The sequence below is a fragment of the Rhodococcus sp. MH15 genome (assembly GCF_019266045.1).
Taxonomy (GTDB): Bacteria; Actinomycetota; Actinomycetes; order Mycobacteriales; family Mycobacteriaceae; genus Rhodococcus_F; species Rhodococcus_F qingshengii.
In genome coordinates, this window is sequence record NZ_LPNP01000079.1 from 1 (window position 1) to 56,114 (window position 56,114).

Annotated in this window: 58 protein-coding genes, 1 pseudogene and 1 riboswitch (1 of these 60 running past the window's edge); of the genes and pseudogenes, 31 read left to right on the forward strand and 28 right to left on the reverse strand. The window is 61.4% G+C overall.

What is annotated here, in order from left to right; all coding sequences use genetic code 11:
- Positions 1-122: 122 nt before the first annotated feature.
- Positions 123-623 (forward strand): annotated as a pseudogene (locus tag ATN37_RS22375) (HNH endonuclease family protein); the annotation flags it as partial.
- A 1-nt stretch (position 624) separates the two neighbouring features.
- Here the strand turns inward: ATN37_RS22375 and ATN37_RS22380 are convergent.
- Entirely contained in the window at positions 625-1,857 is a 1,233-nt protein-coding gene (locus ATN37_RS22380; protein WP_058227692.1) for an amidohydrolase family protein, read from the reverse strand.
- Positions 1,858-2,015: 158 nt separating this feature from the next.
- Here ATN37_RS22380 and ATN37_RS22385 point away from each other — a divergent pair, with 158 nt between their 5' ends.
- A complete protein-coding gene (locus ATN37_RS22385) occupies positions 2,016-2,651 on the forward strand; it encodes a TetR/AcrR family transcriptional regulator C-terminal domain-containing protein (RefSeq protein ID WP_218695618.1) in 636 nt (211 codons plus the stop codon).
- Here ATN37_RS22385 and ATN37_RS22390 read toward each other — a convergent pair.
- The gene (locus ATN37_RS22390; protein ID WP_020908339.1) at positions 2,638-4,212 is read right to left on the reverse strand and encodes a molybdopterin-dependent oxidoreductase; all 1,575 of its coding nucleotides are present in this window, start codon (positions 4,210-4,212) and stop codon (positions 2,638-2,640) included. The two genes, ATN37_RS22385 and ATN37_RS22390, sit on opposite strands and share 14 nt — an antisense overlap.
- Positions 4,213-4,339: 127 nt before the next feature.
- Here ATN37_RS22390 and ATN37_RS22395 point away from each other — a divergent pair, with 127 nt between their 5' ends.
- Together ATN37_RS22395 and ATN37_RS22400 are read left to right on the forward strand one after the other, a co-directional pair.
- Positions 4,340-5,158, forward strand: coding sequence for a shikimate 5-dehydrogenase (locus ATN37_RS22395; protein ID WP_007726117.1), 819 nt, complete (start codon positions 4,340-4,342; stop codon positions 5,156-5,158).
- 13 nt (positions 5,159-5,171) lie between these two features.
- Positions 5,172-5,633, forward strand: a complete 462-nt coding sequence (locus tag ATN37_RS22400) for a DUF6328 family protein (protein WP_003941357.1) — start codon at positions 5,172-5,174, stop codon at positions 5,631-5,633.
- Between the two features lies 1 nt (position 5,634).
- On the opposite strand, the gene ATN37_RS22405 is transcribed toward ATN37_RS22400, so the two are convergent.
- Positions 5,635-6,471 (reverse strand): sulfurtransferase, encoded by an 837-nt coding sequence (locus ATN37_RS22405; protein ID WP_050655239.1) that lies wholly within the window; start codon positions 6,469-6,471, stop codon positions 5,635-5,637.
- Between the two features lie 22 nt (positions 6,472-6,493).
- Complete coding sequence (locus ATN37_RS22410; RefSeq protein WP_003941342.1) at positions 6,494-7,117, reverse strand: LysE family translocator; 624 nt, start codon at positions 7,115-7,117, stop codon at positions 6,494-6,496.
- 102 nt (positions 7,118-7,219) lie between these two features.
- Between ATN37_RS22410 and ATN37_RS22415 the strand changes: the two genes are divergently transcribed.
- Genes ATN37_RS22415 through ATN37_RS22425 form a run of 3 tightly spaced genes read left to right on the forward strand, consistent with a single transcriptional unit; the run spans position 7,220 to position 9,414 of the window.
- Positions 7,220-7,693: an Lrp/AsnC family transcriptional regulator gene (locus tag ATN37_RS22415; protein WP_003941284.1), complete on the forward strand. Its 474-nt coding sequence runs from the start codon at positions 7,220-7,222 to the stop codon at positions 7,691-7,693.
- Positions 7,694-7,729: 36 nt separating this feature from the next.
- Positions 7,730-8,968 (forward strand): benzoate/H(+) symporter BenE family transporter, encoded by a 1,239-nt coding sequence (locus ATN37_RS22420; RefSeq protein ID WP_116056446.1) that lies wholly within the window; start codon positions 7,730-7,732, stop codon positions 8,966-8,968.
- Entirely contained in the window at positions 8,965-9,414 is a 450-nt protein-coding gene (locus tag ATN37_RS22425; RefSeq protein WP_054826357.1) for a thioesterase family protein, read from the forward strand. The genes ATN37_RS22420 and ATN37_RS22425 overlap by 4 nt, the downstream gene beginning before the upstream one ends.
- Here ATN37_RS22425 and ATN37_RS22430 read toward each other — a convergent pair.
- On the reverse strand, positions 9,411-10,439 hold the full coding sequence (locus ATN37_RS22430) for a phosphotransferase family protein (RefSeq protein WP_003941376.1): 1,029 nt from the start codon (positions 10,437-10,439) through the stop codon (positions 9,411-9,413). The genes ATN37_RS22425 and ATN37_RS22430 overlap by 4 nt on opposite strands.
- Positions 10,440-10,660: 221 nt before the next feature.
- On the opposite strand from ATN37_RS22430, the gene pdhA reads away from it, so the two are divergent.
- From pdhA to ATN37_RS22455, 5 genes are read left to right on the forward strand one after another with little or no spacing between them, the layout of a single operon-like run.
- A complete protein-coding gene (gene pdhA, locus ATN37_RS22435; protein WP_218695619.1) occupies positions 10,661-11,758 on the forward strand; it encodes a pyruvate dehydrogenase (acetyl-transferring) E1 component subunit alpha in 1,098 nt (365 codons plus the stop codon).
- Positions 11,755-12,732: an alpha-ketoacid dehydrogenase subunit beta gene (locus tag ATN37_RS22440; RefSeq protein WP_042447895.1), complete on the forward strand. Its 978-nt coding sequence runs from the start codon at positions 11,755-11,757 to the stop codon at positions 12,730-12,732. The genes pdhA and ATN37_RS22440 overlap by 4 nt, the downstream gene beginning before the upstream one ends.
- Positions 12,729-13,937 (forward strand): dihydrolipoamide acetyltransferase family protein, encoded by a 1,209-nt coding sequence (locus tag ATN37_RS22445; protein ID WP_058227697.1) that lies wholly within the window; start codon positions 12,729-12,731, stop codon positions 13,935-13,937. The genes ATN37_RS22440 and ATN37_RS22445 overlap by 4 nt, the downstream gene beginning before the upstream one ends.
- A 10-nt stretch (positions 13,938-13,947) precedes the next feature.
- Positions 13,948-15,198 (forward strand): MFS transporter, encoded by a 1,251-nt coding sequence (locus ATN37_RS22450; RefSeq protein WP_218695620.1) that lies wholly within the window; start codon positions 13,948-13,950, stop codon positions 15,196-15,198.
- A complete protein-coding gene (locus tag ATN37_RS22455; protein WP_007726101.1) occupies positions 15,183-15,836 on the forward strand; it encodes a hypothetical protein in 654 nt (217 codons plus the stop codon). Before ATN37_RS22450 ends, ATN37_RS22455 begins: the two co-directional genes overlap by 16 nt.
- A 394-nt stretch (positions 15,837-16,230) precedes the next feature.
- Here ATN37_RS22455 and ATN37_RS22460 read toward each other — a convergent pair whose 3' ends face one another.
- From ATN37_RS22460 to ATN37_RS22475, 4 genes are all read right to left on the reverse strand, one after another.
- Positions 16,231-17,661: an NAD(P)(+) transhydrogenase (Re/Si-specific) subunit beta gene (locus ATN37_RS22460; RefSeq protein ID WP_218695621.1), complete on the reverse strand. Its 1,431-nt coding sequence runs from the start codon at positions 17,659-17,661 to the stop codon at positions 16,231-16,233.
- A complete protein-coding gene (locus ATN37_RS22465; protein WP_003941319.1) occupies positions 17,661-17,984 on the reverse strand; it encodes an NAD(P) transhydrogenase subunit alpha in 324 nt (107 codons plus the stop codon). The genes ATN37_RS22460 and ATN37_RS22465 overlap by 1 nt, the downstream gene beginning before the upstream one ends.
- Complete coding sequence (locus ATN37_RS22470; RefSeq protein WP_003941381.1) at positions 17,984-19,093, reverse strand: Re/Si-specific NAD(P)(+) transhydrogenase subunit alpha; 1,110 nt, start codon at positions 19,091-19,093, stop codon at positions 17,984-17,986. The genes ATN37_RS22465 and ATN37_RS22470 overlap by 1 nt, the downstream gene beginning before the upstream one ends.
- A gap of 527 nt (positions 19,094-19,620) precedes the next feature.
- On the reverse strand, positions 19,621-21,159 hold the full coding sequence (locus ATN37_RS22475; RefSeq protein ID WP_042447907.1) for an AMP-binding protein: 1,539 nt from the start codon (positions 21,157-21,159) through the stop codon (positions 19,621-19,623).
- 191 nt (positions 21,160-21,350) lie between these two features.
- Here ATN37_RS22475 and ATN37_RS22480 point away from each other — a divergent pair, with 191 nt between their 5' ends.
- Positions 21,351-22,169, forward strand: coding sequence for a maleylpyruvate isomerase family mycothiol-dependent enzyme (locus ATN37_RS22480; protein WP_003941328.1), 819 nt, complete (start codon positions 21,351-21,353; stop codon positions 22,167-22,169).
- A gap of 34 nt (positions 22,170-22,203) precedes the next feature.
- Positions 22,204-22,827: a Type 1 glutamine amidotransferase-like domain-containing protein gene (locus tag ATN37_RS22485; RefSeq protein ID WP_042447910.1), complete on the forward strand. Its 624-nt coding sequence runs from the start codon at positions 22,204-22,206 to the stop codon at positions 22,825-22,827.
- 57 nt (positions 22,828-22,884) lie between these two features.
- On the opposite strand, the gene ATN37_RS22490 is transcribed toward ATN37_RS22485, so the two are convergent.
- Complete coding sequence (locus tag ATN37_RS22490; protein ID WP_003941297.1) at positions 22,885-23,211, reverse strand: hypothetical protein; 327 nt, start codon at positions 23,209-23,211, stop codon at positions 22,885-22,887.
- A gap of 574 nt (positions 23,212-23,785) precedes the next feature.
- On the opposite strand from ATN37_RS22490, the gene ATN37_RS22495 reads away from it, so the two are divergent.
- A complete protein-coding gene (locus ATN37_RS22495) occupies positions 23,786-24,055 on the forward strand; it encodes a GNAT family N-acetyltransferase (protein WP_007726096.1) in 270 nt (89 codons plus the stop codon).
- Positions 24,056-24,216: 161 nt separating this feature from the next.
- Positions 24,217-25,443, forward strand: a complete 1,227-nt coding sequence (locus tag ATN37_RS22500; RefSeq protein WP_039972654.1) for an MFS transporter — start codon at positions 24,217-24,219, stop codon at positions 25,441-25,443.
- Here the strand turns inward: ATN37_RS22500 and ATN37_RS22505 are convergent.
- On the reverse strand, positions 25,436-27,004 hold the full coding sequence (locus tag ATN37_RS22505) for a carboxylesterase/lipase family protein (protein WP_007726092.1): 1,569 nt from the start codon (positions 27,002-27,004) through the stop codon (positions 25,436-25,438). The two genes, ATN37_RS22500 and ATN37_RS22505, sit on opposite strands and share 8 nt — an antisense overlap.
- Before the next feature lie 104 nt (positions 27,005-27,108).
- Positions 27,109-27,204: riboswitch (TPP riboswitch) on the forward strand.
- Here ATN37_RS22505 and ATN37_RS22510 point away from each other — a divergent pair.
- The 7 genes from ATN37_RS22510 (at position 27,192) to ATN37_RS22540 (ending at position 33,564) form a co-directional block, all read left to right on the forward strand.
- Positions 27,192-27,935, forward strand: coding sequence for a TenA family protein (locus tag ATN37_RS22510; protein ID WP_218695622.1), 744 nt, complete (start codon positions 27,192-27,194; stop codon positions 27,933-27,935). (Overlaps the previous riboswitch by 13 nt.)
- A complete protein-coding gene (locus ATN37_RS22515; RefSeq protein ID WP_218695623.1) occupies positions 27,935-28,963 on the forward strand; it encodes an ABC transporter substrate-binding protein in 1,029 nt (342 codons plus the stop codon). Before ATN37_RS22510 ends, ATN37_RS22515 begins: the two co-directional genes overlap by 1 nt.
- On the forward strand, positions 28,941-29,744 hold the full coding sequence (locus tag ATN37_RS22520) for an ABC transporter permease (protein WP_003941393.1): 804 nt from the start codon (positions 28,941-28,943) through the stop codon (positions 29,742-29,744). Before ATN37_RS22515 ends, ATN37_RS22520 begins: the two co-directional genes overlap by 23 nt.
- An 8-nt stretch (positions 29,745-29,752) precedes the next feature.
- A complete protein-coding gene (locus ATN37_RS22525; protein ID WP_039972652.1) occupies positions 29,753-30,547 on the forward strand; it encodes an ABC transporter ATP-binding protein in 795 nt (264 codons plus the stop codon).
- Positions 30,548-30,835: 288 nt separating this feature from the next.
- Positions 30,836-31,357 (forward strand): LysM peptidoglycan-binding domain-containing protein, encoded by a 522-nt coding sequence (locus ATN37_RS22530; RefSeq protein ID WP_218695624.1) that lies wholly within the window; start codon positions 30,836-30,838, stop codon positions 31,355-31,357.
- Positions 31,358-31,522: 165 nt separating this feature from the next.
- Positions 31,523-32,005 (forward strand): hypothetical protein, encoded by a 483-nt coding sequence (locus ATN37_RS22535; protein ID WP_003941346.1) that lies wholly within the window; start codon positions 31,523-31,525, stop codon positions 32,003-32,005.
- A gap of 212 nt (positions 32,006-32,217) precedes the next feature.
- Positions 32,218-33,564 carry a hypothetical protein gene (locus ATN37_RS22540; protein ID WP_003941353.1) on the forward strand — a complete coding sequence of 449 codons (1,347 nt, stop codon included), beginning with the start codon at positions 32,218-32,220 and terminating at the stop codon, positions 33,562-33,564.
- A gap of 21 nt (positions 33,565-33,585) precedes the next feature.
- Here ATN37_RS22540 and ATN37_RS22545 read toward each other — a convergent pair whose 3' ends face one another.
- The 3 genes from ATN37_RS22545 to ATN37_RS22555 all read right to left on the reverse strand — a co-directional run bounded on the left by ATN37_RS22545 (position 33,586) and on the right by ATN37_RS22555 (position 37,430).
- Complete coding sequence (locus ATN37_RS22545; RefSeq protein WP_218695625.1) at positions 33,586-34,953, reverse strand: acetamidase/formamidase family protein; 1,368 nt, start codon at positions 34,951-34,953, stop codon at positions 33,586-33,588.
- Between the two features lie 113 nt (positions 34,954-35,066).
- Positions 35,067-36,185, reverse strand: a complete 1,119-nt coding sequence (locus ATN37_RS22550; RefSeq protein WP_003941398.1) for a class I SAM-dependent methyltransferase — start codon at positions 36,183-36,185, stop codon at positions 35,067-35,069.
- Between the two features lie 129 nt (positions 36,186-36,314).
- Complete coding sequence (locus ATN37_RS22555; RefSeq protein ID WP_030536821.1) at positions 36,315-37,430, reverse strand: Glu/Leu/Phe/Val dehydrogenase; 1,116 nt, start codon at positions 37,428-37,430, stop codon at positions 36,315-36,317.
- A gap of 219 nt (positions 37,431-37,649) precedes the next feature.
- Here ATN37_RS22555 and ATN37_RS22560 point away from each other — a divergent pair, with 219 nt between their 5' ends.
- Entirely contained in the window at positions 37,650-38,162 is a 513-nt protein-coding gene (locus ATN37_RS22560) for an Lrp/AsnC family transcriptional regulator (protein WP_003941343.1), read from the forward strand.
- A 46-nt stretch (positions 38,163-38,208) separates the two neighbouring features.
- Positions 38,209-38,670 (forward strand): 6,7-dimethyl-8-ribityllumazine synthase, encoded by a 462-nt coding sequence (locus tag ATN37_RS22565; protein WP_007726074.1) that lies wholly within the window; start codon positions 38,209-38,211, stop codon positions 38,668-38,670.
- 56 nt (positions 38,671-38,726) lie between these two features.
- Here the strand turns inward: ATN37_RS22565 and ATN37_RS22570 are convergent, their stop codons facing one another.
- Together ATN37_RS22570 and ATN37_RS22575 are read right to left on the reverse strand one after the other, a co-directional pair.
- Entirely contained in the window at positions 38,727-38,906 is a 180-nt protein-coding gene (locus ATN37_RS22570; protein ID WP_256933455.1) for a hypothetical protein, read from the reverse strand.
- A 212-nt stretch (positions 38,907-39,118) separates the two neighbouring features.
- On the reverse strand, positions 39,119-39,613 hold the full coding sequence (locus tag ATN37_RS22575; RefSeq protein WP_218695626.1) for a DUF3558 domain-containing protein: 495 nt from the start codon (positions 39,611-39,613) through the stop codon (positions 39,119-39,121).
- A gap of 213 nt (positions 39,614-39,826) precedes the next feature.
- Here ATN37_RS22575 and ATN37_RS22580 point away from each other — a divergent pair, with 213 nt between their 5' ends.
- The 3 genes from ATN37_RS22580 (at position 39,827) to ATN37_RS22590 (ending at position 43,372) form a co-directional block, all read left to right on the forward strand.
- On the forward strand, positions 39,827-41,503 hold the full coding sequence (locus ATN37_RS22580; RefSeq protein WP_007726067.1) for an FAD-dependent oxidoreductase: 1,677 nt from the start codon (positions 39,827-39,829) through the stop codon (positions 41,501-41,503).
- Positions 41,504-41,512: 9 nt separating this feature from the next.
- Positions 41,513-42,949, forward strand: coding sequence for an ATP-binding protein (locus ATN37_RS22585; RefSeq protein WP_003941311.1), 1,437 nt, complete (start codon positions 41,513-41,515; stop codon positions 42,947-42,949).
- Positions 42,950-43,018: 69 nt separating this feature from the next.
- Positions 43,019-43,372 (forward strand): UBP-type zinc finger domain-containing protein, encoded by a 354-nt coding sequence (locus ATN37_RS22590; RefSeq protein ID WP_003941317.1) that lies wholly within the window; start codon positions 43,019-43,021, stop codon positions 43,370-43,372.
- Between the two features lies 1 nt (position 43,373).
- Here ATN37_RS22590 and ATN37_RS22595 read toward each other — a convergent pair whose 3' ends face one another.
- A complete protein-coding gene (locus tag ATN37_RS22595; RefSeq protein ID WP_218695627.1) occupies positions 43,374-43,700 on the reverse strand; it encodes a hypothetical protein in 327 nt (108 codons plus the stop codon).
- A gap of 43 nt (positions 43,701-43,743) precedes the next feature.
- Entirely contained in the window at positions 43,744-44,235 is a 492-nt protein-coding gene (locus ATN37_RS22600) for a DUF3558 domain-containing protein (RefSeq protein WP_230091180.1), read from the reverse strand.
- A 175-nt stretch (positions 44,236-44,410) separates the two neighbouring features.
- On the opposite strand from ATN37_RS22600, the gene ATN37_RS22605 reads away from it, so the two are divergent.
- Entirely contained in the window at positions 44,411-45,466 is a 1,056-nt protein-coding gene (locus tag ATN37_RS22605) for a 2,3-butanediol dehydrogenase (protein WP_218695628.1), read from the forward strand.
- Here the strand turns inward: ATN37_RS22605 and ATN37_RS22610 are convergent.
- The 3 genes from ATN37_RS22610 to ATN37_RS22620 form a co-directional block, all read right to left on the reverse strand.
- A complete protein-coding gene (locus tag ATN37_RS22610; protein WP_007726052.1) occupies positions 45,456-45,779 on the reverse strand; it encodes a ferredoxin family protein in 324 nt (107 codons plus the stop codon). The genes ATN37_RS22605 and ATN37_RS22610 overlap by 11 nt on opposite strands.
- Complete coding sequence (locus ATN37_RS22615; protein WP_218695629.1) at positions 45,776-47,365, reverse strand: FAD-dependent oxidoreductase; 1,590 nt, start codon at positions 47,363-47,365, stop codon at positions 45,776-45,778. The genes ATN37_RS22610 and ATN37_RS22615 overlap by 4 nt, the downstream gene beginning before the upstream one ends.
- A 125-nt stretch (positions 47,366-47,490) precedes the next feature.
- Complete coding sequence (locus ATN37_RS22620; protein ID WP_228401157.1) at positions 47,491-47,736, reverse strand: hypothetical protein; 246 nt, start codon at positions 47,734-47,736, stop codon at positions 47,491-47,493.
- 223 nt (positions 47,737-47,959) lie between these two features.
- Here ATN37_RS22620 and ATN37_RS22625 point away from each other — a divergent pair, with 223 nt between their 5' ends.
- Complete coding sequence (locus tag ATN37_RS22625; RefSeq protein WP_007726046.1) at positions 47,960-48,340, forward strand: helix-turn-helix domain-containing protein; 381 nt, start codon at positions 47,960-47,962, stop codon at positions 48,338-48,340.
- On the opposite strand, the gene ATN37_RS22630 is transcribed toward ATN37_RS22625, so the two are convergent.
- The 5 genes from ATN37_RS22630 to ATN37_RS22650 all read right to left on the reverse strand — a co-directional run bounded on the left by ATN37_RS22630 (position 48,337) and on the right by ATN37_RS22650 (position 54,172).
- The gene (locus ATN37_RS22630) at positions 48,337-50,130 is read right to left on the reverse strand and encodes a long-chain fatty acid--CoA ligase (protein WP_218695630.1); all 1,794 of its coding nucleotides are present in this window, start codon (positions 50,128-50,130) and stop codon (positions 48,337-48,339) included. The two genes, ATN37_RS22625 and ATN37_RS22630, sit on opposite strands and share 4 nt — an antisense overlap.
- Entirely contained in the window at positions 50,127-50,570 is a 444-nt protein-coding gene (locus ATN37_RS22635; protein ID WP_007726042.1) for a MarR family winged helix-turn-helix transcriptional regulator, read from the reverse strand. Before ATN37_RS22635 ends, ATN37_RS22630 begins: the two co-directional genes overlap by 4 nt.
- A gap of 103 nt (positions 50,571-50,673) precedes the next feature.
- Complete coding sequence (locus tag ATN37_RS22640) at positions 50,674-50,805, reverse strand: putative transporter small subunit (RefSeq protein ID WP_003941363.1); 132 nt, start codon at positions 50,803-50,805, stop codon at positions 50,674-50,676.
- 27 nt (positions 50,806-50,832) lie between these two features.
- Positions 50,833-52,485: a sodium:solute symporter family protein gene (locus ATN37_RS22645; protein ID WP_256933465.1), complete on the reverse strand. Its 1,653-nt coding sequence runs from the start codon at positions 52,483-52,485 to the stop codon at positions 50,833-50,835.
- Positions 52,486-52,873: 388 nt separating this feature from the next.
- Positions 52,874-54,172 carry a plasmid pRiA4b ORF-3 family protein gene (locus ATN37_RS22650; RefSeq protein WP_306300762.1) on the reverse strand — a complete coding sequence of 433 codons (1,299 nt, stop codon included), beginning with the start codon at positions 54,170-54,172 and terminating at the stop codon, positions 52,874-52,876.
- Between the two features lie 339 nt (positions 54,173-54,511).
- Here ATN37_RS22650 and ATN37_RS22655 point away from each other — a divergent pair, with 339 nt between their 5' ends.
- On the forward strand, positions 54,512-55,105 hold the full coding sequence (locus ATN37_RS22655) for a hypothetical protein (RefSeq protein WP_218695633.1): 594 nt from the start codon (positions 54,512-54,514) through the stop codon (positions 55,103-55,105).
- A 213-nt stretch (positions 55,106-55,318) separates the two neighbouring features.
- Here the strand turns inward: ATN37_RS22655 and drmC are convergent, their stop codons facing one another.
- Complete coding sequence (drmC, locus tag ATN37_RS22660; RefSeq protein WP_218695634.1) at positions 55,319-56,029, reverse strand: DISARM system phospholipase D-like protein DrmC; 711 nt, start codon at positions 56,027-56,029, stop codon at positions 55,319-55,321.
- Positions 56,019-56,114, reverse strand: the 3' end of a protein-coding gene (drmB, locus tag ATN37_RS22665; protein WP_256933458.1) for a DUF1998 domain-containing protein. It continues 1,971 nt past the right edge of the window; the window shows 96 of its 2,067 coding nt (coding positions 1,972-2,067); its start codon lies off the right edge, out of view; its stop codon occupies positions 56,019-56,021. Before drmB ends, drmC begins: the two co-directional genes overlap by 11 nt.

A 56,114-nucleotide genomic window follows, 5' to 3' on the forward strand; every position in this document is an offset into this window, starting at 1 on the left:
ATCGCACAGGTCGATGCCACGATGAAACGAGGATCGGCAACAACTGACCTCGGAATGCCTGGATTCGGATCGATCTCGGGAAGGACTTCCACATGATTACCAAGCTTGAATTCTTGTTCAGAGAAGCCTGCGTCTTCGGCCCCGCGTGGTCCGACGACCAGGACGCACCTGGTGGCCGCGACGGGTGCGATACCCGCAACAACGTTCTGGCCCAAGATCTCTCGGACGTGGTGTTCAAACCGGGAACACGTGACTGCGTCGTACTGTCCGGCGCGATGACCGACCCGTACTCCGGAGATCGCATCGAATTCGAACGCAGCCAGGCCAAGTCCGTCCAGATCGACCACGTCTTCCCGCTCGCCGCGGCCTGGGACTTCGGCGCGAACTCCTGGACTCCTGCGTTGCGGATGAGGTTCGCGAACGACATGTCTCTGAACCTGTTGGCCGTCAACGGCCCCGACAACCAATCGAAAGGCGACAGCACGCCCAGTGAGTGGTTGCCGCCCGATCCTGCGTACCGATGCTTTTACGCCGGCAAGTACTTGACCGTCGCGATTTCCTACGGCTTACCGGTCAGCCGGGCGGATCACTCGGCGTTGACAGAACTCGCCACTCGCTGTTGAGCTACCGGCCGTCCTTCACCACTCGACCGCTCTGAATGACGAGTGCGATGCGCTCACGATCGGCGAAGATGGACGGATCCGTCAACGGATTGCCGCGGAATGCAACGAGGTCGGCGAACTTGCCGACTTCGATGGTGCCGACCTCGTCGGCGATACCGAGAATGTCGGCGTTGATCCGGGTAGCGGAAACCAATGCGTCCATCGGGGTTTCGACCTTGGCGCGCAGGACCAGCTCCATTCCCCGGCCCGTTTGATCGGTACCGATGAGGTCCGATCCCAATCCCACTCTGACGCCGGCATTTCGAGCAGCAAGAAGCCCGTCGATCTGACCCTGCATCATCTGGCCGATCCGAGCCGAAATCGATTCGGGTAGACCTGCTGACGCCGCGCTGTCCGAGAGCGCCTGCACCACAGCCAACGTCGGCACCAACGCGACGTCGTGCTCGGCCATCAACTTGGCGGTCTCGTCGTCGATATCGGAGCCGTGCTCGACGCATTTTGCCCCGGCAGTGACAGCGTTACGGATTCCCTCGTTGTTGTGAGCATGCACCGTGACATAGGTACCGCGCGCATTGGCTTCCTCGACGGCAACTTCGATCTCGTCGACCGTGAACTGGGTATCGGTGAGCTTGTCATGAGTCGATACCACTCCCCCGGTAACACACAGTTTGAGGAAGTCCGCACCCCTGCGGAACGTCTCGCGAACGTTCTTTCGCATTTCGTGCGGACCGTCGGAAAGCAGAGACATACAACGTAATCCGGGGATGTCATGATCGGACCAGTCCGAAGTCGGCTCCCATTCGGCCGCCAGGTGCCCGTGTCCACCGGTCTGGCACTGGATCGGGCCGCACTGAATGATCCGCGGACCCGGAATCTTGCCCGAGGCGACAACTCCGGCGAGTCCACCGTCGATTCCGCCGCAGTCACGAACAGTGGTGAATCCCCCGTCGAGGGTCGATGCGCAGGTCGCGAACATGTCTGCAGCGAGCTCGGCTACCGAGATCTGACGCCGCAGGCTCGGTGCGAGATCGCTCGATCCACCGAGATGAACGTGTGCGTCGATGAGGCCGGGCGTGATTGTCAGCCCGGTGCAGTCCAGCACCTCCGCCCCCGTGGGTGGCGTGCCACCGAGTGCACTGATGCGCCCGTTTTCCACAGCAACAGCGCAGTTCTCGATCGGGTCGGCGCCCGTCCCGTCGATGATCGTTGCACCGGTCAGCCATACGACAGACATATTGAATGTTCCTCCGACGTGTACCGATCGCCGGAAGATTCCGCCGACATACCGAATAGGGTTCGGTTAGTATGATGCATATCGGCTCCCGAAATCAAGGAGTTGTCATCACTCGATGAAGTCCGAGATTGCTGACGAATCCCTCACCAGGAGAATCGATGCCGCGTCCCACCCAGCCGATACTGTCCACGCGAAACATCACCGACGCGGCTCTGGATGCTGTCGACGCGACCGGCGACTTCACCATGCCCGGGATCGCCAAGCAATTGAACGTGACTCCGTCTTCGCTCTACACACATATTTCGGGTCGATCCGAGATCGTCGAACTCATGCGCATCCGCGTGATGTCGTCGATCTCTGTCCCCCACCCACCCCCAGGATGGAGCGAACGGATCAGCGCGTGGGGGTGGGCCTATCGCCGAGCTGCGGTCGAGCACTGGCGCCTCATCCCGCTGCTCATGACACGCAGCGTCCGCACCGAGGTAACTTTTGCTATCGATACTGCACTGGTTCAGGCATTTTCGGACGGGGGTTTCGATTCGACCGACACTCGTCACGCAATCTCCACGCTGGACAGTTTGGTTCTCGGATCCGTCGTGAAACTCTCGACGCCGGATGTCGCGTGGACTCAATCCTCCAACCCGAGCGAGGTCACGCGCGAGGCTACGACCCCGCTGCGAACCGACGACACGTTCGACTTCGGCCTGCGAACCCTGATCGCCGGATGGATGGCTCAGCGCGTTGTTCGTCTGTATACCGAACCTCATTCGGATTCCGACGTCACTTCACGGTGAACGACCTGGTGTGCCATCCCGTGGCGCCACCGGGAATCGGCGGAGTGCGCTCTTCCACCTGAACGTTCCCGTCCAAATCCGTCGCTCTGACCTGCACCGTGTGCAAACCCGAGCCTGCATCCCACATCCACGACCATTGACGCCAGGTGTCGATCGAGTACTCCTGCGCCAGTGTCGCCGGTTGCCATTCACCGTTGTCGACGCGAACCTCGACCTTCTCGATCCCGCGATGCTGCGCCCAGGCCGTTCCCGCCACCAGCACCTGGCCCGGCTCGATGGGAGCCAGAGCTGCCGGCACCTCGATACGCGAGGACGTCTTGATCGGTGCCTGCGCACCCCAACCGCGCTGGGTCCAATAGGCCTCGACCTTGTCGAAACGCGTGAGTTCCCACTCCGTCACCCACTTGGTGGCGGAGACGAAACCGTACAGACCGGGAACGACCTGCCGAACGGGATAGCCGTGCTCGAACGGCAACGGCTCACCGTTCATCGCCACGGCGAGAATCGCGTCACGGCCGTCGGTGACTATCTCGACCGGGGTGCCGACTGTGAAGCCGTCGACGCTGGTCGAGAGGAGCATGTCGGCGTCGGGATGGACACCGACTTCGTCGAGCAGGTCCTTCATGGGATAACCGATCCACTTCGCGTTCCCGGCCAGAACGCCGCCCACCTCGTTCGAGACACACGTCAGCGTGATGACTCGCTCGATGGGCGTTCGCGCCACCAGATCGTCGAACGACAACGTCATCTCGCGGTCCACCATTCCGTGAATCCGCAGTTCCCACGAATCCGTCGTCAATTGCGGAACGAGGAGTGCCGTGTCGATTCGGTAGAAGTCGTCGTTGGGCGTGATGTATGTCGACGCACCCGCAATCGCGATGTCCGCACCCGCCGGAATCGGCGGCGCCGGGTCAGCGGCGGTGGGCACGACAAAATCTTCACGATTCGCTACTGCTCCGGCGATTCTCTGCCCCACGAACTTCCCGGCCGCACCCGCTGCCGCAGCCACTGCCAACGCCGCACCTGCCAGCAGGAGGAACTGACGACGAGGCAACCACGAGTCGGCGACGCCCGGCGAGAGCGGCACTTCGAGTTGTGTGATCAGCAACCGCAAGGTGGCGACGCCCGCCACCACACCGACCAGCGTCGGGAACACGTACATCGCATCGGCAGTCGGCCGCTGCATCGCCGCATACACACCAACCGCGCCCAGAAGAACGAGAATGACGCTGCCGATCGGGCGGCGTCGCCGTTCCAGGAGCCCGGCCACCGCACCGAGCAGAACGATCAAGATCGACATTCCGATGAACAGCGCCGGCTTGTCATTGGTACCGAAAGTGTCGATCGCGAACTCGCGAGCCCACGCCGGCGTTCGGTCGACGGTAGTCGCACCTACCGCGTAAAAGGGCGACGCGTCCGGGTTGATCGGCAACGCAACCAGTTCACCGACGCCCAGGACGACAGCCGCGGCCAAGACCCCGGAGATCGCGTGAGCAGCCCATCTACGACGCGGTGGACGAGATTCGGTGCTCGGGTGCTCGTCGATGTTCTGTGTGACCATGTCGTCTCGGCTCTGTCGGTGCGAGTGGTGCTTCGATCGGATACCCGACATTCGGCGCTGCGGGCCATCCGGATGGGTGCACTCCTCCATCAAGAACTACTCCGAACTCGCGATTAGAGTGGGAACGATGACCGTCGACCTCAACAAGGACACGCTCCTGTGCATGTCGCTCTCCGGGCGACCGAGCAACATCGGCACCAGATTTCACAATTACCTCTACGAGGAATTGGGCTTGAACTTCGTCTACAAAGCCTTCACCACCGAAGACGTGCCAGCCGCGATCGGCGGCATCCGAGCACTCGGGATTCGAGGCTGCGGGGTGTCGATGCCGTTCAAGGAACAGGTCATCGAGCACATCGACGTCATGCATGATTCGGCCAGCGCCATCGACTCCGTCAACACGATCGTCAACGAGTCCGGAGTGCTGCACGCCTACAACACCGACTATCAGGCGGTGGCCGATCTACTGCGTGACAACAACGTCGACACGAGCCTGTCCGTCGCTGTCGCCGGCAGCGGTGGCATGGCAAAAGCAGTCGTCGCCGCGGTGCGCGACACCGGATTCACCGACGTCACCGTGATCGCCCGCAACCAGCAAGTGGGGTCATCGCTTGCGAAGCAGTACGGCTTCGACTGGCAGGCCGAACTCGGTGAGCTTCGTCCAGGTGTGCTGATCAACGCCACCCCGATCGGTATGTCCGGCGGCGCAGAAGCAGATGCACTGTCGTTCCCCGAGCACGCAGTGCGCGCAGCCGATGTCGTCTTCGACGTCGTCGCGATGCCTTCGAAGACGCCACTGATCGCGTTGGCGACCGAACTCGGCAAAACGGCGATCACAGGAGCGTCGGTCATTGCCCTTCAGGCCGCCGAGCAGTTCGTGCTCTACACCGGCGTGCGTCCGAGCGCGGAGCAGATCCAGCGAGCGTCGGAATACTCACGGGCGTAGGAACCACGTCGCCGTGAACGAGACCGGGGAGACTCCACCTCAACAACTCGCGCGGAACTTCAACGAGTTGTTGCAAGAACTGCGCGTCGCGCTCTCTGGTGTTCAGATCCTGTTTGCCTTCTTGCTGGCCGTGGCATTCACCGAACGCTACGAGGAAGCGTCGGCGTATATCCGCGGCATCCACTTGGTGACGGTGATCCTTGTTGCCATCTCGTTCGGGTTCCTGATGGCACCCGCGGTCTGGCATCGCATGCTTTTCCGCCGTGGGCACCGCGAGAACATATTGCCCGTGGCCAACCGATTCGCCCTGTGCGGCATAGCCTTTCTGGCCGCCTCCATGACCGGCACGGTCCTGTTGATCGCCGAGGTCGCCGTCGGCGGAGTTGCCGCAAAGGTTTTGGCAGCGTGCGCCGCGATCATGTTCACGGCGCTGTGGTTTCTCGTGCCGTCATTCATCGATCGCACCAAGAGCTGACTCAGGCTCCGGTGTCGACGGCGCGAGTGCTGTCGTTGGACCACTGTGACCACGAGCCCGGGAACAGCGTCGCGTCGTAACCGGCGATCGCGAGCGCCGCGATCTCGTGCGCTGCAGTCACTCCGGATCCGCAGTACACCGCCACCTTGTCTCCGACGCCCAGTCCGGCGAATCGCTCACGCAGGTGGGTCGTATCCAGGAATCGCCCGTCGCCGGTGATGTTCTCGGCGGTCGGCGCGTTCACCGCACCGGGGATGTGCCCTGCGACGGGATCCATCGGCTCGACCTCGCCGCGGTACCGCTCCCCGGCTCGGGCGTCGAGAAGGACACCGCCCTCGCTCGTCCAGTTGCCGACACCGTCGATGTCGACAGTCGGCATGTTGCCGCCGGTGAAAGTCACGTTGCCCGGGCTGACGGACTCGCCGATACCGGCCGCCAACGGCAGTCCTGCGGACTCCCAGGCCTGCAGCCCGCCGTCGAGCAGTCGGACGTCCGAGAGCCCGGCCCACCGCAGCAGCCACCAACCACGGGCCGCGGCCGTGTTGCCGGTGGCGTCGTAGAGCACCACCGAATCACCGTCGTCGATTCCCCAACGACGCGCAGCGGCCTGCAGGTCTTCGAGACTCGGCAGCGGATGCCTCCCCTCGTCCGGCGACGGCGGCGAGGCAAGTTCCTCGTCGAGGTTCACGAATACCGCACCGGGAATATGGCCGTCGCGAAAATGCTGCTCGCCGTTCGAATCACCCAGCGCCCATCGGACATCGAGCAATCGCGGCGCAGCGCCGGCCTCGATGAGAGCGGACAGTTCTTCGACGTCGATCAGCACGGGAAGTGTCATGAGCCCATCCTGACACGACCACTCATGCAACCCCGAAGAAGGCACCGAGGCCCACCAACAACACTCCCGTCACCACGTCGATTCGCTTCCCGACGCCAGGGCGACGCAGCTTCTTGCCGGCTCCGGCCGCCAACACCACCACGATCGCCCACCACAGTGCCGCGGCGACCACCGTCGCGCCCGCCAACATCAACGTCCGCAGCCCTGCGCCTTCACCCGGCTCGATGAATTGCGGGAGTAGCCCGAGAAAGAACAACAACGCCTTCGGGTTCAGCAGGTTCGAGAGGAAGCCGTAGCGAAATGCCGTGGTGACCGCGATCGGTTCTTTCGCTGCCGGAATTCCCTCGTCCGAGGCGCGGGCTTTGAAAGCACTTCGAATCGCGGAGATGCCGAGCCAGGTCAGATATGCCGCCCCGGCGTAGGTGAGCGCGGAGAGCAACTGTGGCCGTGTCGCCACAAGTGCGGAGAGACCCAGTGACGCGGCAGCGGTGTGAACGAAGAGCCCGGAAATCACACCGGCGGCCACCACCGCGCCGGTCCGACGATCTGCTAGAGAATGACGCAGGATCAGGACAAAATCCGGTCCCGGCGTGAACAGGACGATGGATAGCAGGGAGCCGAAAGCGAGCCATTGACCGACACTCATCCGAAATACCTCACACCCGAGCTGATTCGAGACACATGTTCATGCCAGGAGTGTGCAACTGGATCCGGGAAGTTCAAAACGACTCCGGATATAGTTCGGCAGATGACGAAGAATGAGCCTCTGGATCCGGTGGACTGGAAGATTTTGGCCGAATTGCAGAACGACGCGTCGATCACCAACAAGGTGTTGGCCGATCGAGTCGGCTTGGCGACGTCCTCGTGCCACGAGCGCGTACGACGCCTACGTGCCAACGGAACGATCAGCGGTATCCACGCGGTTGTCGATCCGGCAGCCGTTGGCCGGTCGATGCAGGCGATCATCGCCGTTCAACTGCGACCACACCGCCGCGACCTCGTCGACCGGTTCACCGCCGACGCCCTAGCACTGCCGGAAACGCTTGCGCTCTTCAACGTCTCGGGGCCCGAGGACTTCTTCCTCCACGTCGCGGTCCGTGACAGTGCTCATCTACAGCGAGTATTGATCGACCACCTCGCCGCACATCCCGAGGTCTGGCACGCCCAAACGCACCTCATCTACGGCAAAGCGGTCACCTCACCCATCCGACCGGACAGGTAAATCGGGTCTGGGGCGGGTCGGGCAGAATCACTGACCATGTCGGACTCCACAGATACCACCGAACCGGAAGCCGTTCGCAGCAACTCGCAACCGATGAGCGCAGGCATCGTCACGGCCCTCGTCGGCTTCACCAGTTCGTTCGCGGTGGTGCTCACCGGCCTCGCGGCTGTCGGTGCGGACGCAACCGAGGCGGCGTCCGGACTGCTGGTTCTGTGTGTGACCCAAGCGTTGGGAATGCTCTGGCTCTCACGCCGGTATCGGATGCCGATCACCCTGGCCTGGTCGACGCCCGGTGCCGCTCTGCTCGCCGGCGCCGGAGCGGTCGAGGGTGGGTGGCCGGCGGCGGTCGGAGCATTCATCGTCGTCGGAATCGCGATCGTGCTGACCGGACTGTGGCCGACGCTCGGAAGGATCATCTCGGCAATCCCGACGCCCCTCGCGCAGGCGATGCTCGCCGGGGTTCTGATGCCGTTGTGCCTGGCGCCGATCATCGCCGTCCGGGACGCACCGGCAGCGGTCGCGCCCGTCATCCTGGTTTGGCTTGCCGCGCAGCGCTTCTCCAAGCGATGGGCGGTTCCGCTCGCGTTCCTCACCGCAGCGGTCGTGATCGGGATCAGCCTCGTCACGTCGGATCGAGTGCTCGACGCCGGCGCCATGATTCCCCGCATCGATCTCACCGCGCCGTCGTGGACCTGGCAGGCAATGATCGGCATTGCGATTCCCCTCTACATCGTCACGATGGCTTCGCAGAACATTCCCGGTGTGGCCGTGATGAATTCGTTCGGATACACCGTTCCCTGGCGACCGTCGATGATCGTGACGGGTATCGGCACCATCGTCGGCGCACCGGCCGGTGGCCATGCGATCAACCTCGCGGCGATCAGCGCAGCCCTGGCCGCCGCCCCCACCGCACATCCGGATCCCAAACGTCGATGGATCGCTGCCTTCACCGCAGGCTGGGCGTATCTCGTTCTCGCTGCCGGCGCGGCCGCGGTGGCCGCTCTGGTAGCCGCCGCACCGGCCGGAGTCGTGGAAACTGTTGCCGGACTGGCGCTCCTGGCAACGCTTGCCGGCGCCCTCACGTCGGCGCTGAGCGAGGCGAGTGAACGTGAAGGCGCCGTGGTCACGTTTCTGATCGCCGCATCCGGGGTCAGTATCCTGGGAATCGGTTCGGCATTCTGGGCACTGTTGGTGGGGCTGATCGTGCGTGCAGTCCTACAGGGCACCACCCTGCCCTCACTCGCGCGACAGTCCTCACTACAGTCGAAGCCGTGAGCACAGCGCAGACGCCCCCGTCGATCAGCGAGTTTCCCGTTCTCTGGCCCGTCCCGACGCGGTGGGACGACAACGATCACTACGGCCACGTCAACAACGTGACCTACTACTCGTACTTCGACACCGCGGTCAACGCCTGGCTGATGTCTTCCACTGGAACCGACATCCGCACCCTGCCTGCCATCGGCGTCGTCGCCGAGACGTCGTGCCGGTACCTGAGCGAGCTGTCGTTCCCCGAGCAGTTGCAGGTGGGTATCTCCGTCGAGAAGCTGGGCACCAAGAGCATCGTCTACGCCCTGGCGATATTCCACGAGGTCGACGGTGGCAATTGGGAACCCGCTGCCACCGGCCGCTTTGTCCACGTCTACGTCGACGCCGACACCCGTAAGCCGGTGGAGATCCCGGCGGCCATCAGATCGGCAGCCGGGATCTTGACCGAAAACTAGCTCAGGCCGAGCTGATCTGCCGTCAAGACGGCGCGTGCAACGATTCCGTCGATCAGCGCGACCGTCGGGCCGCCGTGCTCGGCCTTGTTGCGCGGATCGTCGAGAATGCGTCGCAGCACGCCCTCTGCGATGATCGAGAGCTTCCACAGAGCGAGTACGTGCCAGTATCCGACCGCTGACACGTCGCGGCCAGTCGCCTCGACGTAGGCAGCGACCAGCTCGTCACGGTTCGGGAAGCCTTCCAGCGTGGACGCCATGAACGGACCGGCAACCTTGTCACCGGCTTCCGGCCAGTACGCGAGTAGCGCACCGAGATCCGCGAGCGGCTCCCCCAACGTGCACAGCTCCCAGTCGACGACGGCAACGATGCGCCCCTCGGCCGGATCGGTGATGACGTTGTTGAGGTGGAAGTCGCCGTGAACCAACGTCACTTCGTTCTGTTCCGGAATGTTTCGGTGCAGAATCTCGGCCAATCGGTCGACATCCGGAACATCGCGGGTCTTCGACTTCTCCCACTGCGCCGACCACCGCTTGAGCTGACGCTCGGCAAAGGGCTTGCGGCTGGCCAGGTCGTCCAGCCCGGTCTCTTCCAGGTCAACTCCGTGGATGCTGGCGAGGGTTTTGGGCATCGCCAAGCCGACCGCGCGACGCTCGTCCTCGGTCAACTTCTGAGCCACCGGAACGCCGTCGATCACAACGCCGTCGATGTAGCTCATGAGGACCAGCGGAGCGTCCGTGATCTCCGGATCTTCCGTGATGCCGAGGATCTTCGGAACCGGCACTTTGGTTCCCTGGAGCGAGGACAGGATGCGGTGCTCGCGAACGACGTCGTGCGCGGAAGCCAACAATGTTCCCAGTGGAGGTCTGCGCAGTACCCACCGTCCTCCGCCCGCATCCGTCACGGAGTAGGTCAGGTTCGATTGCCCGTTACCGATCCTCTCGAAAGTCAGTGGCGTCGTGGCGCCGACCCCCAGTTCGGCGATCCACGCGGAAACAGCTTCTTCGTTCAAACCGACTGCAGTCACCGCACCGATGCTAGCGGTTGAAGTCCGATCGGTTGGCCGTACCGACACGTTTGTTACTCGTCAGTTCGCAGCTCAGGTCTTGATACAGCATTGAAAATACTTGCGGATTTCCCAATCAGGGGGATCCTGATGGTAGAGCGACAACTGCATACAACACATCGGGATTGTGCGGCGTACTCACGAGGCGCGCCGGGCATGAGCAGAAACCGAGGTGAGCGAAGATGGTCGACAACCTCGATTATCCGGTCCAACTCATCCAACTCATCCAACCGAACGGCGCACGGGTGTGCCGTCCCGAATTCGACCGCCTGATAACGGACATCGGGCCTGACGAACTGCTGTCGTTGTATCGCGATCTCGTCGTGAGTCGCCGCATCGACACCGAAGCTGTTGCCCTGCAGCGTCAAGGCGAAATCGGTTTGTGGGCTCCGATGCTAGGCCAAGAAGCCGCCCAGGTCGGTTCCGCGAGAGCGCTCGCCCCAGACGACTTCGCGTTCACCAGCTACCGCGAACATGCCGTCGCGTACTGCCGGGGTGTTCCCCCCGAATTGCTGACCACCATGTGGCGAGGAATCTCCCATTCCGGTTGGGATCCAGAACAATTCAACGTCACCAATCCGGCGATCGTCGTCGGCTCCCAAGGGCTGCACGCCACCGGATACGCACTCGGCGCACACCTGGACGGCGCCGAGATCGCAACGATCGCGTACTTCGGCGACGGCGCCACAAGTCAGGGTGACATCGCCGAGGCGATGGGATTTGCCGCCAGTTTCCGTGTCGGCGTTGTCTTCTTCTGCCAGAACAACCAGTGGGCAATCAGTGAACCGGTATCCCTGCAGTCCCGTACACCCATCTCGCATCGGGCGATCGGTTACGGTATTCCGGCGATCCGCGTCGACGGTAACGACGTCCTTGCCGTGCTCGCCGTGACGCGCTCGGCGCTCTATCGCGCACGCGAAGGCAGCGGCCCGACGTTCATCGAGGCGATCACCTGCCGGATGGGCCCGCACACGACCTCCGACGATCCGAGCAGGTACCGCACCGATACGGATATGTCGGAGTGGAAAAGCCGCGATCCGCTCGAGCGAATGCGTCTGCTCCTCGGCCGTCGCGATCTTCTCGGAGAAAACGAACTCAGCACCATCGCGGCAGCCGCCGACGACGTCGCCGCTGGACTGCGACGCGCAACCATCGCGCTCGCCGATCCGCCCCCGTCAGCGCTCTTCGATCACGTCTACGCCGAGGCACACCCACTGATCGACGCTGAACGCGAAGAGCATCGCGCGTATCTCCGTAGCCTGGAAGGGGCTTCGTCATGACCGTCATGAATCTGGTGACCGCGCTCAACACCGGCCTTCGACGCGCACTCGAAGACGATCGTCGCGTTGTCATCATGGGCGAGGACGTCGGCCGTCTCGGCGGCGTATTCCGGGTTACCGACGCCCTGCAGAAGGACTTCGGCGACACCCGGGTGATCGACATGCCCCTCGCCGAATCAGGGATCGTGGGAACAGCTTTCGGTCTTGCCTTGCGCGGATATCGGCCTGTCTGCGAAATTCAATTCGACGGGTTTGTCTACCCGGCTTTCGATCAGATCGTCTCGCAGGTGGCCAAGATCCAGTACCGCACCCGAGGCGCTGCCTCTGCGCCACTGACGATTCGGATTCCCAGTGGCGGCGGAATCGGTGCGGTGGAACATCATTCGGAGTCGCCGGAAGCGTACTTCGCTCACACCGCGGGACTGCGGGTGGTGTACCCGAGCAATCCGATCGACGGTTTTCACATGATCCGCCAATCCATTGCGGCCGACGACCCGGTGATATTCCTCGAACCCAAACGGCGCTACTGGGATACCGCCGACGTGAATACCGATGCTGCGCCCGAGCTTCCGCTCCACCGTGCTCGCGTCGCCCGCTCGGGGAACGACGCGACAGTGGTTGCGTACGGATCCATGGTCGCCACCGCACTCGACGCCGCGCGGATCGCCGAAGAAGAGGGCCATGATCTGGAAGTGGTGGATCTGCGTTCACTCTCCCCCGTCGACTTCGACACGATCGAGGCGTCGGTGAACAAGACAGGCCGGCTTGTCGTCGTCCATGAGGCGCAGAAGTTTCTCGGCGTCGGCGCCGAAATCGCAGCACACGTCGCGGAACACTGCTTCTATCAGTTGGAGTCACCGATCCTGCGGGTCACCGGATTCGACATCCCCTACCCGCCCGCCAAGCTCGAGCGTTTTCACCTTCCGGACGCCGACCGGATCCTCGCGGCGCTCGACCGAACGCTGGCAGCATGAGCACGGCGCACGAATTCCGGTTACCGGATCTCGGCGAGGGCCTGACTTCCGCCGATCTGGTCGAGTGGGCGGTCGGCGTCGGCGACACTGTGGCACTCAATCAAGTTCTCGCCCAGGTAGAGACAGCCAAAGCTCTTGTCGAACTGCCGTCGCCCTACGTCGGTGTTGTCAGAGAACTCCTCGTCGAACCTGGCACTACCGTTCCGGTGGGTACTCCGATCATCCGTATCGAGGAGTCTTCAAATTCACCGTCTCCAAGTAATTCTCAGTCTCCGAGCGTGCTGGTCGGATACGGACCCGCGACCGAGAGACCGAGCCGCCGACGGAGCAAGATCACGCCGTACTCGCAATCCGCGGCGAGTACCGAGCGTCGGCCCGCAACCCCCGCGGCGCGGCGCGCGGCCCGCGAAGCCGGCATCGATCTGAGCGAAATCACCGGCAGCGGATTCGACGGTGCCGTCACCGCGGCTGACGTCGCAGACGCGCTTACCGTGCAGGCGCCTTCGGATAACGCGACACGCCTGGCCTCGTCCGGCATACGAAAACAGATGGCGTCGGCGATGGTTGCCAGCACCCGTGCTCCGCAGGCCAGCGTCTTCCTCACCGCCGATGTCACGCCTTCGATGGAACTGCTCGGCAGGCTCCGTTCCTCGGAGGCGTTCACCGGACTGTCTCTCACTCCGCTGACACTCGCTGCCAAGGCAATGGTGGCCGCCATCGCCTCGCACCCGATGGTGAACGCGCATTGGGACGAGGCCCGCGGCGACGCCGCCGTCGACGATGACGTGAATCTCGGCATCGCCGTCGCCTCCGAACGTGGACTGTCCGTGCCCAACATCAAAAGCGCCGAGACACTGAGCCTGGTCCAACTCGCACGCGCGGTGACCGAACTGACCGTTGCTGCCCGTGAGGGAAAGACGGACGTCCGTCACCTGACGGGTGGCACCGTCACGATCACCAATGTCGGAGTCTTCGGCGTCGACGGCGGCATTCCGCTTCTCAATCCAGGAGAAGCCGTCATCCTCTGCCTGGGCTCGGTGAGCGAGCGTCCGTGGGTGATCGAGCGCAAGATCGAAGTGCGGAGCGTCGTGACACTGACGTTGACGTTCGACCACCGCGTGCTGACCGGTGAGCAGGCCGCGAGATTCCTCTCATTTGTCGCAGAGATGCTCGCGAACCCGGACCTGTTGCTGACTCACCTGTAGAAAGGAACGAGTGAGCGTCAACCCCACCGACCGCGCAGTCCCCACCTCCGCCCTGGTGCGCGCCCGCGCCGGCATCTTCGGCATTTTCGGCATCAACGGATTTCTCCTCGCGATGTGGGTCGTCCACATCCCGTCCATCGAACACCGAGTGGGGATCAGTCACTCGACGCTCGGCTCACTTCTTCTCCTTCTTGCAGTCGGAGCCATTGCCGGCATGCAGTTGAGCGGCCCGCTCGCAGATCGATACGGCAGCAGACGCATGGTCGTCCTGGCGGGTAGCGGGCTGGCATTCGCCACTCTCGGCCCGGGGTTTGCCACGAACACCTGGCAACTGGGCGCTGCACTTGTCGTGTTCGGCTTTGCGAACGGCGCGTTGGACGTGTCGATGAACTCGCAGGCCGTCGAGGCCGAACAGTTGTACCGGCGCCCGATCATGGCGGCCTTTCACGGCATGTTCTCGGTCGGTGGCGTATTGGGCTCTGTCATCGGATTCGGCACTCTCGCACTGGATCTTCCGCCGTATGTCACGCTCAGCATCGCGTCGGCAATCGGCTTGCTGGCAGTCTGGTTGTGCTCGCGACCCCTTCTCCCTCACGTCGACGTGCATGCCGAAACCGCGTCGACTACCGGAAAGACACACGGCAGATTCTCGGCTCGCGTACTTGCCCTCGGAACCCTCGCCTTTGTTCTGATGCTGGCCGAGGGAGTGGCAAACGACTGGAGCGCGCTGCAGGTCAAGGAAGATCTCGGTGTTTCGAATGCCGTTGCCGCACTGTCGTTCGGCGCATTCTCCGCCATGATGACCGTCGGCCGGTTCACCGCGGATCGGATCAGCGCGGCGGTAGGCCCGGTGGCAGTGGTTCGCTACGGTGCGTTGCTGTCGTCCATCGGAATGCTGACCGTCGTGGTATCCGGCTGGCTACCACTGACGTTGCTCGGTTGGGCCCTGTTCGGCGCCGGCCTGTCGGGATGCATTCCGCAGATCTTCACCACGGCCGGAAATCTGGGCTCAGGTTCGGCCGGCACCAACATGTCTCGCGTCGTCGGCATGGGATACATCGGATTCCTCGCCGGTCCGGCAACCATCGGCTGGGTCACCAAGCTTGTGCCTCTCACCACAGCAATGTTGATCCCGTTTGCATGCGTCCTGGTCGCAGCGGGTTGTGCGGGTGTCGTTCGGCGCGATTCTCCGACCGCCTACAGACCTCACAGCCGATCCTCACGATCGGCACAGACTCAACAGGGATGCTGGTACTCGTGACCGTCTCGACCTCCACCCAGCACCCCGCTCCCTCCACAACCACTCGCTTCCTCGTCCTTGCCGCGATCGCCGTCGTAGCGCTGGGCGTCTTGTATTTCGTGCGACCCACCTCGCCCGGTTTGAGCGTCCCGGAACAGGTGCGCGCACTTGCCGAGTGGACGGTAGGCCGATTCGACGTCACCGCTGTACTCGCAGCCACTACCGCTCTGGCCGTCGTCTCGATGGTCCGCGGACTGCCATACGGCATCGGCGCGATCCTGCTCCTCGGAATGGGCGCCAATCTCACCAACGCGGCATTCGGTTCCTGGCTCCCCGATGTGCCCCAGGACCTATTGCCCAGCGGTCACGTCGCAGCGGCGACCGCGCTGTACTGCTCGGCGATCTTGATCTCCGCCCCGCAGTGGCGTCCGGTGGTCGCCGGGCTCGGATTCGTCGGAGTTGCTGCGATCGGTGCCAGCGCGCTCGCCGCCGAGCTGAGCGGCCTTTTCGGAGTGATAGCTGGCATTCTGATCACCCTGGTATGGGCCTGTGCCGCAGCCATTTTGATGGCACGATCGCCCATCGCCGCGAAACGTGAAGAGCTACGCCCGGATACGGCAGCCATCGCGTTCTCCAGGCACCGGAGCATCCGACTTTAGTCCTAAATCTTTGGGATTCAGAGATTTTCGCCGATAGCTCTCCCGCCACGGTTGGACATGACGTATGTTCTGAAATGTCCGAATCAAGTAGTTCCACAGCGAAGGAGTCTTTACCGTGAGCCTCGAAGATCTGAACCCGCTCGAACTTATCCAGAAGTTGATCGAACTACTTTCCGGCTTCTCTTCCGACCCCGAAACCCCCGAGGTTCCGTAAAACGTCGCCAGAGGCGCCTGTTCCGAGTTTCGTCTCGGGCCAGGCGCCTTTGTCGTTTCAGCACAAGAAGTCGTTTCAGCACAAGAAGTCGTTGCATCACACGACATCTTTGCAACACACGGCCACGAAAAAAGGCGTCCACTCGCAGCTGCGAGTGGACGCCCCTTCCGAACTCGCGCGCTACAGCGCCTTGAGTTCCTCGGTTACTTCGGAGACCGACTTCTTGGCGTCACCGAAGAGCATCGAGGTGCCCTCGGCGAAGAAGAGCGGGTTCTCGATACCGGCGAAACCGGAGTTCATCGAGCGCTTGAGCACGATGACGGACTTCGACTGGTCGACGTTGAGGATCGGCATTCCGTGAATCGGTGAGCTCGGATCGTTGCGCGCCGCCGGGTTGGTGACGTCGTTCGCACCGATCACCAAGGTGACATCGGTACGAGAGAACTCGTCGTTGATGTCGTCCATTTCCTTCATCGCGTCGTACGAGACATCCGCCTCTGCGAGAAGAACGTTCATGTGACCAGGCATACGGCCGGCGACCGGGTGAATGGCGTACTTGACCTCGACGCCCTTCGACTCGAGCAATTTCGCCATGTCCTTGACGGCATGCTGAGCCTGCGCGACGGCAAGTCCGTATCCGGGTACGACGATGACCTGGTTGGCGTAGGCCATCTGGATGGCCGCGTCGGCGGCCGAGGTCGCCTTTGCCGTGCGCACGACGCCGTCGGAGGATGCGGCTTCACCGCCACCACCACCGAAGCCGCCGGCAACGATGGCCGGGATGGACCGGTTCATGGCCTTGGCCATGAGGTTGGTCAAGATGGTGCCCGAAGCACCGACGATCATGCCGGCGACGATCATCGCCTGGTTGTTGAGCGCCAAACCTGCAGCAGCAGCTGACAAACCGGTCAGAGCGTTGAGCAGCGAGATGACGACGGGCATGTCCGCGCCGCCGATGGGCAGCACGACCATCAGTCCGAGGATGCCCGAGAGCACGAGCACGCCGACGATCCACAGTGAGCTGGTCGGGCCTTCCGGTGAGATCGCCTTGATACCGATGATCACCGAGAACGCGACGGCGGCAATGAGCAGCAGAGCATTGAGCGGCTGCTGGAGCTTGCCGATTCCGATCGGACGACCAGGCAGAGTTTCCTGCAGCTTCAGGAACGCGATCACGCTGCCCCAGAAGGAGATCGATCCGATCACCGCGGCAAAGAGCGACGCGATGACGATGTGTACCGTCGGCGATTCGCCGTGCTGGAATGCGGTGAAACCGTCCGAGTCCAGGAACTCCGCGTACGCGATCAACGCGACCGTACCGCCGCCGACACCGTTGAACAGTGCCACCAACTGCGGCATGGCCGTCATCTTCGTCCGGAGCGCCGGCGGAACGCCGAGCACGACACCGATGACAAGGCCGGCAGCGATGAGGATCCAGTTCCCCATCTCCGCATCACGAATGGAGATCAGAGTTGCAACGACGGCGATGAGCATGCCGACCGCGGCGATCTGGTTGCCGCGGACTGCGGTCTTCGGGCCGGTAAGACCCATGAGGCCGTAGATGAACATCGAGAACGCGACAATGTAGAGCGAATTGACCAGGTATTCCATTACTGGTCACCATCCTTCGACACAGACTTGGCGGCCGGCTTGGCCTTGAACATCGCCAACATGCGGTCCGTGACCACAAAACCACCGACAACGTTCACGGTTCCGAAGACGAGCGCGACGAACAAGATGATCTGCAACCCGATCGAGGGATCGTGCACCTTGCCCAGGACGACCAACGCACCCAGGACGACGATGCCGTGGATGGCGTTCGTACCGGACATCAACGGGGTGTGCAGGGTGTTCGGAACTTTGGAGATCACAGCGAAACCGACGAACCCGGACAACACCAGGATCGCGATGTTCGCCAGAAGTGATGTGTACATCAGGCGCCCTTCTCTTCACGGGTGACGCACGCACCGGCCAGAACCTCGTCGGAGAAATCAGGCGCCAAGGCACCTTCCACCAACATGAGTTCGATCAGCGCGGAAATGTTCTTCGAGTACAACTCGGACGCATGCTCCGGCATGGACGCCGGCAAATTCAGCGGAGAGCAAATGGTCACGCCGTGCTTGACGACGGTTTGACCCGGCTCGGTCAGCTCGCAGTTACCACCGGTTTCACCCGCGAGGTCGACCACCACACTGCCCGGCTTCATGCCTTCGACCGCGGCAGCGGTCACCAGGCGCGGCGCCGGACGACCCGGAACCAGAGCAGTGGTGATCACAACGTCGAAGCCCTTGATCGCATCTTCGAGTGCCTGCTGCTGCTTCGCTCGCTCGTCGTCGGTCAACTCGCGGGCGTATCCACCCTCGCCCGCCGCATCGATTCCGAGGTCGAGCCACTGTGCACCCACCGAACGCACCTGGTCGGCGACCTCAGGACGCACGTCGTACCCGGTAGCGCGGCCACCGAGACGCTTGGCTGTCGCCAGCGCCTGCAGACCTGCCACACCCACTCCGAGCACCAGAACCGTCGCAGGCTTCACCGTGCCCGCAGCGGTGGTGAGCATCGGGAAGAACCGCGTCGACTCCGATGCTGCCAACAGAACAGCCTTGTACCCGGACACGTTCGCCTGCGAGGACAACGCGTCCATCACCTGCGCGCGAGAGATACGAGGAATCGCCTCCACGGCGTATCCCTCGATGCCGGCAGCCTTCAACTCGGCGATGCGGTTGTCCGCATTACGCGGATTCAGGAAACCGATGAGCTTCGCGCCGGTACTGATCCGGGCGATCTCTTCTGTCGACGGAGGCGCAACCTTGACCACCACGTCAGCAGTCCACGGATCGCCGATTTTCGCGCCGGCAGCGGTGTACAACTCGTCGGGAATCAACGCCCCGAGACCGGCCCCGGACTCGACGACCACGTCGACACCCTTGCCGATCAAAGCGGACACAATTTTCGGCACCAATGCGACCCGACGCTCACCATCACTCGATTCTCGAGGGACGCCGACCGACGGACGCACTTGTGCGCTCTTCGATGTTTCCATTTTCCATTACCTTCTGCGGTTGGTGGTTCGCCTGCTGCGACGAGCGGCAACCAGCATGTGATGAGCGGAAGATGACCCGCTTTTGGGTGAATGGTGACTGATAGTAGCCAGAGTTAACGCGGCGTAGGGAAACCGACGACGCACTTTCTCCATCTGAATCGAGTCCGAACAGTATGTTTGGACATACCTGAAGAAGCCTACTGTGAGGCCGATCACACCGGAATGGCGGACTATTCCACTATTTGAAACGGCCGAAAGACGTAAAGGCATCAGAATGACGCGCCGAATAATCACCGTCGAGCGAGTTTACGAACCAGCTTCCGAATGTAACGCCGTCCGACTCCGCGTAGACCGACTCCGGCCACGCGGCCTCAAACGCGAAAACCTGCAGTACGCCTCGCACCGTCCTCGGATGCTCGACCCGTTGTTCTACTGACAGCAGGCAAGGACCTGCCGTACGGTCACGCGCAGGTCCTTGCCGACTATCTCGCAGAATTACTCTGATGTCCTAGTATTTCACTAGAGCATCAATTGCTCACATATTGAGACCGCAACTTGTGCTTGACGAGCTTTCCTGTAGCGGTCCTAGGCAATTCGTCGGCAAAGTCAATGCTTCTCGGAGCTTTGAAATGTGCGACCTGACTGCGAACGTATTCCAGCAATTCCTCGGCGACATGGGCACCAGGCTCGATTCCCTCCGCTAGTTGGACAACCGCCTTGACCTGCTCACCCATTTCCTCGTCGGGAACACCGATGACCGCCACGTCGAACACCTTCGGGTGCAAAGTAAGGATGTTCTCGGACTCCTGTGGGTAGATATTCACACCACCGGAGATAATCGTGAACGCGGCGCGGTCGGTCAGATAAAGGAAACGCTCGGAGTCGATATAGCCGATATCTCCACTCGTCGTCCACGTCGGATGATCCGGATGCTGCGCGGCAGCCGTTTTCTCGGGATCATTGTGGTACCGGAACGGCAAAGTCTCCCGCTCCCAGAACACGGTACCGATCTCGCCGACCGGAAGATCGCGCCCGGCGTCGTCACAGATGTGCACGATCCCCATCACTCCGTCACGCCCGACGGAACCCGGATGCGACAAGGCCTGCTCACTGTTGATGAAGGTAGCGCCCGAACCCTCGGTCGAGGCGTAGTACTCGTAGATCACCGGCCCCCACCAGTCGATCATTGCCGTCTTCACTTCGGGCGGGCAGGGAGCAGCAGCGTGAATGGCGACCTTCACCGTCGAGACGTCGTAACGATCACGGGTCTCCTTCGGAAGTTTCAACATTCGAACGAACATCGTCGGTACCCACTGACTGTGCGTCACAGCGTATTTACCGATCAACTCCAGCGCGGTTTCGGCTTCGAATGCATCCATCAAGATCACGGTTCCGCCGACCGAATTGATCACGCCGCAAAAACGCAGGGGCGCCGCGTGATAGACCGGAGCCGGGCACAAATAGACTGTGTCGGAATCGAACCCGTACATCGGTGCGAACACCGCGGTGTACGGATCCATGGTGGTGTTCACCTCACCCTCCGGGAGATCTCCTTTGATCCCCTTCGGCCTGCCGGTCGTTCCCGACGAATACAGCATGTCAGCCCCACGCGGCTGCGAGTCGAGTGGAGCAGTGGACTGCGCATCGACCGCGTCTTCGTAGTCGTCGAAGCCCTCGAGGGCGCCGCCGTACACCAATCGGTGCCGCACGCGTGGAATCAGCTTCTCGTCCAACGGAACTGCTGCGGACGCCTGCCCCGACGCCACCAGAATTGTCGCCTCGCAGTCGTCGACGATGTAGGCAGCCTCCGCAGCCGTGAGATGCCAGTTCACCGCGGTGATGTAGAGGCCGGATCTCAACGCTGCCCAGTACACCTCGAACGCCCGGAGATCGTTGTTCGAGATGAGAGCGACGTGGTCCCCAGGCTTGGCACCGACACTTCGGAAGTATCGCGCCAACTGCGTCGACCGTTCGTCGAGTTCCCGATAGGTGATGGACTCACCCGTCGCAGGGCGAATGACGGCGGGCTTGTCCGGTGTGGACTGGACAAAATTTCCTGGAAACACGAAGACTCCTCTGTCGGTGACGACAACGCCGCGTGAGCCTGATTCGGCGTCGACAATCCTGGTCTACCACAGGAACTCTGCCACCCTCGGAGGTTTGGCGACACCGACTCGAAGCATGGGAATGCCCGCTCACTTATCCGCCGGGACATACAGTGAGGAGAACCGCACCGTCCGAAACAGGAGATGTCCACATGAGTGGTTGGCCCCAGGACTCAGTAGTCGACGCATTGACCGAGGAATGGAGAGTCATCGACGCACTGCTGGCCGAACTCGACGGCGATCAGTGGTTGGCACCGTCGAACCTTCCGGGGTGGACGGTTCACGACATCGTGTCCCATCTGATCGGTACGGAATCACTGCTCTCGGGCATCAATCCGCCGTCGATCAATCTGGACGTGCACGCATTGCCCCACGTCCACAACGAGATTGCGGCGTTCAACGAGCGCTGGGTCGAAGGCCTGCGGCGGACACCGCACTCGGACCTGCTGACCCGATATCGCGAGATCACCGCCGAACGAACCGAAGCGCTGCGCTCGATGACCAGCGCGGACTGGGACGCCGAGACACAAACACCGGTCGGTCTTGCGCCCTATGGCCGGTTCATGCGTATTCGGACCTTCGACTGTTGGATGCACGAACTCGACATCAGAGATGCAGTTGGCATTCCGGGTGAGGAAGGCGGATTGCGCGCGGAGACTGCATTCGGCGAAATCACCAGCGCGCTCGGATTCGTCGTCGGAAAACGAGGAAAGGCGCCAGAGGGAGCACGGATCACTTTCGAACTCGAAGGGCCACTTGCCCGTTCACTTCACGTCTCGGTCGACGCGCGAGCAACACTCGTCCCGGAGTTGGACGGTCCGGCGACCACGACCATCTCGATGAGCTCACCGCTCTTCACCCGAATTGCCGGTGGCCGCGTCCACGCGTCGGATCACCGAACCGACATCTCGCTTCGCGGTGACACCACGGTGGGCACACGCGTCGTCGACAATCTGGCGTTCACGATTTGAGGGCTGGGTGGGTAGGTCGCGAAGGTACTGAGAAGTGAAACTGTTTCTCTCGTCCTACCGATTCGGCGACCACCGCGAGGCTTTTGTCGATCTCGTAGGCCGCGGCGCTCGCATCGCGGTCATCGCCGCGGCTGCAGATTCGTGGCCCGCCAATGCCCGCAGTTCAGCAGTCACCAGCGAATTGACTCCGCTACGGGCAGCGGGCTTCACCGCTGAGGAAGTGGATGTCCGAGACTTCCTGGGTGCATCGGAAGCACTGGAACTCCGGCTCCGCGAATTCGACTGCCTGTGGGTTCGCGGCGGAAACACGTTCGTCCTGCGAGCTCAGCTAGCTCGAAGTGGCGCTGACAGGGTCATCGAGATGCTGGTTCGTTCAGGCGTCGTGGCCTATGCGGGATACAGCGCCGGAGCGTGCCTGGCGACTCCGACTCTGATCGGGCTGGACGCGTCGGACGACCCCGCTGAAGTCATGCCAACGTGCGGTATCGACCCGATCTGGTCCGGGCTCGCGCTGATCGACTTCGCGATAGTGCCGCACGGCGGCGATTCGCTACTCGAAGATCCACAGGTGACTGCGCGGACGGTTGCGGCCCTGACCACGGCGGGCGCGCAATTCACCGTGCTTACAGATCACGAGGTGATACTCGTCGACCGTTGATGTAACGCAGACGGTTGATCTTGACGCAGACTGAGCAGTCGACTCGGCCCGACCGGATCAGCCGTGCTCTGCCACCGCGGTTCCGGCTGCCGGCGACTGACGCTCGAGCCTCGTCCACGCGATCTCCCAGCGCTTGACAGAGACCTCGTCAGCGTCCTCGAGAAGGGCGTCGAGGAGCAGGCGTGGATTTTCGCGCCATGCCAGTTCAGCGGCATGGACTTCCGCAGCCGAGAACAACCCGGAAGCCTCGAGATCACGAATCCATTCGCAGATCTCGCCTCGGTGAATCCGTGCGATGGTCTCGTATCCCAGACCTTCGTCAAGGAAGTCGTACGAAAAAATTGCGGCAAAGTAACTGTTCGACTCACGCTGCCCGAAAATCATGTGCGTTCCTTCCTCGAAGTTGTCCGACGAAGACTCGAAATCGAACCGTTGAGCAGCGACGCCAAAGTTTTTTTGGCGAAGTTGTAACGCTTCTTCTATCCCCGACGATTCAAACGCTAACCCCCCGAGCGGGTCTTTGGGATCACGTCCGAGAAACGATCTGATGACCAACGCAATACCCCTGGGGTTTCCGGCCACTCGCACCCATCATCGACACGCAACCAGCGCGCCGCTGACCTGCAATTTGCCCGTTTCAGGCCCTCCACTTAATCCATCCGAACAGACGACAAAAAACTTTGTGACCGGTCCCACATATTGGGATAGTTACGATCGTGATGCATATGTATCACCCGTTGTGGGCACAAAAGTACGGGCAAATCGGCACGTACAGACCAGTTTTGTTCGTTCTCCATGGCGACGAAGGTCCCTTGAACGGTCGTCCAGTTGTAGTTGCGCTAAGTAACGGATCCCACGTCGGCAACCGATATTGCGGACGGCCTGCCAGGTAGCGTGCTCCAGAGAACGTAGACGCGGCGCGGCGCAACCGGCCGCCCTTTCGAAACGGAGCCCGAAGATGACCGAGACAGTGGCGCACAATCCCGCGGAAACGCGTTTCGAGATCCGAGTCGACGGCGAACTCGCCGGTTTCGCCGAGTACTCGGACCATTCCGGCGTCCGTGATTTCCACCACACGGTGACCTATCCGCAGTTTCGTGGGCGCGGGCTTGCCGCCATCGTGGTGCGTGAAGCGCTCGATCAGACCCGGAACGAGGGATTGAAGATCCTTCCGACGTGCTCGTACGTCGAGAAGTTTGTTGCGGAGAACCCCGTCTACCAGGCATAACCGAACGAGAACGGCCGGCGAAAAACCAGTCGCGAACCTGCAGACCCCGCTGCTAGCGTCGATGGTGCCGTCGTCGAAATCCTGGGCGGCACCATCTCGGGGAAGGAAAGAACGTGGTCGCCTCAGCAGATCGGCGTCCACCTGCGTCCACGGACGTAGTTATCCCCAGCTATCTCCCTCTCGTACTGGTCAATCTCGCGACGCTGTTCTCGGCGATCGGCAACGGTATCGCCATCGTCGTGCTCCCCTGGCTGGTTCTCGAACGAACCGGTAAGGCTACCGACGCGGCGATAGTTGCCGGCGCAGCAGCCATTCCGCTACTCGTGTCGAGCCTGTTTTCGGGGACATTCGTCGACAAGTTCGGACGCCGTCGAACGTCGATGATTTCCGACGCTCTCTCTGCGATGTCCGTTGCAGCGATTCCGATCATCGCGGCCACCGCGGGCTTGACGATCCCGGTGATCGCGGCGTTGGCCGCACTCGGCGCCGTGTTCGACCCCGCCGGAATGGCGGCGAGGGAGTCCATGCTGCCTGCAGCGACTCGGACCGCCAAGTGGAAGCTCGATCGAACCAACAGTGTGTACGAGGCGAACTTCAACGTCGCGTATCTGATCGGCCCTGGCATCGGCGGTGTCCTCATCGCAACGATCGGAGCGGTGAACACGCTCTGGGTCACGGCGGCAGGTTTTGTGTTCTCGATAGTCGTGGTCGCCTTCATCCGGCTTCCCGGCGCCGGAGTGCCCGAACACGAACACCGTCCGAAATCGATCTGGCACGGCACACTCGACGGTCTTCGGTTCGTCTGGAACAACAAACTGCTGCGCACCCTGGCGCTGATCGACATGGCAGTCGTCGCGCTCTACATGCCTGTGGAGAGTGTCGTGTTCCCGGTGTACTTCACAGAGTTGGATCAACCGGCCCAACTCGGATCGGTGTTGATGGCCTTGGCGATCGGCGGCATCATCGGCTCTCTCGCCTACGCCCCACTGGCGCCGATCATGTCCCGGCGGCTGATCATGATTTTTGCCGTCGCCGTTCTCGGCATAGCGATGCTGGCCATGGCGCTCCTACCTCCACTGTGGGTGATCCTCGTACTTGCCGGACTGCAGGGCCTCGTCTACGGACCAGTCGGCCCGATCGCCAACTACGCCATGCAGACGCACAGCCCGGAGCACATGCGTGGACGCGTCGTCGGTGTCATGACGTCGACGGCCTACGCCGCAGGCCCGCTCGGCTACCTCGCGGTCGGCCCGCTGCTCGATCAACTCGGAATCGCGTCGACCTTTGTGGCCCTGTCGATTCCGATCATCCTGATCGCCGCAGTCTGTGCCTCTCTGCCGGTGCTTCGCGAACTGGATCGTCCGCGGCACTCGACCGACGTCAGTTGAACCCCATCACGTCGTTGCCCCAGGCGACGCGCAATCCGTGATCGGGGTCGCTGACGAGGGTGTCGGCGGAGTCGATCAACAGCGTCGACCGCTTCTCTTCCTCGTACGGCGCCCAGTGCTTCGAGCCGTCGAGGGCCGCCGGCACTGCATGCCTGGCGAAGGCCAACCATCGCCGTTGGATACGGCCGGCCACCTCCATCGCGGCCTTCCGACCGCCGAGCCAGAACGTGGGGTCGACGTTCAGGGTTCCGAAATTGCCGAATACATAAGGTAATTCGGTCGCGTGGCCCGCGCCGATCCGCGCCGCCTTGAGCATCGGCGTCGCGTGATCGAAGCGGTAGACCCATGTAGGGGAATGCCTGCAGTGCGCGTCTGCGATCCAGAGGGTCGGCATGCGAAACGCAGCGTCCCGTGACAGTGCCAGCGCGCCACTCGGTTTCGCATGGTCAGGGTAAGCCGACATGATCTCGGCAAGTTTGGTCGCGGAGATGTCGGGGTGATCGTCGGCCAGTAATTGGAGCATTGCCTCGACGGACTGCGCACTCACCGGCATCAGCGGAGACTTCATGAACTTGAAGATCGACGCCTCGTCCTTGTTGGAACCGATGATCAGTGGGATTCGGTGCGCGTAACCCTTCTGGAAAGCCGCAACCGGGTAGTGCGGCACCAGATCGCGATCGACAACGGGTGCCATCGCCAAAGTTCCCGGAATCCGGGTCGGAATTTCGTTGACCAAATCATCGCTTGCCTTGACGAGCAGTTCCAGATCCGTGGTCAGCAGATCGCCTGCGTCTTCGGGGTCGATCGAGAGCAGTTCGAGAAACCGCTCCGCCACGGTCTTGGCGCGCTCGGCCCCGTAGACGGAGGTCGCGGGCGGACTCTGGGCAATCGCACGATGGAACAGACCTTCGGCGCTCGGACAGGTCATGAGCGTCGTGATGGATCCTGCGCCGGAGGACTCCCCGAACACGGTCACCGCACTCGGGTCACCACCGAAGGCGTCGATGTTGTCTCGAACCCATTCGAGTGCCGCAATCTGGTCTCGCAGACCACAGTTCGATTCGAAAACAGTATCCGCGGTGGAGAATGCAGACAGGTCCAGGAATCCGAGTGCGCCGACGCGATAGTTGAAGGAGACGAGAACGACGTCGCCGGTTTCAGCCAGATGACGGCCGTCGTAGATCGTTTGGGCGGCGGATCCGAGGCAGTAGGCGCCGCCGTGAATCCACACCATCACCGGTCGCGGCGTGCCGTCGGGTCGCGGGGCCCAGACGTTGATCGACAGGCAGTCCTCGTCGATTTTGAAGGCCCGATCGATCGGAACCGCCGGACTCTGGCCTTGCGGCGCGATCGGCCCGAACTCACGACAGTCGCGCACCCCGTCCCACGGCTGTGCGGGTTGTGGCGCTCGGAACCTCCGCTCACCCACCGGCGCCGCTGCGTAGGGCATGCCCTTCCACGCGAATACACCGCCATCCGGATACCCGCGGGCTTCTCCGCCTCGCGCCCGGATCACCAGAGTTCCGTCCTCGCCGAGATTTGGTCGAACGTCGGTCTCCATGTCTGAATCCCCTCCCGACCCGCGCGTGTGGCAATCAAGACCAAACCTACCAATCTCGGACGGGTGTGCGCCGAGTACGCAACCCCTCGGTGTTAAGGTCGCCTAGTTCTGACACGGGGTGCTCCGCATGGGCGGGGCTGAGAACACACCCGGGAACCTGATCAGGTAATGCTGACGAAGGGATGTCATGGCTACTACGCAGCCTGCATACAATTCTGCCGAAAACTCGGTGGCCACAGCGCCGTCGACGGATCGGTTCACAGATCGACTCTGGGCCGAGACGAAGGCCCTCCGCGAGTCGATCGACTCACTGGAGTTCCTCCGCCGCCTCGGCGACGGAACATTGCCTCTCGACGCGTTCCGCACGTACATCGAGCAAGACAAGCTTTATCTCGAGGGGTATTCGAAAGCGTTGTCCCTGGTCGCGGCCCATGCCCCGGATCCGCAGTCCGCGGGCTTCTGGTCGAATTCCGCGTCCACGGCAGCGACAGTGGAATCTGCGCTTCACGACGGACTTCTCACCGGTGGAATCCTTCCAGCGGGATCGGGAAGGCTCGAGCATTCGCAGGCCTGCCTGGGATACGTCTCGTATCTGACGGCGACTGCAGCAACTGCGCCTTACCCGGTCTCCGCAGCGGCAGTACTCCCCTGCTTCTGGATCTACGCCGAGGTCGGCCGCGATCTTGCCGCTTCAACGCGCGAGGTACTCGACGCCGATCCGTCGCATCCGTACGCACAGTGGGTCACGACCTACGACGCACCCGAATTCCACGAGTCGGTGGCGCAGGCCCGCGTACTGGTCGATGCTGCGGCCGAAGCTGCCACCGAGACAGAGCGTGAGGCGATGAGTGAAGCATTCCGCATCGCCAGCCGCTATGAGCTGATGTTCTGGGATTCCGCACTCCACCAGCAGCCTTGGCCGGCGTCGTGATGTCGTTTGCGGCGCTGCGCCGCACGCTTGCCACGTCTGCCGCGATCGCAGCCGCGTTCACAGTTCTGACCGGATGCGCCTCTGACACCGGCTCTTCCGACGGGACCATTCGGTTCGCACTCGACTGGACACCGAACACGAACCACACCGGTTTGTACGTAGCACTCCAAGAGGGCTACTTCGAGGACGCCAGCCTGGACGTCTCGATCCTGCCGTACAACAACACCTCGCCCGACACCCTGGTCGATGCCGGCAATGCCGAGTTCGGCATCAGCACACAGAGTCAGGCCACGTTCGCCCGTGCAGCCGGCGCCGCCACGACGTCCGTCATCGCGCCACTTCAGCACCGCGCCACCGGCATCGGCGTGAAGGCGGATCGTGCGGACATCACGCGCCCACGTGATCTCGACGGGAAGACGTACGCCGGGTTCGGCGATCCCGGCGAAGTCGAAACGCTGCAGCAGATCATCCGCAACGACGGCGGGACCGGGAACTTCACGACGGTCACGCTCGGAACTTCCGCGTACGAAGCCGTGTACTCGGGCCAGGCAGACTTCACCGTCTCCTACTTTGCTTGGGAAGGCCTCGAAGCGGAGCGAAACGGAACTCCGATGCGGTACTTCCAGTACACCGATTACGGCTTCCCCGATGCATATTCGATCGTGATCAACGGCAACCAGCAGTGGTTGAAGGACCATCCCGACGAGGCACGCAAGTTCGTCAAAGCCGTTCAACGCGGATATCAGACTGCTGCCGACAACCCGGACCAGGCCGCGCAGGATCTCATCGACGCGAACCCCGGAGCATTCACCGACGAAGACCTCGTGCGTGAGAGTCAGCGGATGCTCGCCGCCGACTACATGAAAGACGCCAACGGTGTTGTGGGCGCCCAGAATCTCGAAACCTGGTCGGGCTACTCGGGATTCCTCTTCGAGAACGGATTGCTCGCCGGACCCGACGGGAAGCCGTTGACCCAGAAGCCGGACTGGTCGGAGTACTTCACCAATGAGTATCTCGACGCGTCCTGACGTGAGCGGACGGTTGGTCTCGACCATGCGGCGGGCGCTTCCCGCGCTCGCCGTGGTGGTGCTCCTCGTGGCGGCGTGGCAGATCTACGTCGAGATCAGTGGGATTCGGCCGCAAGTACTTCCGTCTCCGGGGCGCGTTCTGTCCCAGGGGTGGGACAACCGCGAGATCATCTCCGGCCACGCCTGGTCGACATTGCAGGTCACGTTGGTCGGCTTCACTGTTTCATTGGTATTGGCCTGGATTCTTGCTGTGGTCGTGGACTTTTCGCCGTGGTTGTCACGCGCGCTGGTACCACTTTTTGTCGTCTCGCAGACGCTGCCGATCATCGCCATCGCGCCGCTGATGATCATCTGGTTCGGCTTCGGGCTGTTGCCGAAGGTGTTGGTGATCGCCCTTGCGACGTTCTTCCCCATGACCATCGGACTCATCGAGGGATTTGCCGCGGCCGATCGGGAAGCGGGCGCTCTCCTGCGCAGTATGGGCAGCACTCGCTGGCAGGAGTTCCGATACGTTCGCCTTCCTTCGGCAATTCCGCGATTCTTCACTGCCCTGCGCATCGGCATCACGTATGCGGTCGTGGGTGCGGTGTTCTCCGAATACGTCGGCGCTACTTCCGGTTTGGGTATCTACATGAGCACCCAGAAGAACTCCTTCCGCACCGACCTGGTGTTGGCGGCCGTACTGGTGACCGCGTTGATCAGTGTCACGCTGTACTTGCTGACGTTCGCCATCGAGCGCATCGTTGCACCATGGGCGATGAACGAAAGGTCGCGGACATGACTGACCCGATGGTCGAGGATGCAATGGTCGAAATCCAGGACCTGACCAAGAGGTTCGACACGGCCGGAGAATCGCGTCTCGTGCTCGATTCGGTGTCCTTTGGCGCCGACGCGGGCGAATTCGTGTCGGTGATCGGGCCGAGCGGCTGCGGCAAGAGCACGATCTTCAACGTCCTGGCCGGGCTCGAATCCCCGACCGCGGGTTCGGTCCGTGTGGGCACGCGCGCAACGGAATCCGAAGCAGCCGCCGAGGTGCACACCGCGTACATGCCGCAGAAGGATCTTCTGTTCCCTTGGCGCTCGGTACTGGACAACACGGCCCTCGGTTTGGAAGTGCAGGGAGTCGGCAAGAAGGAAGCACGCGAGCGCGCTCGCGAGTTGTTCCCGGCGTTCGGACTGTCCGGATTCGAGGACGCCCGGCCGTCACAGCTGTCCGGCGGCATGCGCCAGCGAGCGGCGATGCTGCGCACCGTTGTTCAGGGCAAACCTGTCCTGCTGCTCGACGAGCCGTTCGGCGCACTGGACTCGTTGACCCGCACCGAGATGCAGGCCTGGCTGCAAGACGTGTGGCAGCAGTACCGGTGGACCGTGCTGATGATCACCCACGATATTCGTGAAGCGATCTATCTGTCCGATCGCGTGGTCGTTCTGTCGGCGAGGCCGGCAACGGTCAGGTGCGTCGTCGACGTTCCCTTGCCGAGGCCACGCGAACTGGACATGATCACCTCGCCCGAGTTCGCCGACGTCGAGCGTGAACTGCTTGCCGTTCTCCACGACGAGACGCGCAAGTCGCTACACCCCTAGCGGTTACTGACAATGCGCTGAGAGCGCGCCGATTTCACCTGCCGTTCAAGAGAAAGTGCATCGCAACGGTGCAACTTCGCGTAGGATGTCGCGGCGCGTTCGCCCAAAACGCCTTAATATCAGCAAGATCCGAACGCTCGACACGCAATCCGTCAACGCTGCACAATTCTCTGTACTCTTCGGTAACGTACACTCGGTCGCCTACGAGACCAACGGCCAGAAGGTAACTGGACGGTAAAGCGGAATCGTGGAGGCACAGTCATCGCAACAGATTTGGAAAGGGACAGCGTGAGCACACTGCAGTCAGGTCAGAGCCTCGGAGTCGGCCAGGAACTCAAGTCCGACAACGGCGCATACACCCTCACCTTGCAGGACGACGGCAACCTGGTTCTGTCCGAGGGCGGACAGGCTGTTTGGGCCGCAGGCACCAACGGATCCGGCGCCAACCGCGCCGAGGTGCAGGCTGACGGAAACTTCGTCATCTACAAGGACTCCGACGCCGTGTGGGCATCGCAGACCGCAGGCAACGACGGTGCCTCCCTCTCGGTTCAGGACGATCGCAACGTCGTTCTGTCCGCCGGCGGAAATGCTCTGTGGTCTTCGGACACTGCAATCGCAGCGCCGGCCGCCGAGGCTGCCCCGGAGCCCGCTCCGGCACCCGAGCCCGAGCCTGCCCCCGCCGCTCCGGCAGCGCAGAGCTACACCGTCGAAAGCGGCGACACCCTGTGGGCGATCGCAGAGCGTTTCTACGGTGACGGCAACCAGTACCAGCGCATCGCGGATGCAAACGGNCTGACGATCCCCGCCTGATTCACTGCTTGACCTGGCCCTGGGTGCCGACGTCCGCGTCGACACCCAGGGCCTTTTGTGTTCTACGCCACACAGATTCGCGTCCCGCCCAGCAGGCCCTGATACTCCATTGCGGCATCTTTTCGCCTACAGTACTTCCGTACTGCTCCCGAAGGACAGGTGTGCATGAAAGACAGAACAGTCATGATCGGCGCTGTCGCAGTGGCCGCTCTTTCTCTGACATCAGGCCTCGTTTTCGGCGGAGCAGCCGGCGCATTCGGTGCCGGCGGCCCTGTGGTGAAGCCTCCCACTCTGGTCTCGTCGGTTTCCGTGGAGTCCGTCGCCGGGATCGAACCGGCCGCGTTCTACAGCTCGGTTGCAGTCCCCACGGTTGTCATCCCGCCGACGCCGACCTGGCGAATCGCCGACGAGACGACCGCTCCTCGCAATCAGCCGCTTGTGGTGACCGCGACAAGCACGAGCTCCGCCACCTCGACTACGACGGCCACCAGTACGACAACACCCGTCTCATCCACCACAACTGCGTCGGCTACCGCGACCTCGTCACCGACCGCGACGGCCACAACCACCAAGACCAGCACCACCCCCGTTGTCACGACCGGGTCCACGCCGCCCGTCGTCGAGGTCTCGCCCGTTCTCGCCGGATAACCCTCGCTCTTTCGCCCGCACACCGCCTGGCGTGACGGCGGTTACAGGCACACTTCAGTCGCCGCTCTCGAATAACCGATCTACCTGCGACTACCTTCCTCACCGTCACGGTTCGTGGTCCGCTGCAATCCGGTCGACCGGAAAAGGACAGCAGCATTGTCGGAGCCTCGCGATACCGTATAGGTCTGAGCTTTTGCGGAAGGAGGTGGCTGATGAGCGCAATGGGCTTCGATCTCGATGTCAGTGTCGACCGGGCGTGGGCAGAATTTCAACGTCGCCTCGGCGATCACATTTCCATCATGGTCGACGGCGACGTGCTTGCCGTGGAATCGTCCACCGGCGACTTCGATCCAGCTGACGGCGCAGCGCCATGCGTTCAGTTCCTCGTGTGGGACGAGAACACAGTCCGCTGCGAGGTTCCTTCCAACGACTTCCTTCATCCGCGCTATCGACTCGAAGATGCCGACGAACAAAAGTTGATCGCACTCGGCTGGAATCCGCCTTCCGAGAATCTGGAGGATCCGAACAACTCCCCCGCCTTCTGCGTCGACAAGGCGCAGAACTGGGCCGATCAGCTCGCAGCGATGACTGTCGCTGCATTCCGTGATGTGTTCGGTGTGCACCACCCGGCTTTTCTATCCAGCGATCTCACCGGCAACGAGCAGACTCCGGATTTCGATCCGTCGGTCGTCGAGTCGACAGAACTTCCGACACTCGACCCCACCGCGGCCTACATGCCCAACGACATCGACCACCTCAAGGAGTTGGTCACTCTCGCTTTGCTTCCCATGCTCGGCACTCTTCCCGAGCGAGACAGCGACGGCGACATACCCATTCGTGTCGGTTCGACTGTCATGTTCGTCGGTCCGCTTTCCGAGTCCATGGACGTGCAGTTGTTCTCCCCACTCGTTCAGGACATCAGCAACCGCACCCGTGCAGCCGAGGTCATCGCCGATCTCAACCGCAAGTGGTCGCGCATCAAGTTCGTCTTGATCGACGACCGTCTGTCGGTGTTCCTCGAGGTGGCGGGTTCGCCATTCGTTCCCAAGCAACTCACCGATACGTGCGCCGCCCTGACGTCGTTCCTGCGTACCGTGGACGACGAGTTCGCCGCACGCGTCGGCGGAGACCTCTTCTTCGCGAACAAGAGCGGTGACTCCTCCTCGCTGCAGCCCGATCTGACGGCCGAGGACCTGCCTCCCGAACTCGAGACCCTGCTGCACCTCGATCTGGACGTGGCCGAGGATCTCGACGCGGTAGCCGATGTCTGCGGGCGCGATCGCGATCTGATTCTTCAGCTCCTCCACATCAGTAACGAATGGCAGATTCAGCTCCGTAGTCAGGCGGTGGACGCCCACAGTCGCGGGGACGCCGAAGAGGCTGCAGGATACGAGGATCAGGTCGGCGGGTGGGAACTCATGGTCGACCGTCTTCGCGGGGCTTTGCGATTGGTGGTCCTGCCCAATTCTCGAACCGAGACGCCGGCAAAGCCGCAACCTGAGCAAATGGGCTTGTTTGCCGATCCCTTGCAACAGAGCCTCTTCGACGATCCGTCCTGACAACACGGATCGCCTTTCCCGCTATTCGAAGTGGGATTTGAAGATCTGTCCGTGGACGCCCACGGTTCGATCGACAACCTGCGAGACCGTGAAATCGGCTGCGGCAGAAAGATACGCGTAGGCCGTCGCTCGATCCATACCGCGATCATGCTCGAGGAAGTCGAGCGCGTTGACCACCGCGCGCCGCATGGCACCGTTGAGGTCACTGTTCTGCCCATCGACCGAACCGTTGGGGTCGGACAGGCCGATCGGAATCCAGGCCTCCTCGGTCTCGGCGAACGGGTATCCGAAAGCCACCGATGGAGCCTCACCGGAGTTCTTCTTGCACACGCTGAGTCGGAACGTGCCGCGCAGCGAACCTTCCATCGCCGTCAGCGCCGCCTCGCCGTCGCCCATGGCCATGTGGGGGTCACCGACGTAGAAGAGGGCGCCTTCAGCGAATACCGGCAAATAGAAGGTTGATCCGACACCGAGATGCCTGATGTCGATGTTTCCGCCGCCCAGGGTCGGAGGAATGGAGTTCGACGACGGGGATGTCGGGTCTGCATCCGCAGAATAGGCAACTCCCATCATTCCCATGAAGGGCCGCAGGGGAAACCGCACCTTCGACTGTCCGAAAGGCATCACGCCCTTGCCGTCTTCGATCGCCGTGAAAGTGGAAACACCGCCGTACTTCAACGGGTCCTTTGTTGCGCGCCCGTCTGTGGCGACCGGCGGCATGACTTCGTCCAGAGTGATTCCCGCCGGAGCGGTTCCGTCTGCTGTGACGGCGAGAGCGCCCTTGCCGTGTCTGCTCGACACAACGCCGTACGGCACGCGGGGAATGGCTTCGAGAGTCTCGATCTTGAGTACGTCTCCAGGCTGGGCACCTTCGACGAAGACCGGGCCGGTGACGACGTGCGGTCCGTCCTTGTCGAAGTTTCGTTCGGTTCGGTTGTATTCGGCCGCAACGGCAATCGCATCCTCGAGCACGTCCTTCTCGGAAACGCCTTTGCTACCGAAGTATTCGAGAGGATTGCGCCCTTGATCCTCGAGAATTCCCTCGTGCGAGAGGGCGTCGATCGTGACGGTCTGGCCCGACTTCATCCGCATCACCTCGCGGGTATGGATGTTGGGCACATAACCCCACATGACGTCCGACGGATCCGAACTCAGATAGTGATCGCCACTGACGTTTCCGCTGCCCGGTTGCAAAATCGGAATGCCATCGGCGAACGGCAGTGCAGAGGAGGACGATCCAGCCGGCAACGCGTTCGAGTGCGCGCATCCCGAAGCCACACCGGCAACTCCTACGCCCGCACCGAGGGCAGCGACTGCCCTCATGAATCCGCGTCGGCCAAGACCTTTCGTCAGGTCTTCGGCTGCGTTGCGGGCAAGAGTGTATTCCATCGAGATTCCTCCGGAGTGCGTGACGATGTGCGACTGCGAAGAAAGCTAGACCCGATTTGTTACTCGTTCATTACCATTTCATGGCAAGGAAATACCGCTGACTGAGAATGAATTCAGCGACGGCGAAGCCGCCAGAGCGAGGTCGTCTCTCGTGCCCGGGCAGCGTGAAGCGCATCGGTTCGGTCACTGACCTTTGCGTGCGTCGGTTTGACGTCCATGCGATCGACAACAGTGAGCCCACCGGCCGCAATCAGATCGTGTAGTTCGGATCGCGTTCGGAGACCGAGGTGTTCGGCAATGTCCGAGAGGATCAGCCACGCTTCTCCCCCGTCGTCCAGATGCGCTGCGACACCAGTCAGGAAGCCCTTCAGCATCGCTCCAGCGGGGTCGTAGACGGCGTATTCGATGGGCGAGGTGGCCTTGGCCGGAATCCAGGGAGGATTGCAGACCACCAACGGAGCGGTGCCTTCGGGAAAGAGGTCTGCTTCCACCACGGTCACCTGATCGCCGTAGCCAAGCCGCGACAGGTTGCTACGAGCGCATTGCAGTGCCCGGGGGTCCTGGTCGGTGGCCGTCACTGCCTTGACACCGCGCTGCGCCAGTACGGCAGCAAGAACGCCGGTGCCGGTGCCGATGTCGAAAGCCGATTCCGTCGACGGCAGTGGCGCAGACGCGACAAGATCGACATACTCCCCGCGGACGGGTGAGAACACTCCGAAGGCGGGATGCACTCGTGCGTCGAGAGCCTCGATGAAAACACCTTTGCGGTGCCACTCGTGAGCGCCGATCGCGCCGAGGATGTCACGCAACGAGCGAACCGAAGGCTCACCGGTAATCCCGAAAGCTTCGGTCAACGCGACTTGCGCGTCCGGGGCTCGCCGGAGTGGAATCGACAGATCTGCATCCAAGGGAATGAGCAGCATGCCGAGGATCTGCGCGCGGCGTCCTTGGGTCTGCCGGTGGAGATGGAAGGCTTTGGCTGGGTCGTCGGACGCTCGGCGCGGCTTGCGGTCGATGCGCGACGCGACGGCCTTCGACAGTTGGCGAGCGTTCTGAAAATCTCCGCGCCACAACAACGCCGTGCCTTCGCATGCCAAGCGATAGGCGTCGTCGGCCTTCATCGTGTCGTCGGCGACGACGATACGCTTGGGCGCCGGGGCGTTGCTCGTCGAACCCCAACGGGCCGATTGCTCGGCGTCGTTCTCGGTCCACACAGCGAATTGTTCAGTCATGTAAGCCCTTCCGGCGTCCGACGCATAGCGGCCGGTCTACCGGCTGATGTGGTCCAGATCTGCAAAATCTGCTCGTCTGGTGTCCACACTAGTCGGGACCGGCCGCGCTACATGACTGCGAGAGGGAACTCAGCCCTTGGCGACGCGAGCTGCCTCGGCGATCCGAGCCTCGGCGACCGCGTCAGCAGCCTCGCCGGCGAGGATTCCGTCCTTCTTCGACTTCGCGAAGATCTCGGTGACCGTGTCGAAGATCTTCTCGACCTTGAGCTTGACCTCTTCGGCCGAGTTGCCCTTCAGCTCGCCGGCGACCTGGATGAGGCCGCCGCCGTTCGCCACGTAGTCAGGGGTCCAGGTGATGCCGCGGTCGCGGAGGATGTTCTCGACCTCGGGGACGGTGAGCTGGTTGTTGGCAGCGCCGCAGACAACCTCGGCCTTGATCGAGCGTGCGGTCGTGTCTGTGAGGGTTGCGCCCATCGCGCAGGGTGCGTAAACGTCGAGATCGGCGTCGATGATGCTGTCGACGATGCTCACCTGCGGGAAGTCAGCCTTGACACGGTCGAGCGCTGCGGCGTTGACGTCGGTCGCGAGAACGGTTGCGCCGTCTGCGAGGAGGAGCTTGATCAGCTCGTAGCCGACCTTGCCTGTGCCCTCGACACCAACAGTCTTGCCTGCGAGCGACGGAGTGCCCCAATGCGACTGTGCCGCGGCGCGCATCGACTGGAATACGCCGAGGGCCGTCATCGGAGCGCTGTCGCCGGAACCGCCGACCGTGGCGTTGCGGCCGACGACGTAGTCGGTGTTACGACCGATGATGTCGAGATCGTTGGAGTTGGTTCCGACGTCACCAGCGGTGATGTAGCGGCCGCCGAGGGTCTGGACGAATTTTGCGTAGGCGCCGAGCAATTCGTCGGTCTTGGCCGTTGCGGGGTCGCCGATGATGACAGCCTTGCCGCCGCCGAGGTCGACGCCGGCAACCGCAGCCTTGTAGGTCATGCCGCGCGAGAGGCGCAAAACGTCTGTGACTGCGGCGGATTCGTCGGAGTACGGGTAGAAGCGCGTTCCGCCGAGCGCGGGACCGAGCGTCGTGGAGTGGATGGCGACGATGGCCTTGAGGCCGCTCGCGGGATCCTGGAAGAAGCTCACCTGCTCGTGGGGGTAATCGCGCAGGTAGTCGGCGCGATCGAACACGCCCGCAGTGTCGTCATGGGAAACAACGGAGTTCACGGGCTCGGCGGTGAGAGTCATTGTGGGATAGACCTTTCCGAAGGATAAACGGGGCGCAGTCGAAATATTGGGACGAATTGGCCATTGGGTACTATTAGAGACAAATAACCCAAAGAGAATCCCGCTGAGCAATTCGTGGAACCAATGCTCTGCCTGAGTTACGATTTGGTCAATGCAAATCTCTTGAACTAGTCAATTCGATCATCCAGTGACTCATATCACTGAGGAGAGGTTCACAAAGTGCTCAGCATCGACAAGCTCGACGTCCAGTTGCTCGGACTGCTCAGCAAGGACTCGAGGATGAGTGTGGCCGAGTTGGCCAACTCGTTGGGCGTCGCCCGCAACACCGTCCAGTCGCGAATGAAGCGCATGGAATCCAACGGACTTCTCACCGGGTTTCGGCCGAATCTCAATCTCCCCGAGGTCGGTATCCCGATTCAGGCATTTGTCGGTCTGGAACTCGAGCAGGGCAAGATCAGCGCAGTCGCTCGGAGTCTGACCGAGTTGCCCGAGGTGATCGAAATTCACGCCACGACCGGTCGCGAGGATTTGCTCGTTCGCGTCGCCACCTCGACGCACGCGGCCCTGCAGAAGTTGGCCGAGCAGATCGTGTCGCTTCCAGGCGTCACGCATTCGACCACGACCATCGCTCTGACCAATCCCCTTCCGTATCGAATTCAGCCTCTCCTCGAGCACCTCACCAATGACGCCGGCTGGGGTCGTTCGACCGCCTTCCCCCGTCAGCAGGACTAGGACGGGTGGTCGCGTCGATGCTTCCCAGTGCGCTAGTTTCATGGTTATGAGTGAGATCCAGGGACAGCGCATCGCGTTCATTCAGGCGACGTGGCATCGCAACATCGTCGACCGTGCACGCGACGGATTCACCGACGCGATCGTCGAGCTCGGCTACCCCAAGGACACGGTTGATTTCTTCGAGGTACCGGGAGCTTTCGAGATCCCGCTGCATGCTCGGCGGTTGGCCAAGACCGGCCGCTACCAGGCCATCGTTGCCGCAGGTCTGGTCGTCGACGGCGGTATCTACCGGCATGACTTCGTGGCGACGGCTGTCATCGACGGTCTGATGCGCGTGCAGCTCGACACCGACGTTCCGGTCTTCTCGGTGGTCTTGACGCCGCATCACTTCCACGAGCACGCCGAGCACGTCGACTACTTCAGCACGCATTTCGTGAAGAAGGGCGCCGAGGCTGCTCGCGCGGTCGACGCCACCGTCAAGTCGTTGAAGGCCCTGCCCACCAACTAGTCGTTACCCAAGTCTCGCTGAGTCGAATGCCATCGGCTCAGCGAGATTTTTTGTGTCTATCGAGGGGTGTCGACGCTTGCCAGTGCGGAGGCATTCGAGCCCTCGACTTCGCCGTAGCGGTCGACGCATTGCTGGAAGAAGTCCCGCATCTCGGTGATTACAAGCGCATGACTGAGAAGAGACTTTTCGAGTGAATCGGCACCACCGGTGGCCTTTTGGGCAAACTTGCCAGCCATGTCTTTTCCCGACTGAAGTGTCCCAAAGCAGTCCAAGGCAGTAAGTCTGTTCAAGTTGCCTGCCATGTCTTGCAACTCGGCAAGAAACCCCTCACACGCGACGGCAAGCTGTGCTGCAACATTTGGGTCGAGGTCAATGCTGTGGGCACTTGGAGTTCGCCAGGTATGGGTCTCAGACATTAGATCCTCAATTCGGCCGATAGAACACGTGTTTAACTGGGGAGACGTTGATCGAGCAGGTTCGCGTAATATTGCGTGAGCTCGCATGTCGACCCTTCGGGCTTAAGAGCAAGTTTGGTATCGACGCTGAGCCAAATCGCCCCCTGCGCAGCAGGCAAGGCGACGAAACATCTGACAAGGTCGGCGTCCGCCTGAAGATGGAACTCGACGCCGTCTCGCTGGCCGATCGTCACGGGCTTGAATCCCACGTAGTTCGGATTCTGTTTGGTGGTCTCGATGGAACTTTCGGTCGAAAAAATCGACAAGTAATACCAGGACTCAGTCCACGAACAGATTTTCCAACCCGGCTGCTCGACGCCGGCGATATCAACTTCCTCGGTAGCCGGATCAAGCCCCACTTCTTCCAGAACCGAGTCCGGGATGTCCTTGCACGGATCGAACAAACCCTCTTGGCCGGATGCAGGCTCAGCCGCCCCCTCCACGACTGAGCTGCATCCTGCCGCAGCCCACACCAACACCCCAGCCATGAGCAGTCGCCCAACCCCCACCGACCCCCGCATGACACCCCCTGTTGATGTGGACCCACTGTATTGGATGCACCGGAGGCTCGATCGGTTCCCGCAATCTTGAAATTCCCAGTTCAGGTTCGCCGGTTCACTCAGAGCGCATCTTCAGCGATTGACGCTCAGCTCAGCAGTCGCATACTGGAGAGGTTGACTACGACTTCGGGAAGGCACCGAGTGAGCGCACCGAAAGCCCCGGCCAAACCAGCGATCCTCAGCGTCGACGACGATCCTGGTGTTTCGCGTGCCGTCGTTCGAGACCTCCGCAAGCGGTACGGCGAGAAGTACCGAATCATTCGCGCGGAGTCCGGCGACCAGGCTCTCGAAACCTTGCGTGAAATGAAACTTCGCGGCGATGCAGTCGCTGTGATCGTCGCCGATTACCGCATGCCTGGTTTGAGTGGAATCGAGTTCCTCGAACAGGCAATGGACCTGTATCCCGTAGCTCGGCGCGTTCTACTGACCGCGTACGCCGATACTGATGCTGCGATCGACGCCATCAACGTCGTCGACCTCGACCACTACCTCCTCAAGCCTTGGGATCCCCCGGAAGAGAAGCTGTACCCCGTCATCGATGCGCTGCTCGATGCCTGGGCAAGCTCGAGTCATCACCCCGCCGAGGAAACAAAGGTGATCGGCCATCGTTGGTCCGAGCGATCATCCGACGTCCGAGAGTTCTTGGCACGCAACCAACTTGCCTATCGCTGGTACATGTCGGACGAGCCGGAAGGCCAACGACTGCTCTCGGCTGCCGGTACCGACGAACTGCGGCTTCCCGTCGTCATCGCACCCAATGGAGATGTACTCGTCGAGCCCACCGACGCCGAACTCGCCGACAAGCTCGGGTTGAGTACTACTCTCTCCGAAGACTTTTACGATCTCGTTGTCATCGGCGGCGGCCCTGCGGGTCTGGGAGCTGCCCTGTACGGCGCTTCGGAGGGACTTCGGACGGTCCTCATCGAACGGCGAGCGACCGGCGGTCAGGCCGGCCAGAGTTCACGAATCGAGAACTACCTCGGCTTCCCCGACGGAGTTTCCGGCGCACAGTTGGCCGATCGCGCAAGACGCCAGGCAACCAAGTTCGGCGCCGAGGTCATCACCGCGCGAGACGTCACCGGTTTGGAAATCAACGGCTCGGCCCGCACCGTGCGTTTCGACGACGGTTCGTCGGTCGACGCCCATTCGGTCATCTTGGCGACAGGTGTTTCCTATCGCCAACTGTCGGCGCCGGGGCTCGATACATACACCGGCCGAGGGGTCTACTACGGGTCAGCCGTCACCGAAGCCGCTCGGTGCAGCGAACAAGATGTGTACATAGTCGGCGGCGCCAATTCGGCAGGCCAAGCTGCGGTCTATCTCTCCCGCGGAGCTAGGTCCGTCACCATTCTCATTCGCGGCAACTCGCTCGAAGCCTCGATGTCCTACTACCTGATTCAGCAGATCGAAAAGAATCCGAAGATCACCGTGCGCACGTGCACGGAGGTAGTCGGCGCTGAGGGTGACGATCACCTCGAACGAATCACACTGCGTAACAGAGCCACCGGAGAAGAAGACACCGTCGATGCTCAGTGGTTGTTCATCTTCATCGGAGCCGCTCCCCTCACCGACTGGCTCGGCGACGTGGTGGTCCGCGATGGGAATGGCTTCGTTCTTGCCGGCCCGGACCTTCCGTCCGAAGGCGTCACCCCGGACGGGTGGCCGCTCGACCGCGCACCACATCATCTCGAAACCAGTGTCCCCGGAGTGTTTGTCGCCGGGGACGTACACGCCGAATCGGCCAAGCGCGTCGCGTCGGCCGTCGGAGAGGGCGCGATGGCCGTGATGTTCGTCCACCGCTATCTCGCTCAACAATAGGGAGATTCGATGTCCATTCCTGAATGCAGCCCAGACTTGCTTCGCACCCTGTTCCTGTTCGAGAAGCTCACCGACGATCAGCTCGAATCACTCTGCCAGGCAGGCCATATCACCGAGATCGATCGAGGTCAGGTCTACCTCGAAGGTGAGCCTGCCACCTGCTTCTACGTCCTCATCGAGGGCGAGGTGGTGCTGTCCAAGCTGTCGGGCGGCGAAGACATCGAGATCAACAGGACCACCCAGCGCGGCGTCTACTCGGGAGGCTGGACGGCGTATCTCGGCGATCGTGTACCGCAGGTCTACGCGGGGTCGATGCGAGTGACGACTCCTTCGACGTTTTTCGTCCTGGACGCCGACAAGTTCGGCAACGCGATGCGCGAGTGGTTTCCAATGGCGGTTCATCTACTCGAAGGTGTTTTCTTCGGCAAGAAGAACACTCAGCAAATCATCGATCAGCGAGAGCGACTCCTTGCACTCGGATCACTGTCGGCCGGGTTGACTCACGAGCTCAATAACCCTGCAGCCGCAGCGGTTCGAGCGACCGCGTCTTTGCGCGAGCGTGTCGCAGGCATGCGCCACAAACTGGGGATGGTTGCATCGGGCACCTACGACCGCGATGCCCTCGTCACTCTCATGCGACTTCAAGAGGAAGTTGCAGAGGTTGTCGCCAAGGCGCCGACGCTCACTCCCCTCGAAGCCTCGGATCGAGAGGATTCGTTGGGTGAATGGTTCGAGGATCATTCGATTCGAGAGGGTTGGGATCTGGCTCCGACCTTCGTGCAGGCTGGTCTCGACACCGCTTGGCTCGAGAATGTTGCTGCAGCCGTTGACGAGTCCGTACTCGAAGGCGCAATTCGCTGGCTGAATTACACCATCGAATCCGAACTCCTGATGAACGAGATCGCCGACTCCACAACGAGGATTTCGACTCTCGTCGGTGCAGCCAAACAGTATTCTCAGATGGACCGCGCACCCTTCCAGACCATCGATGTCCACGAACTACTTGACAGCACGTTGATCATGTTGGGGCAAAAGATAGGAAGCGGAATCGAAGTCGTCAAGGAATACGACCTCGCGCTGCCACCGATCGACGCCTACGCCGCCGAACTCAACCAAGTGTGGACCAACCTCATCGACAATGCGGTGTCTGCCATGGACGGATCGGGAACACTCACCGTTCGGACAAGCCGCGATGGCGACCGCGTGTGCATCGAGATCTGCGACACCGGCGCCGGGATTCCCGATGACGTCATCGACAGGATCTTCGAACCCTTCTTCACGACTAAGCCTGTTGGTGAGGGAACCGGTCTCGGCCTTGATATTTCGTGGCGAATTGTGGTCGGCAAGCATCGTGGTGAGCTTCGGGTCACGTCGGAGCCCGGTAACACCCGGTTCAGAGTTTTGCTGCCCATCGCGGGCCCACCGCGGGATACGCGCGACGACTAGCCACCTTGCATGGCCGGTAGGCAAAGCGCACGATGAAATGACCGACTTCAGTCAGCGAGAGGGTGGACCATGACCGACGGACTTCCAGCGGGGATCGATCCGAGTGTGCCGCCCAGTGGCGCGGGATGCGTTGAATGCGATGCGAGCGGCGGTTGGTGGGTGCACCTGCGTCGATGCGCGCAATGCGGTCACGTGGGGTGTTGCGACTCCTCACCGTCACAGCACGCGAGCAAGCATGCGGCCTCGACAAAGCATCCGTTCATGCAGAGCTACGAACCCGGTGAGGATTGGTTCTGGAGCTTCGAAACCAACGAGGCGTACGACGGACCTGAATTGGCGGCGCCCACTTCACATCCCGTAGATCAGCCGACGCCGGGGCCTAAGGGTCGTGTCCCAGCCGATTGGCAGCAACACATCCACTGACTCAGTTCGGTTGGTCGATCGACCTCAAAGTCGAGACGTTCGACGACTCCTGCTCGAATGCGTTGTCGATGCAGGCTTGAAACTGAGCCTGCATTGCCTCCACGACCGCGATATGACTCGCCAACACATCGACGAGCGCGTCGTGGCCACCGACGGCCTTCTCTTCGAACTTAGCCTGTAGGGCCTGTGCGGATCCTAGGGTTCCAAACCCTGTCAATTGACCGAGTAGTGCGGCGGAGTTCAATGCTGCCTCGAACTGCGCGCGGAGTTCAGTGCAAGCCGCGATCAGCTCGCCGGCGACTTTGGCATCGAGATACAAATTCGACATGTGACTCCTGTATTCGAGGGTGTAGCTGCAATCAGGACCGCTGTCACGGGAGCAATGGAATCACTGTCTCGGCGATTCGTTCCACCAGCGTGCACGGCGTCTCGGGGCGCGCCACACCGACCTTGGCGCCGACGCGGATCATCGCAGTGGATTGAGAGGTCGCGAAGGCGACGTTGCAAGCAGAATCTGTTTTGTCATTGCGTTCCTGGTATTTCAGGACTTCGCGCCCGGCGATTTGGGCTCGATGAAGGTCGCGCATGACTGGATTCTGTTCGACCTCTACGAGCGAATGATCGGTCGATGTCAGAGACAAGAAGTACCACTCACCGTTCCACGAGCAAATGTTGAAACCATCGATATGCGTGTCAACGATGTCAACCTCTTTTGTTGCCGGGTCAACTCCGACTTTCTCCAATTCCTCATTGCTGAGAACCTCACACGGATCAAACATCCCAATCACATCGACAGGGAAAGCCTCGCCCTCGACCGTCGAGGAACAACCCCCAACCAACAGCGCGGCCGCGACCAAGACCACTGCCCCCCTCACTTCCACAGCACTCCCCTCATTCGCGGCCCGCTCACAGTATTGGACGCTCCCCAGGACCGATCGGTTCCACCCCATTGCATTCCGTTGCAACCCTTCACCCACGCCAACAATCGGCCTAACGTCGATCTACCAGGGGATTCACAACGAAGTGAGGTGCGGATCAATGAAGGCAGCACGGTTCCACGGGCAGAAAGACATCCGGATCGAAGAGATCCCTGAGCCCGAATTGCGGCCAGGAACAGTCAAGCTGAAGGTCGCATGGTGCGGAATCTGCGGCACCGATCTCCACGAGTACCTCGAGGGACCGATCTTCATCTCCGCACCCGGACACCCGCATCCACTCTCACACGAGAATGCGCCGGTCACGATGGGCCACGAGTTCTCCGGCACCGTCGAAGAGGTCGGCGAAGGTGTCACGGACGTCGAGGTCGGCGAAAATGTTGTCGTCGAGCCGTACTTCGTCTGCAACGAATGCGCCCCGTGCAAGGCGGGCAACTACCACCTGTGTACGAAGATGGGGTTCATCGGCTTGGCCGGCGGTGGTGGCGGGCTCAGTGAGAAGGTCGTCGTCGACCGTCGCTGGATCCACAAGATCGGCAACATCCCGCTCGATGAGGCAGCTCTCATCGAACCGTTGAGCGTCGCCCATCACGCAGTCGTACGCAGTGGTGCCGAAAGCGGCAACGTCGCCATCGTGGGCGGAGCCGGACCAATCGGACTCCTCGTTGCGGCAGTCCTCAAGGGTCTGGGTGTCACGACGATCGTCACTGAACTCAGCGAAGCCCGCAAGGCCAAGGCCCTCTCCAGTGGCGTGGCCGACTACGTCATCGATCCCACCACCGAAGACGTCAAAGCGCGCGTCCTCGAACTCAGCGGAGGCATCGGCGCAGACATCGGCTTCGAATGCGCAGGCGTCAACGCGGTCCTCGACACCATGCTCGACACGGTCAGGCCTGCTGGAGTTGTTGTCAACGTGTCGATTTGGGGCAAACCCGCGACTATCGACATGCAGAAGCTGGTCCTCAAGGAAATCGACCTACGCGGAACCATCGCGTACGTACGCGACCATGAAGCGGTCATCAGGATGGTCCAGGACGGTGTCGTCGATCTGGCGCCATTCATCACTGGTCGTATTCAGCTCGAAGAATTGATCTCCGAAGGATTCACCACTCTGATCGAGCACAACGACACTGCGGTCAAGATTCTCGTCAGGTCGTGACCGGACGGGGCACCTCGGGACCCACCGCGGTCAGCGACCCTGGTGCCCGCCCCTTGCCCCATCCGATCTTCTCTCGGTAGCGGCCGATGTGATCGTCCTCGATCACATCGGCCGTTTCCAATGGTGTGGATTGCGGATGCACATACAGCGCATCCGTCGGGCAATATGCCTCACACATGAAGCAGGTCTGGCAATCCGATTGGCGCGCAATCACCGGGACGCCCGAGGGCGTCCGGTCGAAAACATCTGTAGGACAAACGTCTACGCACTTGTCGCAACCGATGCAGTCAGGCGCGGACACCAGCTCGATCATGACGCCACCAATGCAGACCCGACAGGTTCCGACGTTCGGGTCCACACCGAATCCAAACCTCCGGTGAGAACGTGATGATGCTGCGTTCCATCGAGTTCGGGATAATCGTCACGCTTGCTCATTCCCCGAGTCTCGGTCCGCGCCAACGTCGAGTGGTACATCCAGCGACCGACGGCCGTGATCGCGGCAGCCTGCCGCGCCGCCATCCGACCTGCTGGATCCGCGCCCAGATCCGCACTCACTGCACCCCACAGCGATTCGAGCTCACCGAGCGCTGCGGATACTCGATCACCGCTGCGGAGGTAGTTCTTGTCGAAGGGAATCAGCTGCGCCTGAGCAGCTTTCACCACATCGTCGGCAGCAAACCCGGTTCGTACCGGATTACGCAATCCGACGGTTCCGGCTCCGCGAAGACCACTGGTAGACCCACGTCCGACCGACAGCGCATAGCGCGCAGCACCGGTTCCCGCCCACGAACCAGAAGACATCGCCCACGCGGCGTTGTGACTTCCCCCGCCGGTAAACCCTCCGCAGATTCGCTCTCGGGTCGCGGCGTCCCCGGCGGCAAACAGTCCTGGAACGGATGACGCGCAATCGTCATCGACGACGTTGATTCCCCCAGTGCCGCGCACCGTGCCTTCAGCGAGCATGCCGACCTCGAATTTGTCGGTGAAGGGATCGATTCCGCGGCGATCGAATTGCAGGAAGAAGTTGGGTTGCCCCAGCCTCATTCGACGCTGTACATCAGCGTCGGCCCGATCGATCTGCGCGAAGACCGGCTCGTTCTGCAACGTGCTGGCGATGACGGACCTCCCCTTCGCCGAACCGGCCCCTTCGAGCACTCTTCCGTCTGCGTGAAAGAACGTCGCGTACGCGTAGTAAGCCGTCTTGGTGATCGTCGATCCGGCCGCCGCGATCCCGTACGCGTTCGAGAACTCCATCCCGGAGAACTCGGCTCCGACTTCCGCTGCCATCAATGCACCGTCACCGGTATCGACGTTGGTGCCCAGCGCACCGGACAGAAACGCACAACCTCCGCTGGCGACCACTACCGCGCCTGCCGAGACTCGGTAGTCCTGGTCTTCGTGGCGTTGGTAGCCCGCAGCTCCGCGAACTCGTCCTTCGCCGTCCACCAACAGCTCCAGCGCCGGCGAATGATCGAGGATCCGCACACCGGCTCGACGAATCCAGGTGCGCATCCGTCGCATGTACTCAGGTCCCTGCAAGCCGGTACGGATCTGCTTGCCCGTGCTGGGGTCGACGGGGAACGGATATCTGCCCTCCACCGCGAGGAGATCCATGTTGGAGTAGGTCTGCTCGAGGACGCGGTCCATCCAATGGTGGTCGGCAAGATATCCGCCGAGCGCCTCACGACCGGCCTTCGCCCGCTCACGGGCAGTCGTATCCGGTTCGACGTACCAAACACCTGTTCCGGAGGGGGCCGTTGCGCCGCTCGTTCCGCAGTAGCCCTTGTCGACCAGGACGACGTCTGCACCGGCCTTGGCCGCGCGCAACGCTGCCCATGCGCCGGCGGGGCCACCACCGATCACCAATACATCGGTGGAGAGTTCGAGGACGTCCGTCACTGGCCAGCTCCTGTCAGAGGTCTACGCAACACTTCCGTTGCCGCAATATTCCTCGAACGAACTACGCAGCGCCACAGTCAGAATCACTGTGAACTCAACCGGTCACCATCGCATCGACAGATGTGCTACGACGCTTCCCGCTCCTCACCGGTGCACAACGCGGAATACTTGGCGAAGGCTTCCTGCAAGGTCAGCGATTTGCGTCGCTCGGTGATGTCGCGGGGCTTTCCCTGCGCGACACATCGACGCGCATGTTCGATCACAGCTTCACGTATGACGCTGGAAATGTCCGCGCCCGTGAGCTCTTGGAGGGTCTCTAGGGCCCTCAGTTCCTCTACGTCGAATCTCACCGTTACCGATCGTCTAGCCACGCTCAGGATGTTACTTGCGGGTACACCAAATTTGGTGAGTTACATATGCGTCGAGTCGAATATCTTTGGGCGCCAAAACCTTCGAATTCCGATCTACGTGGGTAAATAGTTTTCCACTCAGGGCACTCATGTAATGCAACGCACACAGTGCCATCCAGCGTGCCGACGGACACTGTCGCTGTCTATGCTTGCGAAACACTGCCTTCGATCGGAGATACATCGCGTGAGCATCGACCACATCGTTTCCGCAGTCGACGGCGATGCTGCCGAGCGAATCAAAACGGCCCTGACCCAGAGAGCCGCAACCTCGACGGACACGACCACGCTGGTGTTTGACGGCGTCCGGATCGAGATTCCACCGTCGGTCGGCGACGCCGTCGTGCAGCTCCTGACCTATCTCGCTGCCGGAGACAGCGTCGCCCTCGGGCCAGTTGCAGAGCTTCTCACCACCTCGCAGGCAGCAGAGATCCTCGGCGTTTCGGACACGTATGTACGCAAACTCGCCGACGCCGGGAAACTCCCGATCGAACTACGCGGCACCCACCGCAGGTTCCGCCTCGATGACGTGATGGCTTACCGCGAGCAGTTCCCCAAACGCGCCTAGCTCTTCGCGTACATTCCTTCGATCTCTTTCGAGAACCGATCGACGACGACATTGCGCTTGATCTTGAGCGTCGCTGTCATCTCACCGTCTTCCTCGGTCAGATCGCGATCGAGAATGACGAACTTCTTGATCGACTCTGCATGTGAGACAGCGGCATTGGCGTCGTCGACGGCCTTCTGCAGCTCCGCTCGAAGGTCCTTGTCGTCACGTAGTTCGGCGACGGTGGCACCAGAAGGCTTGCCGTTCTCGGCCTTCCACTTCTCGAACACCTCGGGGTCGACGGTCAGCAACGCCGTGATGTAGGTCTTCCCGTCGCCGACGACGACTGCTTGCGAGACGATGGAATGCGAACGGATACGGTCTTCCATCGGGCCGGGCGAGACGTTCTTGCCACCCGCTGTCACCAGAAGGTCCTTCTTGCGTCCGGTGATGGAAAGGTAACCGTCGCTGTCGAGTTCACCGAGATCACCGGTCCGCATCCAGCCGTTGACGAATGTCTCTTCGGTGGCCTTGTCGTTCTTCCAGTAGCCCCTGAAGACGACTCCACCGTTGAGTTCGATCTCGCCATCCTCGGCGATGCGAACCCCGTTGCCGCCCATCGGCTGTCCGACGGTTCCGATCTTCTGAGCACCCGGGACGTTGACGCAGTGCGCCGCAGTAGTTTCGGTGAGGCCATAGCCCTCGTAGATCGGAACTCCGAGCCCACGGAAGAAGTGCCCCAGCTCAGGAGTGAGGGCGCCGCCACCGGAGATCGCGAACCAGCACTCGCCGCCGAGAGCCTCACGAAGCTTCGAATACACGAGCTTGTCTGCCACTGCGTGCTTCGCCTTCAAGATCAGCGAGGGACCGCCCTTGTCGAGGGCTTGGCTGTACTCCTTGGCGGTGGCTTCGGCGAAGGCGAAGATCGCGCTGGGGATCTTTCCACCGGATTCCGCCTTGCGTGCTGCGCCGTCACGAACTTTTTCGAAGACACGCGGAACACCGAGGATGGTGTTGGGCTTGTACCGCTCGAATTGAGTTGTGATGGTGGCAAAGTCAGACCAGTGCGCCTGCGACGCACCAGCTTCGAACGTCGCGAGGGACACCGCGCGGGCCAGTACGTGCGCGAGCGGCAAGAAGGTCAGGACTCGGTTTCCCGGAACCGCCACCTTGCCGATCGATGCCGTGAGAATCCCGCGCACCTCGGACAGGAAGTTGCGGTGCGTGAGGATGCATCCCTTGGGACGGCCTGTCGTGCCGGAGGTGTAGACGAGTGACGCAAGATCGTCGGCCTTGATGCCCGCGAGCCGCTTCTTCAGCTCGGTGTCGTCAACGTCGGCACCCTGTGCGGTCAACTTCTCCACAGCGCCGTCGTCGATCTGCATGACGGCTTTGAGCGTGCTTGGCGCGTCCTGAAACAGCTGCTCGTGCGCGCCGGTTTCGACGATCGCGATGACGGCCTCGGAGTCTTCGAGGATCCAGCTGACCTGGCCCTGAGACGACGAATCGTAGATCGGGACGGTAGCCGCGCCGGCAGCCCAGATGGCGAAGTCGAAGAGCGTCCACTCGTATCGGGTCGCGGAGAGGAGTGCGACGCGGTCGCCTGCCTGCACGCCAGCGGCGATGAGACCGTTTGCGACGCCGGTGACCTGCTCGGCGAACTCTTTAGCCGTTACATCTACCCAACCCTCGCCCTTAGGGCGGGAGAACACCGTCAGATCTGGCGTGCGCTCGGCGTGAGTGAAGACGGTGTGCACCCCAGACTCATTGTCGGAGATGGTGAACTGGGCTTTGGCGCTGTACTCACTCACAGGGTGTCATCTCCGTTGGTCTGCGATTCGATGCTGATTCTGAAGCGGTGGAGTGCGCGGGCGAAGTCTGCGACCTCGGACTCGGTCCAATCGTGCAGCCTGCCGGCGACTTGGTCGAGCCGACGCGCGTCGGCGGCGTCGAGGTATTTGCGGCCCGCCTCCGTCAGGTGCAGCGGATTGCCCTGGCGAACGGATCCCGGATCGGCATACACCCAGCCTGCCTCGATGCACCCGCGCACTTGGCGCGAGATGGTCGAGCGGTTGACGCCGAAGACTTCGGAGATCTCCGTGGCCTTGCATCCGTCATTGCGGCCGATGAAGGAGAGGAATGAATGCTGCGCGATCGACGGGTGGTCATCGGAATGCCGATCCCCCGTCATCAACTGCCGCGTCAGGTGCACCAGCTCGTCATGAACGGCTGGTGGACCGGTGAGCGCCATTGCTCCGTCGTGTTGCACTGGGCAACTATAACGCTGCCCCCAGTCCCGATTGCAATATGACCGCCGCCACCGACAAGAAGTCCGTCGGTGGCGGCGTGAAAAGTTAGACCAGATCCTCACCGTTGCGGCGAGCAGTTGCCCAATCCTTGAAGAATCCCTTGCTGATGACTCCCAGCACGACCAAGACCAACGCCGGCCAGATCAGAACATAAATGGTCAGTAGAGCTGTACTCATTCGTATTCCTTCCACTTGTCTCGACGGTTACTTTCCGGACGCTCCCACGGCAGGAAGCTCGTCATCGTCGAAGTCTCCCGTCCGCTGCTTGATCAGTTCGAAATCGAACGTCTCACGCTGATTGACGGACATCGCAAAACACACGACGGTACTGACGGCATAGGCCACCAAAGATCCGCTGAGCGTTGGGTAGTCGTGCAGGAAGCCGATCGCGAACGGCGCGGACAGCACGATCGCCAGGCCACCGACGATCTGCGCAAATTTCAGACCGAAGAATCCAAATGTCATGAGCCCCAGCACCACTCCGATACCGACAACGGCAACGATGTCGGAGAGTATCCCGAACATCCCATCCATCGGCACCCAACTGAATCGGACGGGCAAGAAGGCAGCAAGAGCCACCAGCACCGACACAGTGAAGGCTTTGTTGGTGACCTTGCCCCAGTAGAAGCTCGCAATAACCGGGAACACCAAAGCGCCCCACAGCGCGCCGACGAACACCAACAGATCCAGAATGCTCAATTGCAGACTTGCCAAGGAGATAGCCGCCGCCGTGGCAACAATCATCGTTACTCGGCCGATGAGCAGCATCCGTCGAGGGTTCGCATTAGCCTTGCCTGCGACGGCTTGGCCGTAAACGTCGGTCATCACGATGGACGAGAGCGCAGCAAGGTCCGAGTCCGCCGTCGATGACAGCGCGCCGATGATCATGACAAAGAAGACAGCCAGCAAAATTCCGGGCAGGTACGACGCGGCCATCTGCGGAATCAGATTGTTGACGTCACCATCCATCGGCTCGATTCCGAGGTATAGAGCGAGAACACCCAGCATTCCGACACCAATGACCGTTGCGCCGTATCCGACGGTTGCGGTGATGAAGGTGGGCTTGATCAGGTCTTCGCGGACCGCGAACAGACGTTGGGCAATGGTCTGATTGCCGATTGCGTAGGCAAGAACTGCCGCGATGTACGGCGCGCCCTGCTCGAAGAAGGCAACGCTCGAGAAGAAGTTGCCCTGCTCAGCAGTAAGGTTGCCTGCCCCGGATTCGAAGGCTGCCGGGAACCCTGCCGCAAAGAAGATGAACGGCACCAAAACCGCTACCGCACCGAGCATTCCGATCAGCTGAACGAAGTCGGTCAACACCGAAGCGCGGAAGCCCGACCACAACGTGTACAGCAAAACGCCCAGCGCAACGATGAACACACCCTGGATGAAGTTGAACGGCGAAAGCAACGCGATCAGCAGACCACCAGCGAGGAAGTTCGACATCAAACTGATGAGACTGCCGACGATATTGGAGCCCGCGAGCATCAGCTGACTCGAGCGTCCGTGCCGCGCGTACATGACCTCAGCCAGGGTGTGGGCTTTCGGCGCTACTTTGCGAATTCGCTGGCCGAACGGATAAATGAAGAGAATCATCAACGCGCCCCACAAACCGTAGTGAATGGGGCCGGAGATTCCGTAGGTGTAGCCAGAAGTGGCAGATGCGTACATCGACGACGCCCAAATCCAGGTGGCCGTCATGCTCGCGGCCGAAACACCAAATCCTAATTTGTTTCCGGCGGTCATAAAACCGTCGGCATTTTCCTGTTTCTTACCAATACGAAGAGAAATCAGAAATGTTCCACCATAAAAAGCAACAAGCAGTGAAACAATTACCAAGGTACTGAACTGGACCATGTCGGACCCCGTCACATGCCACATCCTTCGCACATAATCGGCAGAGCAAAGCACAAAACCCCTGTTCAGGATCTTTGCGCTTCGTTTCTGCACGCCCTAGCAGCGACCGCCATACCAACACCGGTCACATATTCAATTGACTAGCAACACGCACTTCGTCTTTTCGGAAACCCAACCTCCACAAAATAAATCTTCTGCGCAAGCTTTTGGCTCGACCACGCAATTCAACAACTGAGAATCGACCATAGCATGATGGCAATTTCGAACAAAAACTCCGATATTTTCCCACCCGAAAATATTCATGTTTCCGCCGCAGTAAAATCGTGCGCTTCCAGCGCATATAACAACTCCGCATCGATTAAAATCGATGCTCGATTCGATCGCATACCTACATCGACAGGACCATCCTGGCAAACCGTCGGCCCCACTCGGGATCGGCGGAAACATGCTGGTCAAGCGGATTGGAGACAATCGCCCCGATCATTCGCAAGTACACGAGAGTGTCTCGCACCATCCACGTCCAATCGTCGTCCCCGAGTCGTGTTCCGTCTGTTGTCGACCAACCCAATGCCGTGAGGCCTTCGATCATCACTTCACTACGTTCGGACTCCGACAAGCCGGCAGCCAACGTAAGGAACAGAATTCGGCCGGCTTCCTGCGCCAACTCACCCTTTCCCAACGGCATGGCCGACACGATGTGACGCCACAGCTCGCCTTCATATGCAAGCACTGACGCGCCGAGTCGAGTCAGAAGCAATGTGCCTCGGAGTTTCCGGACAAATCTCAGTGTCTTTGCGACTTCAACGAGTACTGCTAATTGCGAGTCACTCCCTGCCGTGACACCGATCCAGTCGCTGCCCCAATCGAGTTCGTCTCGGGCGGCCGCAACATGGTCCGAAGGAAGTGCCCCGGACGCCGTCAAAACAATCCCACCACCTCGCGCGGAGTTCAGCAGCCACAGCAGTTGGCGGGTTGCTCCTTCACGCATCACCTCGAAATAGTTGTCATATCCGCCACGAAGCTCCGATTTGGCAACTGCGGCAAACAGTTTCGGCGCGGAATGAACCGACAGGCGGCGCAAGAACTTCTCGAACACCGAGCTTCCCACAGGTGGTGACTTATGCAGTGCCACTGCAATGGTGACTGCTGCATTGGACTCTGCGGGAACAAAACGTTCGGGATCGAACAGTCCGGCACTCGCCTGCACGTTCAGGAACTCGCGATACCTGATCGGACCGCCAGAATCCTCCGGCGGGCACGCTCTCTCGCCGTCGAGACAGGATGGCTCAGAAATCGGCTGGTCTTCGACAATCTGCTCGAGAACCAACGTGTGACTCCACCTTGCGCGGGCGTCGTACTCATAACGGACGTACTCCCCTACCGCGGTAACTGCCTCGTCGATCCGGACTTCGTCCTCACCGAACTCGTCTTCCTGGTATCCGTCGCGCTCGATCACCTCTGGCGCGATATACCGATCTGGGCCATTGTCCGTTGAATGATGGACACTCACCCACTGATGAGCGTGTTGATCTCCCCACCCCATCACCGCCTGCACAATCGAATGAAGTTGGTCCAGTTCGATATTCGACGGGACCGAAAACCGTCTCCAAATAGGCGGCGTGATGCAATCGAGTTCGATCCGCATGACAAAGTTCGCCACCTCCGGCCGTCGACGCTGATTCCGCATCTGCCTCGGCGTAAGGACCTTCATCTGGCTTTGCGCCGCTTGATATGCAGGTACCAAACGCAGATGTGAAGCTCGCCGAACTCGCTGACCCGTCATGTATGGAGGCTAGATCTACCTACCGACAGCCGAGATACTCACTGCCACAAGGTTGCCCGATTTGTCGGGGCTCGCATCTTGTCGCTGGTCGGCTGTCAAGTCCAGATCAACACGGACCTACCCAGGCATCTTTGATCATCCACTGCGCGGACAATAGTGTGCGCCGATTACCGTAGACCTGACAGCTACCGCACGAAAACAGTGCCCAGCGCCTGCTCGGACTGGCACAGAACATGAGGATCCATGAGCGACCAAGACACGACCGCCGACCAGCCCCTCCACATCAACGGCGCAATTGCCTTGGTGACGGACGAGCGCGACGAGTTGGTTCACCTGTGCGTCCAGACCCTCGCCGAACTGCTGGGCAGTGAGCCTGCCACCGATGACGACGGCGACATTGTCGTGCCGGTTCACGGATTTGTCGTCTACGTGACCGTCGCCGACGACGGACCCCAGATCAACGTTTGGTCTTCGGTTCTGACCGGCCTCGGCAATCCCTCGCATGCTGCGACTCGACTCATCGAACTCGCGCAGGAATGGCCGCGCCTCCGCTTCGCCTTCAGCGGCGACCACCTACTGGTCTCCACGATGCTCGACGCCGATCCCTTCGCTCCGCAGCATCTGCTGAACCTGATCGACGAGGTTCACGACTTCACTCACGAACTCGACGACGATTTTGCTGAATCCTTCGGCGGAGACCTCGACTGCGACGCCGATGACGACAGCTACGCCGGAGACTGCAATCCCGGCGGTTGCGGCGGTGACTGTGACTGTGCGTGCGGCGATGATGCAGACGACGAGCTTGGCCTCACGGCAGGCGCGTCAACCACCAAGTAGTCGATCACCCTTCGTAGAGATGCACGCGAGCTTCGAATTATGCTGCGTGCGTGCATCTCTGTCCCGAAATACGTTGCAAAGTCACGTTTTTCGCAACATCAGGCATGCATCCGCACCCGGCCAGCCAACCGCATGCCCAGGGGCGAAAGTTGAGTTGAACCTCCTCAGCCTCATGACCTCCTGCAGCACTCTGACTCCGCGTAGGCCGGTTTCTCAACTATCTGTGAGCACATACAGCGAACCGTGTTTGCTGGACATTGTTGACTCGATTGAGGTGGCGAGCGCGTTGTCCTTTATGAGGATCCCGAATTCGATGTTGCGATTCTCCGCGTTGTAGGAAAAGTTTGCGCTAGTCAGCAAAACGATCTCGTGATCGACGACGATGAACTTGGCGTGGCTCACGATTGAACGATTGTCACTAAGCCGCGCTGATCTGTACACCGTCGCCAGTGGCAGTTGAGCTCTAACCTTGCCCGATTCACCCTTTTCGGCATCGACATACACACAGACGGTGACACCCGGTTGCTCGGACGCGAGCCTAAGCGCGTGCCACATGTTGGAGTTCTTCGTGAAGTTGTACGTCGCACACGTCACGGAAATCCGCGCTCCAGACACGAGACGATGGAACTCGCTGGTCAGGTGGCCAATAGTGGCCTCATTGCCCGGCATCGTCCACACCGGGACGAGTTCGCGATGCACCATCTTCGCTCCCGCGACCGCACGCAGCACCGCAACAGACAACGCAGGTTCGGCGTGACTTAGCCCGGCCCCTGCCAGCAAGTTCGCAACATGCTCACGGCGGCTGGCGTTGATCGACCGCAGCGCGTGCGCGGTATGGTCACCGTTTTCGAGGAGTGCTGCAAGCCCCACCGCTTCATTTGCGGTGAGGTATTCGCCGAGCGAACCGAATGGATCAGACGGCATCGATGCTCCCGAAGAACCCTGGCACTGACTCGCCCGAGGCCGCCGGGAGGTCCAGGAGGAACCGCCGATCAAGGAATCGGTTCGC

What these genes read in the sequence shown, in the direction of transcription:
- ATN37_RS22565 (WP_007726074.1), top strand. Translation starts at nt 38,209, where the DNA reads ATGAGTGAGATCCAGGGACAGCGCATCGCGTTCATTCAGGCGACGTGG.
- ATN37_RS22585 (WP_003941311.1), top strand. Translation starts at nt 41,513, where the DNA reads ATGTCCATTCCTGAATGCAGCCCAGACTTGCTTCGCACCCTGTTCCTG.
- ATN37_RS22395 (WP_007726117.1), top strand. Translation starts at nt 4,340, where the DNA reads ATGACCGTCGACCTCAACAAGGACACGCTCCTGTGCATGTCGCTCTCC.
- ATN37_RS22510 (WP_218695622.1), top strand. Translation starts at nt 27,192, where the DNA reads ATGGCTACTACGCAGCCTGCATACAATTCTGCCGAAAACTCGGTGGCC.
- ATN37_RS22490 (WP_003941297.1), bottom strand. Translation starts at nt 23,211, where the DNA reads ATGATTTTCGGGCAGCGTGAGTCGAACAGTTACTTTGCCGCAATTTTT.
- ATN37_RS22655 (WP_218695633.1), top strand. Translation starts at nt 54,512, where the DNA reads ATGAGCGACCAAGACACGACCGCCGACCAGCCCCTCCACATCAACGGC.
- ATN37_RS22645 (WP_256933465.1), bottom strand. Translation starts at nt 52,485, where the DNA reads ATGGTCCAGTTCAGTACCTTGGTAATTGTTTCACTGCTTGTTGCTTTT.
- ATN37_RS22650 (WP_306300762.1), bottom strand. Translation starts at nt 54,172, where the DNA reads ATGCGGAATCAGCGTCGACGGCCGGAGGTGGCGAACTTTGTCATGCGG.
- ATN37_RS22415 (WP_003941284.1), top strand. Translation starts at nt 7,220, where the DNA reads ATGACGAAGAATGAGCCTCTGGATCCGGTGGACTGGAAGATTTTGGCC.
- ATN37_RS22555 (WP_030536821.1), bottom strand. Translation starts at nt 37,430, where the DNA reads ATGACTCTCACCGCCGAGCCCGTGAACTCCGTTGTTTCCCATGACGAC.
- ATN37_RS22635 (WP_007726042.1), bottom strand. Translation starts at nt 50,570, where the DNA reads ATGGCGCTCACCGGTCCACCAGCCGTTCATGACGAGCTGGTGCACCTG.
- ATN37_RS22410 (WP_003941342.1), bottom strand. Translation starts at nt 7,117, where the DNA reads ATGAGTGTCGGTCAATGGCTCGCTTTCGGCTCCCTGCTATCCATCGTC.
- ATN37_RS22575 (WP_218695626.1), bottom strand. Translation starts at nt 39,613, where the DNA reads ATGGCTGGGGTGTTGGTGTGGGCTGCGGCAGGATGCAGCTCAGTCGTG.
- ATN37_RS22405 (WP_050655239.1), bottom strand. Translation starts at nt 6,471, where the DNA reads ATGACACTTCCCGTGCTGATCGACGTCGAAGAACTGTCCGCTCTCATC.
- ATN37_RS22545 (WP_218695625.1), bottom strand. Translation starts at nt 34,953, where the DNA reads ATGGAATACACTCTTGCCCGCAACGCAGCCGAAGACCTGACGAAAGGT.
- ATN37_RS22535 (WP_003941346.1), top strand. Translation starts at nt 31,523, where the DNA reads ATGAAAGACAGAACAGTCATGATCGGCGCTGTCGCAGTGGCCGCTCTT.
- ATN37_RS22385 (WP_218695618.1), top strand. Translation starts at nt 2,016, where the DNA reads ATGCCGCGTCCCACCCAGCCGATACTGTCCACGCGAAACATCACCGAC.
- ATN37_RS22640 (WP_003941363.1), bottom strand. Translation starts at nt 50,805, where the DNA reads ATGAGTACAGCTCTACTGACCATTTATGTTCTGATCTGGCCGGCGTTG.
- ATN37_RS22420 (WP_116056446.1), top strand. Translation starts at nt 7,730, where the DNA reads ATGTCGGACTCCACAGATACCACCGAACCGGAAGCCGTTCGCAGCAAC.
- ATN37_RS22460 (WP_218695621.1), bottom strand. Translation starts at nt 17,661, where the DNA reads ATGGAATACCTGGTCAATTCGCTCTACATTGTCGCGTTCTCGATGTTC.
- ATN37_RS22390 (WP_020908339.1), bottom strand. Translation starts at nt 4,212, where the DNA reads ATGGTCACACAGAACATCGACGAGCACCCGAGCACCGAATCTCGTCCA.
- ATN37_RS22470 (WP_003941381.1), bottom strand. Translation starts at nt 19,093, where the DNA reads ATGGAAACATCGAAGAGCGCACAAGTGCGTCCGTCGGTCGGCGTCCCT.
- ATN37_RS22505 (WP_007726092.1), bottom strand. Translation starts at nt 27,004, where the DNA reads ATGGAGACCGACGTTCGACCAAATCTCGGCGAGGACGGAACTCTGGTG.
- ATN37_RS22480 (WP_003941328.1), top strand. Translation starts at nt 21,351, where the DNA reads ATGAGTGGTTGGCCCCAGGACTCAGTAGTCGACGCATTGACCGAGGAA.
- ATN37_RS22595 (WP_218695627.1), bottom strand. Translation starts at nt 43,700, where the DNA reads ATGTCGAATTTGTATCTCGATGCCAAAGTCGCCGGCGAGCTGATCGCG.
- ATN37_RS22590 (WP_003941317.1), top strand. Translation starts at nt 43,019, where the DNA reads ATGACCGACGGACTTCCAGCGGGGATCGATCCGAGTGTGCCGCCCAGT.
- ATN37_RS22380 (WP_058227692.1), bottom strand. Translation starts at nt 1,857, where the DNA reads ATGTCTGTCGTATGGCTGACCGGTGCAACGATCATCGACGGGACGGGC.
- ATN37_RS22605 (WP_218695628.1), top strand. Translation starts at nt 44,411, where the DNA reads ATGAAGGCAGCACGGTTCCACGGGCAGAAAGACATCCGGATCGAAGAG.
- ATN37_RS22455 (WP_007726101.1), top strand. Translation starts at nt 15,183, where the DNA reads ATGCTGGTACTCGTGACCGTCTCGACCTCCACCCAGCACCCCGCTCCC.
- ATN37_RS22495 (WP_007726096.1), top strand. Translation starts at nt 23,786, where the DNA reads ATGACCGAGACAGTGGCGCACAATCCCGCGGAAACGCGTTTCGAGATC.
- ATN37_RS22445 (WP_058227697.1), top strand. Translation starts at nt 12,729, where the DNA reads ATGAGCACGGCGCACGAATTCCGGTTACCGGATCTCGGCGAGGGCCTG.
- drmC (WP_218695634.1), bottom strand. Translation starts at nt 56,029, where the DNA reads ATGCCGTCTGATCCATTCGGTTCGCTCGGCGAATACCTCACCGCAAAT.
- ATN37_RS22520 (WP_003941393.1), top strand. Translation starts at nt 28,941, where the DNA reads ATGAGTATCTCGACGCGTCCTGACGTGAGCGGACGGTTGGTCTCGACC.
- ATN37_RS22540 (WP_003941353.1), top strand. Translation starts at nt 32,218, where the DNA reads ATGAGCGCAATGGGCTTCGATCTCGATGTCAGTGTCGACCGGGCGTGG.
- ATN37_RS22550 (WP_003941398.1), bottom strand. Translation starts at nt 36,185, where the DNA reads ATGACTGAACAATTCGCTGTGTGGACCGAGAACGACGCCGAGCAATCG.
- ATN37_RS22465 (WP_003941319.1), bottom strand. Translation starts at nt 17,984, where the DNA reads ATGTACACATCACTTCTGGCGAACATCGCGATCCTGGTGTTGTCCGGG.
- ATN37_RS22515 (WP_218695623.1), top strand. Translation starts at nt 27,935, where the DNA reads ATGTCGTTTGCGGCGCTGCGCCGCACGCTTGCCACGTCTGCCGCGATC.
- ATN37_RS22610 (WP_007726052.1), bottom strand. Translation starts at nt 45,779, where the DNA reads ATGATCGAGCTGGTGTCCGCGCCTGACTGCATCGGTTGCGACAAGTGC.
- ATN37_RS22440 (WP_042447895.1), top strand. Translation starts at nt 11,755, where the DNA reads ATGACCGTCATGAATCTGGTGACCGCGCTCAACACCGGCCTTCGACGC.
- ATN37_RS22525 (WP_039972652.1), top strand. Translation starts at nt 29,753, where the DNA reads ATGGTCGAGGATGCAATGGTCGAAATCCAGGACCTGACCAAGAGGTTC.
- ATN37_RS22570 (WP_256933455.1), bottom strand. Translation starts at nt 38,906, where the DNA reads ATGGCTGGCAAGTTTGCCCAAAAGGCCACCGGTGGTGCCGATTCACTC.
- pdhA (WP_218695619.1), top strand. Translation starts at nt 10,661, where the DNA reads ATGGTCGACAACCTCGATTATCCGGTCCAACTCATCCAACTCATCCAA.